59 protein-coding genes and 4 pseudogenes (1 of these 63 running past the window's edge) are annotated in these 57,251 nt (G+C 46.8%); 9 read left to right on the top strand and 54 right to left on the bottom strand.

Going from position 1 to position 57,251, the window contains the following annotated elements:
- On the top strand, positions 1-182 hold the final stretch of the coding sequence (locus tag H6A32_RS10365; RefSeq protein WP_087253181.1) for a LacI family DNA-binding transcriptional regulator. Its footprint begins 844 nt before the window's first position; 182 of the gene's 1,026 nt are visible here — the last part of the coding sequence; the start codon falls outside the window, past its left edge; it ends in the stop codon at positions 180-182.
- A 129-nt stretch (positions 183-311) separates the two neighbouring features.
- Here H6A32_RS10365 and H6A32_RS10360 read toward each other — a convergent pair whose 3' ends face one another.
- The 19 genes and pseudogenes from H6A32_RS10360 to H6A32_RS10275 all read right to left on the bottom strand — a co-directional run bounded on the left by H6A32_RS10360 (position 312) and on the right by H6A32_RS10275 (position 14,321).
- Positions 312-530 (bottom strand): hypothetical protein, encoded by a 219-nt coding sequence (locus tag H6A32_RS10360; RefSeq protein WP_243424899.1) that lies wholly within the window; start codon positions 528-530, stop codon positions 312-314.
- A gap of 217 nt (positions 531-747) precedes the next feature.
- Positions 748-1,125 carry a hypothetical protein gene (locus H6A32_RS10355; protein WP_158099252.1) on the bottom strand — a complete coding sequence of 126 codons (378 nt, stop codon included), beginning with the start codon at positions 1,123-1,125 and terminating at the stop codon, positions 748-750.
- A 116-nt stretch (positions 1,126-1,241) separates the two neighbouring features.
- Positions 1,242-1,613 (bottom strand): annotated as a pseudogene (locus H6A32_RS16895) (prealbumin-like fold domain-containing protein); the annotation flags it as partial.
- Between the two features lie 240 nt (positions 1,614-1,853).
- Positions 1,854-2,276: pseudogene (locus H6A32_RS16890) on the bottom strand (AAA family ATPase); the annotation flags it as partial.
- Entirely contained in the window at positions 2,255-2,512 is a 258-nt protein-coding gene (locus H6A32_RS10345; protein ID WP_087253171.1) for a DUF6462 family protein, read from the bottom strand. The pseudogene H6A32_RS16890 and the gene H6A32_RS10345, both read right to left, overlap by 22 nt.
- Positions 2,502-2,783, bottom strand: coding sequence for a DUF6462 family protein (locus H6A32_RS10340; protein WP_087253169.1), 282 nt, complete (start codon positions 2,781-2,783; stop codon positions 2,502-2,504). Before H6A32_RS10340 ends, H6A32_RS10345 begins: the two co-directional genes overlap by 11 nt.
- A 239-nt stretch (positions 2,784-3,022) precedes the next feature.
- Positions 3,023-4,942 carry a lysine--tRNA ligase gene (lysS, locus tag H6A32_RS10335; protein ID WP_087253167.1) on the bottom strand — a complete coding sequence of 640 codons (1,920 nt, stop codon included), beginning with the start codon at positions 4,940-4,942 and terminating at the stop codon, positions 3,023-3,025.
- 52 nt (positions 4,943-4,994) lie between these two features.
- Complete coding sequence (gene greA, locus H6A32_RS10330; RefSeq protein ID WP_087169185.1) at positions 4,995-5,477, bottom strand: transcription elongation factor GreA; 483 nt, start codon at positions 5,475-5,477, stop codon at positions 4,995-4,997.
- Positions 5,478-5,625: 148 nt separating this feature from the next.
- A complete protein-coding gene (dusB, locus tag H6A32_RS10325) occupies positions 5,626-6,612 on the bottom strand; it encodes a tRNA dihydrouridine synthase DusB (RefSeq protein ID WP_204864293.1) in 987 nt (328 codons plus the stop codon).
- Positions 6,609-6,968, bottom strand: coding sequence for a DUF6145 family protein (locus H6A32_RS10320; RefSeq protein WP_087169183.1), 360 nt, complete (start codon positions 6,966-6,968; stop codon positions 6,609-6,611). Before H6A32_RS10320 ends, dusB begins: the two co-directional genes overlap by 4 nt.
- 27 nt (positions 6,969-6,995) lie before the next feature.
- Positions 6,996-7,790, bottom strand: coding sequence for a biotin--[acetyl-CoA-carboxylase] ligase (locus H6A32_RS10315; RefSeq protein ID WP_118636982.1), 795 nt, complete (start codon positions 7,788-7,790; stop codon positions 6,996-6,998).
- Positions 7,791-7,977: 187 nt separating this feature from the next.
- Entirely contained in the window at positions 7,978-10,017 is a 2,040-nt protein-coding gene (gene argF / locus H6A32_RS17025; RefSeq protein WP_204864292.1) for an ornithine carbamoyltransferase, read from the bottom strand.
- 284 nt (positions 10,018-10,301) lie between these two features.
- Positions 10,302-10,973 (bottom strand): cell wall hydrolase, encoded by a 672-nt coding sequence (locus tag H6A32_RS10305; RefSeq protein ID WP_242959022.1) that lies wholly within the window; start codon positions 10,971-10,973, stop codon positions 10,302-10,304.
- 526 nt (positions 10,974-11,499) lie between these two features.
- Positions 11,500-11,763: a 30S ribosomal protein S18 gene (rpsR, locus tag H6A32_RS10300; protein ID WP_048620576.1), complete on the bottom strand. Its 264-nt coding sequence runs from the start codon at positions 11,761-11,763 to the stop codon at positions 11,500-11,502.
- A gap of 17 nt (positions 11,764-11,780) precedes the next feature.
- Complete coding sequence (locus tag H6A32_RS10295; protein ID WP_087169180.1) at positions 11,781-12,236, bottom strand: single-stranded DNA-binding protein; 456 nt, start codon at positions 12,234-12,236, stop codon at positions 11,781-11,783.
- A gap of 19 nt (positions 12,237-12,255) precedes the next feature.
- Positions 12,256-12,543, bottom strand: coding sequence for a 30S ribosomal protein S6 (gene rpsF / locus H6A32_RS10290; protein WP_087169179.1), 288 nt, complete (start codon positions 12,541-12,543; stop codon positions 12,256-12,258).
- Positions 12,544-12,648: 105 nt separating this feature from the next.
- Complete coding sequence (locus tag H6A32_RS10285; RefSeq protein WP_087169178.1) at positions 12,649-12,840, bottom strand: DUF951 domain-containing protein; 192 nt, start codon at positions 12,838-12,840, stop codon at positions 12,649-12,651.
- 19 nt (positions 12,841-12,859) lie between these two features.
- Positions 12,860-13,756, bottom strand: a complete 897-nt coding sequence (srtB, locus tag H6A32_RS10280; protein WP_138373214.1) for a class B sortase — start codon at positions 13,754-13,756, stop codon at positions 12,860-12,862.
- A 154-nt stretch (positions 13,757-13,910) separates the two neighbouring features.
- Positions 13,911-14,321, bottom strand: coding sequence for a sugar transporter (locus H6A32_RS10275; protein WP_087169176.1), 411 nt, complete (start codon positions 14,319-14,321; stop codon positions 13,911-13,913).
- Between the two features lie 641 nt (positions 14,322-14,962).
- Between H6A32_RS10275 and H6A32_RS10270 the strand changes: the two genes are divergently transcribed.
- A complete protein-coding gene (locus H6A32_RS10270) occupies positions 14,963-15,481 on the top strand; it encodes a flavodoxin family protein (protein ID WP_087169174.1) in 519 nt (172 codons plus the stop codon).
- Between the two features lie 25 nt (positions 15,482-15,506).
- Here H6A32_RS10270 and H6A32_RS10265 read toward each other — a convergent pair whose 3' ends face one another.
- From H6A32_RS10265 to ilvD, 3 genes are read right to left on the bottom strand one after another with little or no spacing between them, the layout of a single operon-like run.
- Complete coding sequence (locus H6A32_RS10265; protein ID WP_204864291.1) at positions 15,507-16,580, bottom strand: M24 family metallopeptidase; 1,074 nt, start codon at positions 16,578-16,580, stop codon at positions 15,507-15,509.
- A gap of 11 nt (positions 16,581-16,591) precedes the next feature.
- Positions 16,592-17,578 (bottom strand): ornithine cyclodeaminase family protein, encoded by a 987-nt coding sequence (locus H6A32_RS10260; protein ID WP_087169172.1) that lies wholly within the window; start codon positions 17,576-17,578, stop codon positions 16,592-16,594.
- Between the two features lie 27 nt (positions 17,579-17,605).
- A complete protein-coding gene (ilvD, locus tag H6A32_RS10255) occupies positions 17,606-19,276 on the bottom strand; it encodes a dihydroxy-acid dehydratase (RefSeq protein WP_118636972.1) in 1,671 nt (556 codons plus the stop codon).
- Positions 19,277-19,489: 213 nt separating this feature from the next.
- Here ilvD and H6A32_RS10250 point away from each other — a divergent pair, with 213 nt between their 5' ends.
- Positions 19,490-20,359, top strand: coding sequence for a LysR family transcriptional regulator (locus H6A32_RS10250; RefSeq protein WP_087253150.1), 870 nt, complete (start codon positions 19,490-19,492; stop codon positions 20,357-20,359).
- A 104-nt stretch (positions 20,360-20,463) separates the two neighbouring features.
- The gene (locus H6A32_RS10245) at positions 20,464-21,012 is read left to right on the top strand and encodes a Uma2 family endonuclease (RefSeq protein ID WP_204864290.1); all 549 of its coding nucleotides are present in this window, start codon (positions 20,464-20,466) and stop codon (positions 21,010-21,012) included.
- A 53-nt stretch (positions 21,013-21,065) separates the two neighbouring features.
- Here the strand turns inward: H6A32_RS10245 and H6A32_RS10240 are convergent, their stop codons facing one another.
- From H6A32_RS10240 to H6A32_RS16875, 23 genes and pseudogenes are all read right to left on the bottom strand, one after another.
- Positions 21,066-21,692 carry a bifunctional 4-hydroxy-2-oxoglutarate aldolase/2-dehydro-3-deoxy-phosphogluconate aldolase gene (locus tag H6A32_RS10240; RefSeq protein ID WP_204864289.1) on the bottom strand — a complete coding sequence of 209 codons (627 nt, stop codon included), beginning with the start codon at positions 21,690-21,692 and terminating at the stop codon, positions 21,066-21,068.
- A gap of 31 nt (positions 21,693-21,723) precedes the next feature.
- Positions 21,724-22,263, bottom strand: coding sequence for a 6-phospho-3-hexuloisomerase (hxlB, locus tag H6A32_RS10235; protein WP_204864288.1), 540 nt, complete (start codon positions 22,261-22,263; stop codon positions 21,724-21,726).
- A 28-nt stretch (positions 22,264-22,291) separates the two neighbouring features.
- Positions 22,292-22,666 carry an orotidine 5'-phosphate decarboxylase / HUMPS family protein gene (locus H6A32_RS10230; RefSeq protein WP_204864287.1) on the bottom strand — a complete coding sequence of 125 codons (375 nt, stop codon included), beginning with the start codon at positions 22,664-22,666 and terminating at the stop codon, positions 22,292-22,294.
- On the bottom strand, positions 22,648-22,905 hold the full coding sequence (locus H6A32_RS10225; protein ID WP_204864286.1) for an orotidine 5'-phosphate decarboxylase / HUMPS family protein: 258 nt from the start codon (positions 22,903-22,905) through the stop codon (positions 22,648-22,650). The genes H6A32_RS10230 and H6A32_RS10225 overlap by 19 nt, the downstream gene beginning before the upstream one ends.
- Before the next feature lie 10 nt (positions 22,906-22,915).
- Positions 22,916-23,110: pseudogene (locus H6A32_RS10220) on the bottom strand (helicase); the annotation flags it as partial.
- A gap of 306 nt (positions 23,111-23,416) precedes the next feature.
- On the bottom strand, positions 23,417-24,373 hold the full coding sequence (locus H6A32_RS10215; protein ID WP_087253145.1) for a PH domain-containing protein: 957 nt from the start codon (positions 24,371-24,373) through the stop codon (positions 23,417-23,419).
- A gap of 17 nt (positions 24,374-24,390) precedes the next feature.
- Positions 24,391-24,810: a DUF3887 domain-containing protein gene (locus tag H6A32_RS10210; RefSeq protein WP_087253143.1), complete on the bottom strand. Its 420-nt coding sequence runs from the start codon at positions 24,808-24,810 to the stop codon at positions 24,391-24,393.
- On the bottom strand, positions 24,807-26,129 hold the full coding sequence (locus H6A32_RS10205; RefSeq protein ID WP_158099250.1) for a sensor histidine kinase: 1,323 nt from the start codon (positions 26,127-26,129) through the stop codon (positions 24,807-24,809). Before H6A32_RS10205 ends, H6A32_RS10210 begins: the two co-directional genes overlap by 4 nt.
- A gap of 10 nt (positions 26,130-26,139) precedes the next feature.
- Positions 26,140-26,841, bottom strand: a complete 702-nt coding sequence (locus tag H6A32_RS10200; protein WP_087169155.1) for a LytR/AlgR family response regulator transcription factor — start codon at positions 26,839-26,841, stop codon at positions 26,140-26,142.
- Between the two features lie 318 nt (positions 26,842-27,159).
- Complete coding sequence (locus H6A32_RS10195) at positions 27,160-27,459, bottom strand: hypothetical protein (protein ID WP_138373794.1); 300 nt, start codon at positions 27,457-27,459, stop codon at positions 27,160-27,162.
- A gap of 152 nt (positions 27,460-27,611) precedes the next feature.
- Positions 27,612-30,248 (bottom strand): FtsX-like permease family protein, encoded by a 2,637-nt coding sequence (locus H6A32_RS10190; protein ID WP_204864284.1) that lies wholly within the window; start codon positions 30,246-30,248, stop codon positions 27,612-27,614.
- A gap of 18 nt (positions 30,249-30,266) precedes the next feature.
- Positions 30,267-31,925, bottom strand: coding sequence for an acyl-CoA dehydratase activase (locus tag H6A32_RS10185; protein WP_204864283.1), 1,659 nt, complete (start codon positions 31,923-31,925; stop codon positions 30,267-30,269).
- Positions 31,919-33,193 carry a 2-hydroxyacyl-CoA dehydratase subunit D gene (locus tag H6A32_RS10180; RefSeq protein ID WP_204864282.1) on the bottom strand — a complete coding sequence of 425 codons (1,275 nt, stop codon included), beginning with the start codon at positions 33,191-33,193 and terminating at the stop codon, positions 31,919-31,921. The genes H6A32_RS10185 and H6A32_RS10180 overlap by 7 nt, the downstream gene beginning before the upstream one ends.
- An 88-nt stretch (positions 33,194-33,281) precedes the next feature.
- Positions 33,282-34,307 (bottom strand): threonine aldolase family protein, encoded by a 1,026-nt coding sequence (locus H6A32_RS10175; protein ID WP_087253126.1) that lies wholly within the window; start codon positions 34,305-34,307, stop codon positions 33,282-33,284.
- Between the two features lie 107 nt (positions 34,308-34,414).
- Positions 34,415-35,107 (bottom strand): LrgB family protein, encoded by a 693-nt coding sequence (locus tag H6A32_RS10170; protein ID WP_138373790.1) that lies wholly within the window; start codon positions 35,105-35,107, stop codon positions 34,415-34,417.
- A gap of 1 nt (position 35,108) precedes the next feature.
- On the bottom strand, positions 35,109-35,441 hold the full coding sequence (locus H6A32_RS10165) for a CidA/LrgA family protein (protein WP_346342271.1): 333 nt from the start codon (positions 35,439-35,441) through the stop codon (positions 35,109-35,111).
- A gap of 84 nt (positions 35,442-35,525) precedes the next feature.
- A complete protein-coding gene (locus tag H6A32_RS10160; RefSeq protein ID WP_191436262.1) occupies positions 35,526-36,638 on the bottom strand; it encodes a DUF3810 domain-containing protein in 1,113 nt (370 codons plus the stop codon).
- Positions 36,610-37,029 carry a riboflavin kinase gene (locus tag H6A32_RS10155; RefSeq protein WP_158099247.1) on the bottom strand — a complete coding sequence of 140 codons (420 nt, stop codon included), beginning with the start codon at positions 37,027-37,029 and terminating at the stop codon, positions 36,610-36,612. The genes H6A32_RS10160 and H6A32_RS10155 overlap by 29 nt, the downstream gene beginning before the upstream one ends.
- A gap of 92 nt (positions 37,030-37,121) precedes the next feature.
- A complete protein-coding gene (locus H6A32_RS10150; protein ID WP_087253118.1) occupies positions 37,122-37,556 on the bottom strand; it encodes a prepilin peptidase in 435 nt (144 codons plus the stop codon).
- 117 nt (positions 37,557-37,673) lie between these two features.
- Positions 37,674-39,128, bottom strand: coding sequence for a sensor histidine kinase (locus H6A32_RS10145; protein ID WP_204864281.1), 1,455 nt, complete (start codon positions 39,126-39,128; stop codon positions 37,674-37,676).
- Positions 39,112-39,792, bottom strand: coding sequence for a response regulator transcription factor (locus H6A32_RS10140; RefSeq protein WP_330616794.1), 681 nt, complete (start codon positions 39,790-39,792; stop codon positions 39,112-39,114). The genes H6A32_RS10145 and H6A32_RS10140 overlap by 17 nt, the downstream gene beginning before the upstream one ends.
- Positions 39,793-39,929: 137 nt before the next feature.
- Entirely contained in the window at positions 39,930-44,315 is a 4,386-nt protein-coding gene (locus H6A32_RS10135) for an acyl-CoA dehydratase activase (protein WP_243424898.1), read from the bottom strand.
- Between the two features lie 487 nt (positions 44,316-44,802).
- Positions 44,803-44,961: an iron-containing alcohol dehydrogenase gene (locus H6A32_RS16875; protein ID WP_204864280.1), complete on the bottom strand. Its 159-nt coding sequence runs from the start codon at positions 44,959-44,961 to the stop codon at positions 44,803-44,805.
- A gap of 259 nt (positions 44,962-45,220) precedes the next feature.
- Here H6A32_RS16875 and H6A32_RS10125 point away from each other — a divergent pair, with 259 nt between their 5' ends.
- Positions 45,221-45,616, top strand: a complete 396-nt coding sequence (locus H6A32_RS10125; protein WP_204864279.1) for a MerR family transcriptional regulator — start codon at positions 45,221-45,223, stop codon at positions 45,614-45,616.
- 475 nt (positions 45,617-46,091) lie between these two features.
- Here the strand turns inward: H6A32_RS10125 and H6A32_RS10120 are convergent, their stop codons facing one another.
- The 9 genes and pseudogenes from H6A32_RS10120 to H6A32_RS10080 all read right to left on the bottom strand — a co-directional run bounded on the left by H6A32_RS10120 (position 46,092) and on the right by H6A32_RS10080 (position 54,755).
- Entirely contained in the window at positions 46,092-46,283 is a 192-nt protein-coding gene (locus H6A32_RS10120) for a hypothetical protein (protein WP_087253112.1), read from the bottom strand.
- A 169-nt stretch (positions 46,284-46,452) separates the two neighbouring features.
- Entirely contained in the window at positions 46,453-47,286 is an 834-nt protein-coding gene (locus H6A32_RS10115) for an undecaprenyl-diphosphate phosphatase (RefSeq protein ID WP_118636934.1), read from the bottom strand.
- Positions 47,287-47,330: 44 nt separating this feature from the next.
- Complete coding sequence (locus tag H6A32_RS10110; protein ID WP_204864278.1) at positions 47,331-48,197, bottom strand: EamA family transporter; 867 nt, start codon at positions 48,195-48,197, stop codon at positions 47,331-47,333.
- Between the two features lie 21 nt (positions 48,198-48,218).
- Positions 48,219-48,835, bottom strand: a pseudogene (locus tag H6A32_RS10105) (winged helix-turn-helix domain-containing protein).
- A gap of 28 nt (positions 48,836-48,863) precedes the next feature.
- Positions 48,864-51,161 carry a cation-translocating P-type ATPase gene (locus H6A32_RS10100; RefSeq protein WP_204864277.1) on the bottom strand — a complete coding sequence of 766 codons (2,298 nt, stop codon included), beginning with the start codon at positions 51,159-51,161 and terminating at the stop codon, positions 48,864-48,866.
- 374 nt (positions 51,162-51,535) lie between these two features.
- Positions 51,536-52,405: an ISAs1 family transposase gene (locus H6A32_RS10095; RefSeq protein ID WP_430749585.1), complete on the bottom strand. Its 870-nt coding sequence runs from the start codon at positions 52,403-52,405 to the stop codon at positions 51,536-51,538.
- Positions 52,406-52,453: 48 nt separating this feature from the next.
- Positions 52,454-52,561: a hypothetical protein gene (locus H6A32_RS17020; RefSeq protein WP_243424897.1), complete on the bottom strand. Its 108-nt coding sequence runs from the start codon at positions 52,559-52,561 to the stop codon at positions 52,454-52,456.
- A gap of 91 nt (positions 52,562-52,652) precedes the next feature.
- Positions 52,653-53,234, bottom strand: a complete 582-nt coding sequence (locus H6A32_RS10085) for a hypothetical protein (RefSeq protein ID WP_204864275.1) — start codon at positions 53,232-53,234, stop codon at positions 52,653-52,655.
- A gap of 258 nt (positions 53,235-53,492) precedes the next feature.
- Entirely contained in the window at positions 53,493-54,755 is a 1,263-nt protein-coding gene (locus H6A32_RS10080; protein WP_346342274.1) for an ISLre2 family transposase, read from the bottom strand.
- Positions 54,756-54,842: 87 nt separating this feature from the next.
- On the opposite strand from H6A32_RS10080, the gene H6A32_RS10075 reads away from it, so the two are divergent.
- From H6A32_RS10075 to H6A32_RS10060, 4 genes are all read left to right on the top strand, one after another.
- Positions 54,843-55,172, top strand: a complete 330-nt coding sequence (locus H6A32_RS10075) for a nucleotidyltransferase family protein (protein ID WP_204864274.1) — start codon at positions 54,843-54,845, stop codon at positions 55,170-55,172.
- On the top strand, positions 55,157-55,558 hold the full coding sequence (locus H6A32_RS10070) for a HEPN domain-containing protein (RefSeq protein WP_204864273.1): 402 nt from the start codon (positions 55,157-55,159) through the stop codon (positions 55,556-55,558). The genes H6A32_RS10075 and H6A32_RS10070 overlap by 16 nt, the downstream gene beginning before the upstream one ends.
- A 154-nt stretch (positions 55,559-55,712) precedes the next feature.
- Complete coding sequence (locus H6A32_RS10065; protein ID WP_243424895.1) at positions 55,713-56,192, top strand: LPD11 domain-containing protein; 480 nt, start codon at positions 55,713-55,715, stop codon at positions 56,190-56,192.
- 59 nt (positions 56,193-56,251) lie between these two features.
- On the top strand, positions 56,252-57,109 hold the full coding sequence (locus tag H6A32_RS10060) for a DUF5688 family protein (RefSeq protein ID WP_204864272.1): 858 nt from the start codon (positions 56,252-56,254) through the stop codon (positions 57,107-57,109).
- Positions 57,110-57,251 lie beyond the last annotated feature (142 nt).

The following is a 57,251-nucleotide window of genomic DNA, read 5'->3' as shown; positions in this document are numbered from 1 at the left end:
TCGATAATTCCGCCGAATCACGGATCATCGAACCCCATCTGACTACGATCGATATTCCGAGTTCAAAAATGGGGTACATTGCGGCCGATCTGCTGCTCTCACGCATCCGCGAACCAGAGACTCCATATCGCATCATGTATGTACGGACAAATGCCAAATATCGTGAATCTGCAATGATTTAGCCAAGATAAGATAGAAACTGATAAAGAATAGAAACAGAAATAAGCGGGTAATTATTCAGCTATTCCAGCTAATAATTCCCGCTTCGTTTCATACTCCCGGAATAAGTCAAACACCGGGCAACTTTTCAGCTACGATATTTCTCTCAGAATCTTTTTTTCATTTGCTCTTGAAAAGTCACTTAACCGATAAGATCGACATCTGTTGATCACTGTTTTGTTTGTCACTCCGATCATTCTGCTTACATCGATCGGTGTAAATTCATAGAGTCCCTTCTTTAACAAAAACGCCAGGAACTCTTTTTCTTGGAATTCTTCCTGATCCTGTTTTTTAACAGAAGGAAGTTTCATCGTACCGAGAAAAAAAACGGTTCTCATCGATTTCTGCTATTCGTCTTAATATCTCGTTTGTAAGAGTTACTTTTATCAATGTATCACCCCGTTTCGTTAAAAATATTGTATCTAAAAACGGGTAGGATTTCCACTAAAATTACACTATTTTTTCACTATTTAATTAAATGCCGCAGATCCATCTTGTAAGATGAACCCGCGACATCCTTTTACACTGTTATTTCCATTCTATTCCTTTTATCACTTTTAAGATCATTTCCCGGTTCTTTTCATGCAGATAAACTTCGTTCAATTTTGACTTGCTGTATTGCAGATAGGTATCCCTGGTCTTTTCTGTCAAAAGATGTGAGAAAAATCTTTCCCAGCTAAAATACGTTCTACTGTCAATATAGACTTCCGGATTCTCTAATATATCCTGAAGTTCTTTCCCTTCAATCAATCCGGAACTCAGGATAAGCCATTCAAAGGATTCTGGAAAATACAGATATATATTATCCCTCCGGGAAGCATATTGATAAAGGCGGTCCACCTCTGGTCCGATCGCTGCCCCGTCTGCTATAACGCAGATCTTTTTCTCTTCCGTCTGCTCCAGCATATGAAAAATATTAGATTTCCCTCCGGCGCATTCGCAATTGATACCATTTTCTTTCCCTACCGCTTTAAAAAATTCAAACCCCGAATTAGAATCCTCTGTTATTATCTCTTCCGGTTTCACCGGCAAACTTCCACCTTCTGGCGTTCATTCTGGAAAACAGCTTCCTGTTCAATCACAGGCGTCTCCTGATCTTTGTAAGTAAAAGCCACTGTCTGCGCTTCCCCGTTCAGCACAAAGCCTTCTGGGGCGGTAACTTCCACAACCTTGTAACTGCCAAGAGGAAGATCAGAAAGATATGCCTCCCCGTTTTCATCCGTAGTCACCATTCCTACCAGCTCGCCGGCAGCGTACTCCAGGATGCGGTTCCCCTCTGCGTCCTTTTGGAAGTCAGCGGTATAAATATCATCCGCAGCGTACACCTCAAAGACTGCGCCCGCCAGATTCTCCACTTCATAGACAAAATCCTTGCTGAAACCGTCCAGTACTTCGCCCTGTTTTACGATTTTCAGTTTTCCTTTTACCGGATGGTTCTCATAGACTGCTTCGATCACCACATCCCCGGACACCGGGTCGATCTGGTAAGCAGTATCGGAATCCACTGCAATCTCAAAATAATTCTCATTCAGCGTATAGCCGTAAGGCGCTGTGACTTCCTCAATCCGGTAATGCCCGATCTTCAGGTTCTGGGGCAGGATCAGGTAGCCTTCCTCGTCGGTAAAAAATGTCTTGTGAACCGTGGTCGTAGGATAAGTCGTTACCTGTTCAACGTATTCTTTGTTATTCAGATCATAGATCCGGAACTCAGTGCCTTTATGAAGCACCGGCTTTTTCGTCTCATCATCCTGCTTGATAATTTTCAGCTTCGCCTCAAATTCCTCATCCAGAAGCACCCGCCACACCTGGGGCGTGTTGGGATGATGCTCGGTGATCCGGACGATGAAATCATCCACCGGCTTATAGTTATGGGGTGTGGTTGTCTCACGGACTAGGTATGTACCATAAGGAAGGCTGGCTGTGAGGCTCCCCTGGGGATCTGTATCAACAAGCAGCACACTTTTCCCTTCTCTTGCAAGTCCAATTCCTAAATTTACCGCTGTTGTTGTTTTAGCGACTCCGCCCTTCTGATTTGCTACGGCAATAACTCTTCCCATTCTTCAGTCCCCCTTTTCACATAATTTCTCAGATATTCTTCAAAAATGCTTCGCCGGATCAATACCTTTTTTCCAATCTTATAAACAGATCCCGATATATGAGACAGCCTGACAATTGGTTTATAACCCAATCCGTAGTAGTCCATTGCCTGCTGGTAACTGACAAATTCCCTCTGCAGGAACGCCAGATCCTCATCATCGATCAGATGTGAAAACATCCATACTTTACTGTGCATACTTATCCTCCTCTTCTTCCATAGGAAAAGCATCTTTTGTTTCATGAAATCTTTCAAGGTATTCATCAAATATATCTCGATTAATCAACACGATTCCATCCATTCTGTAAATTGCTCCTGCGGCATTGGCTAATTCCATTAATTTCTTATGAGACAGACTGTATACAATCTCTGCCTGCTGATACCGGAGAAATTTTCTTCTAAGTCTCCGGGCCGCCTCCATAACTTCACTGCGTTTCTGCTCGTTATAGTACATATCTTCTGTTCTCATAAAACAGTCTCCCTTCTTTGATTCGGCCACTACTGCTGTTTATACGTGAGGAATAAAAAAAGAGCACTCTTCGAAAGTTTTTCTTTCAAAAAGTGCTCGAATAATCGGTTTCCCGATACAATTCAAGAATGACAACTCTTCACCACGCTTCATGATAATTCGTGATTCCCTTTGAATTTGTTGTCAAAATGTTGTCAAAATGAATTTTTGCTGTCAAATCTGAAGGTCATTTCTTATCCTTAGTAGAGCTTCGCTCCTGCCGGGATACTGTCATCCAGCATCAGCAGATTCAGTCCTTCGTGTCCGTCGTACTCGTACACCGCACTAATCAGCATACCCTCGGAGTCGATACCCATCATCTTCCTCGGCGGCAGATTCGTGATCGCCACACAGGTCTTTCCGACCAGCTCTTCCGGCTCGTAATACTCGTGAATTCCGCTTAAAATCGTACGTTTCCGTTCTGTTCCGTCGTTCAGTGTGAACTTCAGGAGCTTCTTACTCTTCGGAACTGCCTCACATGCCTCTACCTTTACAACCCGGAAATCGGACTTGCTGAAGGTGTCAAAATCAACGGCATCCTCAAACAACGGCTCGACTTTCACCTTGGAGAGATCGATCTTCACAGCCGGCTCGGACTCCTCTTTCTTGTCCGTTTTCTTGCTGTCAGATCCGCCGATGCTCTTCATTGTCGGGAAGAGCAATACATCACGGATGGCTGCGGAATTGGTGAGAAGCATACACATTCTGTCGATTCCAAATCCGATACCACCTGTCGGAGGCATACCGATTTCCAGTGCGTTGAGGAAATCTTCGTCTGTTGTGTTGGCCTCTTCATCTCCCTGTGCCAGAAGCTCTTCCTGTGCTTTGAACCGCTCTCTCTGATCGATCGGGTCATTCAGCTCGGAGTAGGCATTTGCCATCTCCCAGCCGTTCATAAAGAACTCAAAACGCTCTACATAGTCCGGATTTCCCGGTTTCTTCTTTGTAAGTGGAGAAATCTCAATCGGGTGATCCATGACAAAAGTCGGCTGGATCAGGTGCTCTTCTGCGAATTCCTCGAAGAAGAGGGAGAGGATGTCACCTTTCTTATGGCGCTCCTCATATTCTACATGATGTTCTTTTGCAAGCTCTCTTGCCTGCTTTAATGTCTTTACTTCGTTCCAGTCTACACCTGCGTATTTCTTAACGGCGTCTACCATGGTGATACGCTCAAACGGCTTGCCGAGATCCATCTCAACTCCGTTGTAAACGATCTTTGTTGTTCCAAGTACATCCTGTGCCACATGGCGGTACAGGTTCTCTGTCAGATCCATCATACCGTTATAATCGGTATATGCCTGGTAGAGCTCCATCAGAGTAAATTCCGGATTGTGGCGGGTGTCCAGACCCTCGTTCCGGAATACTCGTCCGATCTCATAAACACGTTCCATTCCGCCGACGATCAGACGTTTCAGATAAAGCTCCAGAGAAATACGAAGCTTGAAGTCTTCGTCCAGTGCGTTAAAATGTGTCTCAAACGGTCTTGCTGCTGCTCCGCCTGCGTTTGCCACAAGCATCGGAGTCTCAACTTCCAGGAATCCCTGAGAATCCAGGTATTTCCGGATGCTACTCAAAATTTTGGAACGTTTGATAAATGTATCTTTTACCTCGCGGTTCATGATCAGATCCACATATCTCTGTCTGTATCTTGTATCTGTATCTGTCAGGCCGTGGAATTTCTCCGGAAGCACCTGCAGACTCTTTGAAAGCAGCTGTACACTTTCTGCGTGAATCGAGATCTCTCCTGTCTTTGTCTTAAAGACAGTTCCCCTGATTCCTACGATATCACCGATATCAAACTTCTTAAAATCTTTATAGTGGTCTTCACCGATATTGTCTCTCGCAACGTAAGACTGAATGTTTCCTTCTAAATCCTGAATGTTGCAGAAGGACGCTTTTCCCATCACACGTTTCTGCATGATACGTCCCGCTACGGAAACTTCTTTATTTTCCAGTTCCTCAAAATGATCCTTGATTTCCTGGCTGTGATGTGTCACATCATATTTTGTAATCAGAAACGGGTCATCTCCTCTTGCCTGAAGCTCCGCCAGTTTCTCACGGCGCACCTTTCTAAGCTGATTCAGATCCTGATCCTGCGCATTATTCTGCTGTCCTGCCACTTTTTTCACTCCTTTTTTCTGTCAGACAGATATGTTCTCCCGTACCGTACGGTTAGATAGAACGCTCAATCTTTAATACTGTATATCTGATATTTCCGGCCGGTGTCTCAACATCTACAACATCTCCGACCTTCTTTCCCATCAGAGCCTGGCCTACCGGAGACTCGTTGGAAATTTTGCCCTGAAGGCTGTTTGCCTCTGTGGAACCTACGATTTTGAATTCAATCTCTTCATCATATTCGTCGTCATGTACCAGAACTGTACATCCAACGTTAATCTTTTCCAGATCTACTTCTTCTTCTACAACAACCTCAACATTTTTGAGGATTTTTTCGAGTTCATCGATCCGGGCTTCAATATCTCTTTGTTCATCTTTTGCTGCATCGTATTCTGCGTTCTCTGACAAGTCGCCCTGCTCTCTTGCCTCTTTGATCTTCTCGGCAACTTCTTTCCGCTTTACGACCCTTAAATTTTCAAGTTCATCTTCCAAAGCTTTCAAGCCCGCATAAGTCAATATTGTTTTCTTTTCTTCCATCTTGTTTACCTTCCTTACATAAATGAACTAGTACGCAGCCGGATCTGCTGCAAAACGGTATGGAATATTCTACTTCCGTAATTTCAATATTATACATAACGCATCCCAGCATGTCAAGATTTCTGCGGGATTCCTTGCACTTTCCTCACTATTTCCCAGGCGTTTCCAGGCCCTGCAGACGGTCATTTAAAAGTGCTTCCAGTTCCTCATAACTTTCGGCATGATTGATCTCATCCCGCAGTTTTGCGGAATTCGGAAATCCGGATGTATACCACGCCACATGCTTCCGCATTTCCCGGATTGCCGTGTAGTCTCCTTTGTACAGGATCTGAAGCTTCGCATGGCGCAGCATCATCTCCCGCACCTCATCCGCCGTCCGCTTTGCCGGCTCTTCTCCCGTCTCCTCGTAAGTAATCAGATCGCGGAAGATCCACGGATTTCCCTGGGCGGCACGGCCGATCATGATGCCGTCGCAGCCGGTCTCCTGAAACATCCTCTCGGCATCTTTCCCGGAAGCCACGTCTCCGTTTCCGATCACCGGAATGGATACCGCCTCTTTCACTTTGCGGATAATCTCCCAGTCTGCATGTCCGGAATAATACTGTTCCCTCGTCCGGCCGTGCACAGCCACTGCGGCGCCACCGGCGTCTTCGATGATTTTCGCGATTTCTACTGCGTTGACATGATCATCGTCAAAGCCCTTCCGGATTTTCACCGTCAGCGGCTTTTTAATAGCCCGGGAAACTTTCGACACAATCTCATGCACCAGTTTCGGGTTCTGCATCAAAGCGGAGCCCTCCCCGTTCTTCACAATTTTCGGCACCGGACATCCCATATTGATATCCAGAAACGCAAACGGAAGCTCCTCGATCCTCTTTGCGATTTCACTCATGATATCCGGATCCGATCCAAAAAGCTGCAGCGATACCGGCGGCTCTTCCGGATGAATTTCCAGAAGGCTTTTCGTATTTTTATTTCCATATAAAATAGCTTTCGCGCTGACCATCTCCATACAGAGAAGGCCCGCTCCCATTTCCCTGCACAGAAGGCGGAAGGGAAGATCCGTCACCCCCGCCATCGGCGCCAGAATGTAGCGGTTTGCCAGTTCTACGTTTCCAATGGTTAATGTTTTCATACGTTTTCTTCCTGATCCTCCTGCTCTTCCAGATCTTCTCCCATGAAGAAGACTCTGTAATAGAGCTGAAGTGACTGAAGCAGCTCCTCCTTTGTTCTCTGAAGTTCCTTGATTTTCAGGGCGCTTCCGATATCGTCAAACATCGGATCTCCCTCTTCTGACGTAACTTCAAAGCAAAGGGAACCATCCTCTTCATATACAAGTGTAAGAATTCCGCCGACATCGTGGACATAGAGAACACACATAATCTTCAGTTCGTCCTTGATATGATCCGGAAGATTATCAAAATCCGGATTCAGATAATATTTTTCTTCATATGAATTTGCACCGCACAATACTACTTTTTCTTCGTACATCCTGCTTTTCTCCTGACATTTTATTTTCTATACATAGCCGTACACGCCGCGGACAGACACTTCCCCGGATGAAATCTCACAGATCTCCCCACTGTCCTTTTTCACGATCAGCTCACCCGTCTCCGTGATTCCCGCAGCCACTCCGGTCCATTCCTTTCCCGGCTCCAGCACGCAGACACGCTTTCCTTCATTGACAAGAAGGGTCTCATACTCATCCTGGATAAACTCCAGCGACTTTCTTCTTGCGAACTCTTCGTACAGGCTCTCAAACTCCTGCAAAAAACGCACCACGATCTCTTCCCGGCAGACCTCATGGCCGTACTCACATTTCAACGAAGTCGCTTTCTGCCGGATCTCCTCCGGGAACTCCGTCTGATTACAGTTGATTCCGATCCCAACGATCACATATTCCGTGCTTACACCTTTCATCCCCATCTCGGTTAGAATCCCGCAGATCTTCTTTCCATCCATAACCAGGTCATTCGGCCACTTGATCTGAGGCCTCTTCTCGCCGGGCTGGTACACTGCCCGCGCCGCCGCACAGGCCGCAAGAAGCGTCAGCATCGGCGCCTTCTCCGGCTCAAAGTCCGGGCGCAGAAGCACCGTCATATAAATATTCTCACCCGCAGGCGACTGCCAGGCCCGGCCCCTCCGGCCGCGGCCGTCCGTCTGCTGCTCCGCCAGAATTACCAGACCCGCACTCGCGCCCTCACCGGCTGCCGTCTTCACTCTCAGATTCGTCGAATCCGCTTCGTCCAAAACCCGGATCTCCCGGCCCATCCATCCCGTCCGAAGCCGGGATATAATCTCCTGTCCGCGCATAACCAAGCCACTCCTTCACTCAGAACTATTCTTTTTTCCGCTCTGAATCTGATACTTTCCTGATGAATTATAACACACCTTTCACAAAACGCAAATCCATAAACGATTCTGAAAATTTTCATTGGGGACGGGTTCCGATGCATCGGAACCCGTCCCCAATGATAAAAATATACACCGTATTCAATATTTATTCTTCTCCGAGTGTTGCTACCATCACGGCTTTGATGGTGTGGAGTCTGTTTTCTGCTTCGTCGAATACGACGGACGCCGGGCTTTCGAATACGTCTTCTGTGACTTCGTATCCTTTGACCGCTGGCAGACAGTGCATAAATATAGTTGTGTCTTTTTGTGTCTTTTCCATCAGTTTTCTGTTAACCTGGTACTTGTGGAGGAGTGCTTTTCTTTCGTCTGTTTTTTCTTCTTCGCCCATGGAGATCCATACGTCCGTGTAAATGATGTCAGCGCCTTCGACGTCGTTTGTGTTATCGGAGATGGTGATGGTGGATCCGGAGGCGTCGGCATATTCCTGGCATGTGCGGACGAGGGAGCGCATCGGCCACAGTTCGGACGGTGCGATCAGCACGAAGTCGATTCCGACTTTGGCGCAGCCGATCATGAGGCTGTTTGCCATATTGTTTCTTCCATCGCCGATATAAACGAATTTCAGTCCTTCAAAGTACTGGAAATGTTCCTGGATGGTGAGAAGATCGGCGAGTACCTGGGTCGGATGGTAATCATCGGTCAGCCCGTTCCATACCGGGACTCCGCTGTATTTTGCCAGCAGTTCTACGTGGGAGTGCCGGAAGCCCCGGAATTCGATTCCGTCAAACATTCTTCCGAGTACCCGTGCTGTATCCTCCACGCTTTCTTTATGTCCGAGCTGAATTTCATTGCCGCTTAAATAGGTAGGAAATCCTCCTTCGTCATTTGCAGCTACCGTAAAGGCGCATCTTGTTCTGGTGGACGGTTTTTCGAAAATCAGTGCAATATTCTTTCCTTCCAGCGCATGGCCCCGGATTCCTTTTTTCTTTTTTTCCTTCAGTTCTGCCGCCAGGTTTACGAGATAACGGATCTCATCCGGCGTGAAATCTTTCAATGTTAAAAAGCTTCTTCCTTTTAAATTCATGTTCTTCTCCTCCCTGATTCCTGCCAATATATGGATAAATCCCGGTAATCCGGGTTCTCCTTTCATCTTCTCATATTTCATATGCACAAGTGCCGCGAGTTCATCTTCTGTATAAATCTGATATTTGGGGATCCGGAAATATTTTGCGCTTGCTTCCAGCATGGACAGATACAAGGTCTCATCTGTCGCTCCCAGCGGAACTTTGAGCACAAATTTGATTTCCCGTTTTTCTTTTTCCCGGAGGCTGGAGAGCATCTGCTGATAGTCCTCTTCTGTCCTGTCTGTGTCAATGTAGTAAATCAGGCCTTTCAGCCCGTAAATCACCCGTTTCGCATCATGGTATCCGATTTTCAGATTCTGTCTGCTGCGTTTCCCGTGAAATTCCAGAATGCTTCCCAGACTGACTCTCGGCGCGATCTCATACACTTTCGTATCCTCATCCAGATGTACCCGAGGCTCCCGCCCCGGTCCGTAAATCCGCACGGTAATAATGTTCTTATAGCCGCGTTTCACAAGCGAATTCAGCGGTACATTATTGATTACCCCTCCGTCCAGATACGTTTTCCCATGAAGCGGTTCGTTTTTAAAACCGAGCAGATAGGCGCTTGCCAGAAGAAAATCTGCAAGCAGCCCTTCCGGAATCTGATCCAGTGTAAGATCGAGTTCTTTCATATCTGATACGGAAAATGTGAGAAGGGAAAAATCAATCCCTGCATTCCGGATTTTTTCTTCATCCAGCACCTGATGAATCAGCTCTTTCAGAGGCGTCACATCAACTCCGCCGTCTTTCAGACAGCTCATCAGCTCTTTTATGAGTTCCCGTACTGTGACTTCTTTCTGAAAGAAACGCTCCATCCAGTTATCATCCACGTCCATGACTTTTGAAAATGTCATTTCTTCCCAGACACGTTCTGCTTCTCCTACATCTCCCATACAGATCAGCGCTCCATTCAGTGCGCCTACGGAAGTTCCTGCTACCCCTCTGATCCGGACCCCTGCCTCACGAAGTGCCTTCCACGCCCCAATCTGGTATGCGCCTCGTGCTCCTCCACCGTCCAGCACAAGCCCGTATTCTTTTGATAAATCGATCACAGGTTTCATTCTTTCACTCCTTATGCATTATAATACTCTTTTTTGCATAAAATTACAATCTATATTTTCAACAATCTTTTTCATTTTTTTATCTCTTTCTTGTGTAAAACATGGATCTGTCAGCTTTTCACCGATTTTCCCACCAGGTTTTCCGCGGCATGATTTCATGTATTTTTATAAATCCATGCTGCTTGTATACAATTATAAGCCGTTTCCAATTCCCCGTAAAGCAAAAAAAGAGTTTCTTCCTAATCAGAAACTCTTTTTTGAAATCTATCTTTTCTTTCTAACCCCTAGTGGAACCAATGTGCTCCAATCTTGATTCCTGCATTTACTCCGTCCCCGAAATGCAGCGCGTTTCCTACCGGGCTGACGCCTGAAAGTGCGTCTACCGCTGCCTGGCGGCAGGATGATGGAATATTTCCGGATGCCAGTACCCGGTCAAGCTTTCCTGTCATCGCCGGTCCGAACTGTCCGCTCTGGTAAATAACTCCTCTCAGTGTGCTTGCATATCCTGCTTTCAGACGGTTCATTACAACAGCTCCTACTGCTACCTGTCCGTCATACGGCTGGTTACCCGCTTCGCAGTAGATCAGCGCAGCCAGAAGTGTCGTGTCCGCCTCCTGAGCCAGCTTTTTCTGACGTTCTTCTTCAGCCTTTCTTGCTTCTTCTGCTTTTCTGGCCTCCTCAGCTTTTCTCGCTTCCTCAGCCTGTTTTTCTGCTTCTGCTTTCTGCTGTTTTGCGGTTTCTGTATAAGTAAGAAAACTCTGTGAAACATTCTGTGCAGTTTCGGCATCCGCTGTCACAACAAGCTTTGCGCCCTGCGGCTCCTCCGGAGCAAATACGGAATTTCCATCAGCTGCAAATACCTGAACACTCATGCTCGCTGTAAGGATCACCGCCGAAAGAACTCCTGCGACCGCACCTTTCTCCAGACGTCTTCTATGACTGTTCCATGTTTTCATTTTTGTCCTCCTTTAATTATCCGCAGACTTCCTTCTGCGTCTTCCTCATTCTCAGTCCCTGTATCAATCGAACATAATATATATTACGTTCTGCCGCTTTTGTTTATTACAAATATTACGAATTTGTTACATCTTCTTGCGACGGTGTTAATAATAGCAGAGTTTTCTTTTTCTGTCAACCTTTGCACCTATTTTAGTACATTTTTGAAGTATTTTAACGATTTTCCCAATCGCTTTTTATGTATTTTGTATATTTTTAATTGTCCGACAATCTCGAGGATTCCTATACTATTTTCCACTTTTCGACAATTTCTGCAAATAATACCAACTTCACTTTGTCACAATAACGTAATATATATTTCTTTTTTCTGTCGTATTTTTTACATTTGTTTCTTAATAATTTCGAAAACAGCTTTGCCCGAGTGCGCATCCCGCGGAGCGTTTTTGTTTACCAGGGAACGAAGTTTCCTGGTAAACAAAAAAAATCCCGAAAGCTTTCGCTTTCGGGATCTTTCCTTATCTCTACTTATTCCTGAACGTATGGCATAAGAGCGATGTGTCTTGCTCTCTTGATTGCAACTGTCAGGGCTCTCTGATGCTTTGCACAGTTTCCTGTGATTCTTCTCGGAAGAATCTTTCCTCTTTCGGAAACGTATTTTCTTAATTTTGCTACATCTTTGTAATCGATCTCATTGTTTTCTTTTCCACAGAATACACAAACTTTTTTTCTTCTGCGGCCTGGTCTTCTTCTCATCTGAGAATCCGGTTTGCTTGTTTTATCGTAAGCCATTGTTCTTACCTCCAATACTAATTAAATGGTAATTCCTCATCAATTCCATCCGGGATGTTCATAAATCCATCACCCGCATCCACACTTGGTGCCTGCGGTGCCGGAGGAACCGGGCTTGCCTGATAACGGCTCTGATTTGCTTCACTCGCGCTCTTGCTTTCTGCAAATTCCTGCTCTTCTACGACAACTTCTGTCGTATAGACCTTTACGCCATCTCTGTTCGTATAGCTTCCTGTCTGGATGCGTCCACAGATCGTGATACGCATTCCCTGGCGGAAATACTTCTCCGCGAACTCAGCTGTTCTTCCGAATGATACACAGCTGATAAAGTCTGCCGTCTGCTCTCCATCGCGCCGGAACCGTCTGTCGACGGCCAGTGTATAACGGGCAATGGCCAGCGGGTTTTCCCCGCCCTGAGAATAGCGGACCTCAGGATCTCTTGTCAGGCGTCCCATTAAAATTACTTTATTCATATATTTCCTCTTTTCTTCTTTATGCTTCCTGTTTCACGCATAAATATCTGAGCACGTTGTCCATAATACGGATTCTCTGTTCGATCTCGCCCGGAGTCGTTGCATCAGATTCGAAGTGGATGAAATAATAATATCCTTCTTTCATCTTCTGAATTTCGTAAGCAAGTTTTTTCTTACCCCATTCATCAACGTCAGTAACATTGCCACCGAAACGTGTGATTAACGCTTTCACTCTTTCGATTACATCTGTTCTGGCATCGTCTTCGATTTTTGCATTGACAACAACAGCTAATTCATATTTGTTCATGTCACTTGCACCTCCTTATGGTCTTTTGGCTCCCGGCTCCCCGGCCGGGGACAAGGATAAATAATATATCACGGTGTATTATTTTAACATTATCCCGCGTAAGTTTCAAGCCTTTTTTTGAATTTCTTTCGTATTTTTTTCCACGATTTTCCTGGAAATCATGATCTGATGTCCGCAGCCGCAGCATTTCAGCCTGAAATCCGCACCCACCCGCAGAATCTCCCACTCAAAACTGCCACACGGATGTTTCTTTTTCATCCGGATCTTATCGCCCACCTCATACTTGATCTCTGACATATTCTTCCCTCTTTTCCTGTCAGTTTACTTCCACCTGGTATCCCTGTACAATCAGACGTTCTTCATTATTTGCTTTTGTACATGTCGACAGTGTCACTACTTTTGCATTGGACGGAACTTCCACCCCTGTATCATAAAAGGAATGTTCCTTTGAAAATGCCAGAAACGACTGGAATGCCTCGTCATTTTCAAAGACTGTCTGATACGCGTCTGATGTATCATTAACCTCTCCTACTGCAAAGATCTGATATTTCAGTTCTTTTCCATCCGGTGTATAAATGTAAAAATACGGATAGGATCTATAGAATTCCTCATCCTGATATTCCTCCAGTTTTCCAAACATGGATTTACTGTTCATTCTGTGCCCGTATATGACACTGTTTTTGTCCGTCATATCCTTATTATTGGAAACGTTCAGGAAAATCGCGCCATAGGTGTTCGGATAGCCTGATATGGTCTTATCCAGATATTCCTGATTATCTTTTCCCTGCACAACCGGATAGCTGATGATGGACGGCTCATCAAACCGGATCCACGCAATGATGTCCTCGTTGACTTTCCAGAGCTCCTCGAAATCCACCGTGTATCTCGTGCTCTCTTCTCCCGTTCCCGCATCGGCGGAAATTCCGATCTCCTTCAGGTTATCGTACTCCTGATCTCCTTTGTGATATCCGTAAAAAATCCGGAACAGCTGGAATCCCGAAAAGCAGAACACGATAATTGCGGCAACGAGTATAATTGTGGAAAAGATTCCTCCCTTTTTCTTCTTTTTTCTTCCGCCTGTCTTCTGATTAATAGCAGGTCTTTCTTCTCTCTTTTCTTTTGTTCCGGCTTCCCCTGCCCCGGATGATGCCCTTTTCCGGGCTTTTTCTTCCTCAAGCCGTTTTTTTCTATCTTTAATGCGGTATTCGTCCATGTAACCTTACCTCTGTCTGTTTTATTTTATCATCAGGGTTTCTATATCGTACAGTTTCTAGTATAACGTATTTTTCGCAATAGAAAAAGAGGATGTTGCAGAAAATGGACTCTCCTTTTCCGCACATCCTCCCGGCCCGTTCTGTTTTCCTGTCTTAGAATGGAATTTCCAGATAAATATCCTTTCCTTCTTTGATCGAAATCACAAGCTTGCCTGCTCCTGCAGTCACCCTGGCTCCCTCTACAGAAACCTCCGGTGCCGGAGCTGCCTGCTCTTCTTCCTCTTTTTCCGGCTCCTCTCCTTCATCCGCGCCCTCGACAACGGCATCGATCACATCTGCTGTCACCGGTGTCAATGAATCACATGTCTTGATCAGTTTTGCGCCAAGGATCTGATGAATCTGAAGGCATCCGTCCAGATTCAGAAGGCCGCTTTCAACCAGCTCATCAAAAATAGCCGGATCTTCCAGATTTTCCGGTCCTATTGTAATGCCTTCCTCTGCCCTGCAGCAAAGTACTGCAGGATCATGAGCATGCTGTTTTGCTGTTTCTGCTGTGATAGACATATCTATTCCTCCTTCATAATTCTGTTTCTTTCATCTTAGTCCTGTTTATCACTGTTTTCCAATACATTCTTTCTATATTTTAGATCATTTTATCAAAAATGTCGATACCCCCGCCCCTCTCCATTTACGAATTTAATATAATTTTTATATACAGTTTATTGATTCCTGAGAAAAATGCGGTAAAATAGAATTCATAAAAATATTAAGACAGGTTGTGTAGAAAAATGAAAGATAAGTTTTTACGCTTTATGTACGGCCGCTACGGCGTTGACCAGTTTTCAAAATTCCTGGTGATAACAGGGATCATTTTTTTACTGTTATCCGGATTTACCCGATACGGCGGAATTCTATATCTGTTTTCGCTTGCCGTTTTAATTTATTCCTATTTTCGAATGTTTTCACGAAACCATTCCAAACGTTACGCTGAAAATCAGCTCTATTTGAAATACACGGCCGGGATCCGGAAAAAGTTTTCCGCCATCCGTTACGGTCTCAGTCAGAGAAAACACTATCACATATATAAGTGTCCTTCCTGCGGACAGAAAATCCGGATTCCCCGCGGAAAAGGCAGGATCGAAATCCGGTGTCCGAAATGTAATGCCCATTTTATTAAGAAAAGCTGAGAAAGGAGGGCCATTATCATGCTTGATTATATGGTTCTGTATCAAAGTGAAACCGGCAACACAAAAAAACTTGCCACATCCATTTTTGCCGCCCTTCCTGGAATGGCAAAAGATCTCAGAAGTATCGATGAACTGAACGGTCTGCCGGATGCAGCCACTTATTTTGTCGGTTTTTGTGTCCACCGTGGCACCTGCAGCCTTGAGGTTGGAAATCTGCTTTCTTCCATCTCCGGAAAGAATGTCGCCTTATTCGGCACATGCGGGGCCGGTAATGTGGATAACTACTATAAAAACATCGAAAACAGTGCCCGGATCTGGCTCGAAGATGACAATCTCTATCTGGGCGGATTCTTCTGTCAGGGCAAGATGCCTGTGCAGATTCGCCAGAAATACGAGTCCATGTTAAATGGAGATCAGGCTCACGATCACCATCTGAAGCTTCAGCTGTCAAATTTTGATGAAGCGATGATTCATCCGACAAAAGATGATCTTACACGCGCCGCGGATTTTGCAAAAAACTGCCTCAGCCGTCTTTAAAGATGGCCGAGGCTTTCTTTTTTATTTATAGAATCATCAGATCTTTCGGGAAGTGCGTCAGTGTCTCTGCACCGTTTTCCGTAATCAGTACCGTATCCTCGATACGGACACCTCCCCATCCCGGAATATAGATTCCCGGTTCCATGGTAATCACGCAGCCGGGCTGCATTATTTTCGTACCATACATTCCAAGGAACGGCTCTTCATGAAGATCAAGTCCTACGCCATGTCCCATTCCGGAATAATAATACTCTTCATACTTTTTCACTACTTTACGAATCTCTGCATCCGGTTTGGAAGCAACAATTCCAGGACCCATGTTCCGGACTCCTGTTTCCTGCGCTTCGCGTACCAGTTCGTAAATTTCTTTTTGCTGTTCAGACACATGTCCTACCGCAAACGTACGGGTCGTATCGGAAATATATCCGTTGTATTTCGCACCATAGTCCACAAGAACAAAATCGCCTTCTTCTACCTTCTTATCTCCCGGCTTTCCATGGAGCAGTGATGTCTTTGCTCCGGAAATCAGAATCGTCTCAAATCCGATATCCTGCGCTCCGTGCATCTTCATGCTAAATTCCAGACGCGCACACAATTCTCTTTCCGTAACACCTGGTTTAATATACGGAATCAGCTCTTCCAACGCTTTGTCCGCAATCTCGCAGGCAATTCTTGTATTGGCCACTTCTTCTTCGCTCTTTACATACCGCAGCTCTTCCACAATGTTTCTCGTTCCGGTCAGTTCAATCCGATGCTCTGAAAGAAGTCTGTGGATTTCTTCATATTTATCATAGGTTGTAAAGCATTCCTCAAATCCCAGTCTCCGGATTCCCGACTTGACGCAGATGCTTTCCACGGCCTTTGGGATACTCCTGCCACAGTTATGCCAGTTGACAACCTCAAAGTCCGGGCAGGACTGCTCTGCCAGCTCTGTAAAGCGGCTGTCCGTAATGAGATAATTCCCCTGCGGGCAGATCAGTGCATATGCCAGCTCATCCGGATATCCACTGATGTATTTGACATTGGCCTCTTTTGTGATATAAATACCGTCCAGACCCTGTTCTTTTAAAATCTCAAGTACTTTTTCTATTTTCTCCATCACGAAGCTCCTTATCCCCAGATCATTCCGATTCCTGCTTCTTTTGCTTTGTCATAGATTGCTTTTGCCGCAATCAGGTCCTGTGTTGCCACACCGACTGTCTCAAACACAATAATTTCTTCATCGTTTTCACGTCCCGGAATTTCTCCTTTAATCAGCTGTCCCAGATCGCCTGTAAAATCCTCTTTTGTGATGATTCCTTCATCCAGCGGAATCAGAATGTCTCCGGATTCGGAAAGTACCGCTTCCTCAGAATCAAAATAGATTTTGGACGCTCTCGGAAGAATGGCCGGATCCATCTCCTGCATATGCGGCTGATAAGCTCCTACGCAGCTGATCGTTGCTCCCGCCTTTACTTTGGAAGCATCAAACACCGGTCTGGAGGACGGAGTTACCGTCACAAGAAGATCTGCACCTTCTACCGCTTCATCAGAAGATGCTGCCGCAACGATTCTGGCACCATATGATTTTAATTCTTCATTCATCTGCTCCGCGAAGGCTTTTGTCCGTTCCGGATTCATGTCATACACACGGACCTCTTCCAGATCTCTTACTGTCACCATTGCCTCCAGCTGAGTCGCTGCCTGTCCGCCTGTTCCGATCAGCGCGCCGACACGGCAGTCTTTCTTTGCAAGAAGATCAAATGCGGCTCCTGTAGCTGCTCCTGTACGAAGCTGTGTCACATAAGTTCCGTCCAGCACGGCCTCCACAATTCCGGTTGTTCCATCGATCAGAAAGACCTGTGCCGGTGATGACGGAAGCCCACGGTCAATATTGTGCGGGAAAATATTAACTACTTTTAAGGAAGCTGTATCCATCTCTTCCACGTACGCCGGCATAAAAAGGAAGCTTCCGTCATATTTCGGCGCCTGAATGTTTGTCCTGATAGGAGAGTCACATTTTCCCTCCACTACAAGCTGAAACGCTTTTTTGTCCGCTTCCACGGCGTCTTTCATGGTAAATACTTTTTTGATATCTTCTCTTGATAATAATAACATTTCTGAACCTCCTGTTCTCCTTGTATCCTATCGTTTAAAGCGCGCATCCAGTCCCCACGGCTGCATAGCGCCTCCCTCTTCTGCCGGTCTGCACATTTTTGCGTAAATATTCAGACATCCTTTTTCCTCTTTCAACGGCGGACATACCCAGTTTGCCTTTCTTCTTTCCAGTTCTTCATCGGAAACAAGCAGATTGACCTCTCCATTTGGAATATCGATCACGATTTCATCCCCATTTTCCACAAGTGCGATCGTTCCTCCATCGTATGCTTCCGGTGATACATGCCCGATAATTGCACCATAGTTAAATCCTGAGAATCTGGCGTCCGTGATCAGCCCCACACTCTTGTGCAGTCCCAGTCCGATCAGGGCATCGATGCTCAGCATCAGTTCCTTCATGCCAGGAGCCCCTTTACATCCTTCATAACGAATGACAATGATGTCACCCGGTACGATTTCTCCTGCCTGGATTGCCTCAAACGCCGGACGGTCGCCTTCGAATACTTTTGCTTTCCCTTTCAGATATTTCACTTCTTCGTATACGGCTGTCGGACGGACAATCGCACCGTTCGGTGAAAGGTTTCCTCTTAAGATCTTAAGTCCCGGCTCATGGAATAACGGACGTTCCAGAGAATGAATAACTTCATTTTCTTTTGGCGTTACCTTGGAAAGGAGCTCTTTCCATGTGCCGCCGTACATACTCGGAGCATCGGTAAACAGTTTGCTCTCCAGCATCTTCATCACATTCATAACACCGCCTGCGTAGTGGAAATCCACAACAGTATACGGGCCGCTCGGTACTACTGCATTGATGCAGTAAATTTCATCTGCGTATTTTTCAAAATCTTCCAGAGTCAGTTTGATTCCCAGTTCATATGCGTAGGAAAGAATGTGAAGAACCGCATTGGTGGATCCAGCCACGGCCATATCAAACATAATCGCATTGAGAAGCACTTCTTTCGTGATCAGATCTGAAGGTTTTCTTCCTTCTTTTGCCATCTTTACCGCGTATTTTCCGGCTTCTCTTGCTCTGCGGAGCTTTGCGTTGTCGGATGCAGGGATCGTAGACGTACCCGGAAGCACCAGATTCAGCACCTCTCCAAGCATCTGCATGGTATTTGCTGTTCCCATGGACGGACATGCACCAAAGGACGGACAGACATTGTCTTCCATGTCCATCAGCTCTTCTTCTGTAGCGCCTGAAAATCTTGCGGAATCCAGATCCGCTTCCACCACGGTTTTCCCGCAGTACTGTCCCGGCTGCATGGAACCGCCCGTCACGATCATGGACGGAATGTCCAGACGCATTGCCGCAAGGTAACATCCGGCAATGATATTATCACAGGATGCGACCATAACAAGACCATCGAAATTGTGTACGCGTGTAACAAATTCCACGGACATTGCCACGATGTCCCGTCCAACCTGTTCGTATTTCAGTTCTTCTGCTCCGTTTGCGATGTTTCCGCAGGTTGCCGGGATTCCGAATTCCACCGGCACTCCTCCTGCTGCCCAGATTCCTTCTTTTACCGCTTCAGCGATCTGTCTTAAGTGGGCAGATCCCGGAGATCCTGACATATATGAATTCGGAACTCCGATATGCGGTTTCTTACGGATGTCCTCGTCGGAATACCCTGCCGCTTTCATCATAACTCTTCTGTGCGCCGCCTCGGCGCCATTCCAGTATTCTGTTCCCATAATTTCCTCCTGTCTGCGCTTTGCTTTCTCTTCAATCTCTTGACAAATAAATTGCCTTTGATGATAATAATAAAATAGAAACTGCAATTTCTGAATTAATATTTTTTAAATATACTATTCGGTTTTGCTTATATCTGCATTTGCATTATAGAAAATCATTTTAATTCATTTTTTCTAATATGAACCATTAAGAAATCGAATGGAAGGTGAATCATGAACAAGTATCAGACCATTTTAAGCGTCTGCGAAACACGCAGCATCTCCAAAACCGCCGCTTTGCTGAACTATACCCAGTCGGCGGTCAGCCAGACGATCAAAAATTTTGAAAAAGAGCTGGGGCTTGAACTTTTCATCCGTTCCAAAAACGGTATGGAACTGAAATCCGACATGGCCTGGATCAAAGAGTCTCTTCGGACCATTTGCGAGGCCGAAAACCAGATTGCACGGACCGCCGCTTCTCTTTCCACTCTGGACAGCGGCCTGATCCGCATCGGCACGATCCAGAGCATTTCCTATCACTGGTTGCCGGGCATTATCAAAGATTTTTCTGAAGAATATCCGAACATTCTTTTCCAGCTTACGATCGGCGGCTTTGGCGAACTGAAGGAAAAACTGATGGGCAATGAGCTGGACTGCATTTTCGTGTCCGAATTCTCCGTTCCGGGACTGCCGTTTGTACCACTTGGAAGTGATGAACTGATGCTCGTCACACCCCTTTCGCATCCTCTTGCAAGTCACCTGTCCGTCTCCCTGGCAGACGTCAACAACCAGGACTTCATTCTGTCCGCAGACGGTCTGGACTACGAAACCGGCAAAATCTTCGAGCTGAACCAGATTTCTCCAAACATCCGCTATCAGCTCAACGAAGATTTCACAACATTGAAAATGGTAGAACAGGGCTTTGGCATTACCATTCTGCCAAAACTGCTTCTCCACAACGCCCCGTTTGAAGTCTGCATCCGCCCGTTTACCGAGCACTACACCCGTACCCTCGGGATCGCTCTTCCGTCCGGCATTACGCCGTCCAAAGCAGTTTTACAGTTCCGGGCATTTGCAGAACACTGGTGCAGGGAGAATCTGTAGATAAAACGGAAATGATTTCCCCGCGTTATCCTACCTTTGTTTTGTATACCTACTCTTAATTTTATGGTATACTAAATTCATAGGAGAAGAAAGGATGTGTTACCATGGCATTAACACAGAAGAATAACGAGTACACGATCGATGATATCTACGCTCTGCCTGACGGGCAGCGTGCAGAACTGATCGACGGTCAGATGTACATGATAGCACCGCCGGGCAGGAGACACCAGTTAATACTTGGTTTCCTTTACCGCAAAATTGCTGATTATATCGAACAGAAAGGCGGATCCTGCGAAGTCGATATTGCTCCATTTGCCGTATTTTTAAACGCAGATGATAAAAACTACGTCGAACCGGATATCAGTGTAATATGCGACTCCAAAAAGCTGAATGATAAAGGATGTACCGGCGCTCCGGACTGGATCATTGAAATTGTCTCTCCCGGAAGCAGACAGACAGACTATTTCACTAAACTCTTCAAGTATCGAACAGCTGGAGTTCTTGAATACTGGATTGTCGATCCTGATAAAAACAGAGTTACCGTTTATAATTTCCAATCTGAAGATACCGCGGAATTCACTTTCGCCGATTCTGTAAAAGCAGGAATCTACGGTGATCTTCAGATTGATTTCAGTTCATTAAATCTTTTATAGCAGCAAAAAGCGGACCCGCTATAGGATCCGCTTTCCTCTTGTCTCATATTCTTTTATCTGATCTGCTCCACCGCTTCTTTGCAGAGTGCTTCAATTTCATCATACTTTTTCTCTGCAATCAGACTTTCTTTTACCATCCAGCTGCCTCCGCATGCAATGACCTGCGGGCAGGAGAGGTAGCTTCCAATATTCTCCTGGCTGATACCGCCTGTCGGCATAAACCGGAGCTGGAAATAAGGTGCCGACAGTGCTTTGATTGCTTTGACGCCTCCGTTTACTTCTGCCGGGAAAAATTTTACGACAGACAAACCAAGCTCCAGCGCCTGTTCAATCTCGCTTGCCGTTGCCACACCCGGATAAACCGGAATTCCTTTTTCCTGACAGTAGCGTACAATCTTGGGATTGAGCCCCGGACTTACGATAAACTTTGCCCCGGCCTCGATGGCTGCATCCACCTGTTCTGTCTCCAGGACGGTGCCTGCGCCTACCAGCATGTCCGGATATGACTCGCTCATCCGGCGGATCGCTTCCGCGGCCGCATCTGTCCGAAAGGTCACCTCTGCACACGGGATGCCGCCTCTTACAAGAGCTCCGGCAAGATCTTTGGCATCCTCCGCTTTCTCAAGCTTGACTACAGGAACAATCCGGATTTCTTCAAACCTTTCATCTATTGTTTTCATTTCGTGTTTCCTCCTTCTACGCTTCCTCCGCCTACCAGTGTGCCCCGGTTGCACTTTCGTTTGCCGTGTTGTCTCTGTAACTTAAGAGCAGGCAGACCGCATCCAGAACAATGTGAAGGCTCTGGTCAAAAAGGGAACTCAAAAGCTGAATGGAACCACGCTTCTCCCCGGTATCTCCTTTTACGGTCCCCGGAATCACAAGGATCTGATCCGCAAATCCCGCAAGCGGCGACTCTCTTTTGCTTGTCACAGCAATTACCGATGCATTTTTCTCTTTCGCTTTTCTGGCAGCGTCCACAACGCTGATGCTCTTTCCGGATCCGGATACTCCTATCAGAATATCCCCCTCCTTTATGGCCGGTGTGATGGTCTCTCCCACCACATATACGGTGTATCCAAGATGCATCAGCCTCATCGCAAATCCTTTCGCGCTGAATCCGGAACGTCCTTCTCCCGCCACGAAGATCCTCTGGTCCTTCTGGATCAGACCGATCACCTGATCAATCTCGTCTTTCTTTACATTTGCGACTACATGTTCAATCTCGTCCATGATTGTCCGTAATACATCCATTGTCCTGCCTCCGTTCTCTATCCATATCTTACATCCGGACGGCCCCGGCAAACCGCGCAGCCGTCTCTCGTTTGTTTCCTGATTTCGTAATCGCGCTTCCCACGATCCCGATTTCAATTCCGCACTCTTTTAACAAAGGTACCGTATCAAGTGTTACGCCTCCGGCTGCCGCTATCTTTCGGACTCCAGAGAGCTCTCTGACGCTGCTTCTGACCAGTTCCGCGAGCCCTTCCCCCTGTCTGTCGGACGGAAGGTGAATACAGAAAACAGCCTCCGGAAATGCTTCGCCAAGTACCCGGATCCGTTCTGCCGGCACTTCCAGCAGGTCAATCATATATTCCTTTCCAAACTCCCTGGCCACATCGGCACATGCCCGGATCGTTGTCACGGAAGAAAATCCCATGACTGTCGGATATCTCCTCCGGCCTCATATGTTTTCCTGAACTCGTAAGCTCCCTCATCGCAGGTCTTGATGTCTGCCAGAAAACACTGTTCCGGAAACCGCTTCCGAAAATACGCAACGCTTCTGTCCAGACCGTAGTCTTTGATCAGGGATGTTCCGATTTCAATAATATCGGCAGACTCTTTAATCTCTTCTATCATAGCCTCTGCCGTCTCAAGATCTGTCCTGTCAATTGCCACCTGAAGTTTCAATGAGCCTGTCCTGGATATTTGTGCCTGCCCCCAGCTTTGGCGTAGATCCAAGGAGAATGCGCACCTTCCCGGAACGCACCTTTGCGAACAGTTCCGCTTTTTTTGCCTCTGTACCTGCTTCATGGATAAAAGCAATCTCCTCCCTGGGGATACCTTTTGCCACCAGCTTTTCCCGCACGTCATCATATACATTAACTTTCATATTTATTGTTCAAAATGCCGGAAACATCATCTTTCTGACAGATACAATATGCCGCACCTGGAAAACAATGTGCGTATTCGAAGAGGTCTATGCAATACTATGACATAAAAATCACGGAAACTGATCGTCTGTCCCCGTGATTTTCTAAATATATTATGTTATTCCAAATCATCTCCCTGTCGGGTCGTATACCTTTGATTTCCTGCTTCTAATTCCTTTTCTCTAACCAACGAAATCACTTCCAGATACGATTTTATCTCTGACTTCCATTTTTAGCATCTCCATTTTATCCAGCCCTTACTCCCAGATTCCTGCTCTTCGGTACACTTCCTCGATAAATGCCTGCTTCTCCTTTACAGCAACAAGAACATCATCCCCGGAATTTGTATGAATATAAATCCGGTCCAGCGACATAGCAAGTGATGATAGCGGATTGTGTGTCTCCTCAAGCAGTTCAATGTTTCTGTACCGAATACGTTTTTTTATGAAACCGAATACGATCAGCAGTTCCTGCTCTCCAAGGTAAATATAATTTCTGAAATATATCGGTACCATCAGAAGATCCACCAGAACGAGTACAATCAGGGCTGTGATCACAGATGCGATTTCCTCTTTTTCTCCTCCTGCAGCCGGAATGACTGACCAGAGAACCAGTACATTGACAAAAATCAGAAGCGCCCATGCCCACAGATCCACTTTTCCCTGAAACTTCATATCCGGAATTCCAAGAGTATCGTCCCGTTTTTCGGTTCTGTATACTTCCTCTTCTCTCTGTACTCTGATCCTGCCGCTCTCCTGCGCCCGTCTCTGCTCCTGTCTCTGTCTGATAAATATGAAAACAAACAAAGCTGCAACAAATCCGAGGACAACAAAGAAAAAGTATTTTCCGAGTCTTCCAAGCCAGATCGTCCCCACGCTGCACCATCCAAAGATCAATGCGAGAAAGGGTCCGGTCACCGCGAGGGTATCTCTGTTCATCATACTGCCGGCCCCGGTCTTTACGGAATTTTTCACCGCCGCATGGAGAGCCCACTGTTCGATCACGGCCATCACCACGCTCACTCCGTAGAGAAAGAGAAGGCTTGTTTTGCTTCCCCAGCTGTCCGGCTGTCCCCATAGTCCAAAATGCGTCGGGATCACATCCGGAATCTTCTGATACATCACTGCAATATAGATTCCCACGCCGATCGTAACAATCCACATCAGAAGCATAGAAAAAATCTCAGTCTTTCTGTAGTGTTCAAACATCTTCATACCTGGTCCCTCCCATCTTATTTGATGTAAAATCCAATACAGTTCATTTCCGTATCAAAGGAAATGGTAAACTGTGCCCTGCCGTCTGAAAACTGAGCCATTACAATGGCCAGCGCGTATTCTGTTCCCGTGTCCTTGTCCTTCTGTCCGCTGATATTGGTTCCGCTGATCTTTTCGAAATCCCCCAGCGGTTCGATGGTTCCCTCGATTCCGGCCCGGATCTGATCCTCCGTAATCTGTGCTTTCATCATCTCGCTGAGCATTCCGTAAGCTTCGCCGATCTTTCCCGTACAGGAAAGCTCTGCGATTTCTTCCGCTTTTTCCTGCACCTCCCTTTCATCGAAGTTTGACGAAAGCCTCGATGCACATCCGGCCGCAGGAAGCATCAACATGATTGCCGCCACCATAATACAAATTATTCTTTTTCCCTTTTTCATTTTTCTTCCCTTCTTTCTATTGGTATGGTGATACTCGTCTGGTATCCGTCTTTCAGTCTCGAAACCTGCATCGTTCCTCCATATGATTCCACAACATACCGGACATTGACAAGTCCGAGCCCTTCGTGTCCCTTTCTCTTTTTCCGCTTTGCCGGGCAGGAATTTCGAAGGCAGATCACAAGAAAATCTTTTGCTTCATCCATCTTGAGCGAAAGATAACGCTCTTCGCCGCACTCGGCAACTGCTTCCCTCGCATTGTCCAGCAGATTGGAAAAAATCGTCGTTACATCGATATCTTTCATGAACGAAAGATCCGCCTGCCCGATCTCAATACGAAGCCTTGCCCCTTTCATTTCCTGAAGATTCAGCTTTTCATTGAGGATCAGATTCAGCATCCGGTGTTCCGTATAGGTGACCCGTTCCAGACTCCTTAACATTCCTCCGATATCACTGCAATACCGGTCCGCCGCCTCCAGATCACCCAGGTGATACAGTTCCCCGATCATCTGAATATGATTTTTCACATCGTGAATTACCTTTCTGGATGCCTGATACTTCTCTTCCAGTTCCCGGTACTGATGCATCATCATCTCCTTTTGCTGTTCGTAGAGCTGATACTGTAAATTTTTCTTTTGCTGGCCGATCATATATCCGAAAAGATAAATAACCAGAAGATGAAGCAGTACAATCCCGAGCACCGCCACTGCCAGGCTCCCGTACCCGTAGATCATCAGCAGTGTCTCACCGTTCAGATACAAAGCAAAAATCAAAGCCAGCATCAGGAATGGAATAAGCAGAAATACTGCTGTCTGCCCGTTGGAAAGAAACACCTGATCCTTTTCACGGAACACTTTGACAAAATACCGGGAGACCAGAATGTATTCAGCTGCCAGCAGCAGATAAACCGCCGCCCGGAGCAGAAAATACCAGTTTCCGACCATCAGTGTCACGGAAGATCCAAAGCCGTATCCGAAAAAATCAAACAGCATCGTAAATACCAGATAACTTCCAAATACCGCCATGGCAAACAGGATGGTCTCCACAATTCCCGCCTTGGTCCGAAGGTAAAACAGCGATGACAGGACGAAGAGAATAAGCATACCGCACCCCGCATAAAGCAGCGCGTTTTCCTGCCTGAGTGTTAAAACCGAACTTAAGAATAAAATCAAAACCGTCGGAATACGGATGATGTGCGGGATCTCTTCCGCCCTGTGGTTCCGCTTCATGAAATACCATGCCGCATAGGTGTATGCCAGGCAGTAGAGAAGCTCTGCCAGTACAATAATGATTCTTTCTGTTTCTGTAAATCCTGTATTCATAACCATTTCCTCACAGCCGTCCGGCCAGAAACAGATTCAGTTCCTCCCGGAATGCCTTTCCCTTTTTCTGCGAAAGCGGAAGAACGCTTCCATCCATCATGGTAATCTCGTATCCTTTAATTCCCCTGACCTGATCCAGATTGACTACAAAGCTTTTGTGCGGCATTGCAAAGCCATACGGCCGCATTTTTTCCAGGCATTCACTGATCTTTGCCTGCTGGTAATAGACGCCTTCCTTTGTATGCACCTCAAGCATCCGGAATGTATATTCAAAGTAATAGATTTCCTCCGCCGGAATCCGGATTCTTCCCTCCTTCGTCAGAAGATCCACAACCGGCTTCTGATTTTCCTTCTGCATGTATTCCAGCGCTTCCTTAAGCTGCCGTTTAATTTCCTTTTCTTTGACCGGTTTGAGCAGGTAGCCGAAGGCATGAACTCCGAAAGCATATCCTGCATATCCGCCATAATTGGTAATATAAATAATTTCAACCTGCTTATCTGTCTTTCTGATCTCCTTCGCCGTCATGATTCCGTCCATCCCCGGCATATCAATATCCAGAAACAGAATATCATATTTACGGCCTGCCTCCAGTAATTCCTTTCCGCTTCGAAAGAGATCTACTTCGTATCGGTCCTCCTCTTCATGCAGGATCATTTTCCTGACATTTTCACACACAATTTCCTGATCGTCACAGACTGCAATCCGAATCATAAGCCCCTCCTTTTCCCCTTGTGCGTTCATTATAATTCTCTGAATTTTTATCTTCAAGTACCACAGCACGAAAGAAAGAAAATCCGGCATAAAAGACAGCAGCGGCGTTTCGTAGAACAACGAGTTGCGCTTGCGGAACTTTCGCACCGGGCGTGGTCGCTTTAGCGACAAATTTCTGCTTTGCGCGAGTGTGCATCCCGCGGAGCGTTTTTGTTTAACAGGGAACGAAGTTTCCTGTTAAACAAAAAAAGACTCCGTCAGGTTTTGCCTGACAGAGTCGGTAATATTTCCATTTTTTATTTTGTCTGAACCTGTTTTTCAGGCAAGTGCCTCCTCGTTTCCTGCTATGGTCACCGCCCTTCGCCCTACCGCATCAAAGCTGCTCCAGAATGTCTCTTTCTCCACGGTCTGCCATCCGTTTATCGGATCCGCAACCCGATACTGCCCGTATTCTTCCCCGGTCAGAACGACACAGCGCAGGTTGGTATAAGGCACATATTCTTCGCCGTCCGGAAGGATCCATGTGTAGGAATCCGAGTAGGCCGGCGGTGCATAATTCATCGTCACCCAGACCGCCACCGGAACAAGCAGCCATTTCTTCCTGTTTATTTCACTCATCTCCTCAAATTGGTTCTGTCTTTTCTTTCCGCCCGCTCAATCGAAAGTACTTGTGAAATATGTCTCTTTGCCACTTCTCTCATTGCCAGGTTGTACACGTTTTCCCCCCTGAGCCTGTGCCCATATTTCAGCCGGAATCCGCTGATTCCCTTTTATTTCCCGTTCCCGGCTTCTTTCCATATTTTCCGTTCCATCACGGTCAGCCAGATCTCCCAGATCAGGTAGTAGAGGATGGTAAAGACCGCTGCCGCAACCGTATACCGCAGCATATCCTCTGTCTGGTAGGACCGCACTTCAAATGTCAGCAGCGCAAATACTGTCTCGATCAGAATTCCGGCGGCCGCGGAAATCCAGAATGGCCGGTGAATCTGACGGTGCATCAGTTTCCGACGCTCTTTTCCCTTCATTCCAAGCCGGATCAGGAACAGATCCTGCTCCTGCATCGTTCCCGCCTCGCTCTGCGTCTTGGAATAAATCTGGAAGAGTCCGAATACAAAGACAAGCGCCGCTGCCACAGCCTGTGTCGTCAGATCCCGGACATTACTCTCTTTCACCTTTCCAATCATCTCATCCTTCGGATAAAGATTGCCGACCCGCTCATCAAATAACCGGTCGATCGGATGCTCTTCCTCCAGGAAAGAAAGCGCCGAAACCACATCCTCGTACTGATCCTTCGGTACTTCCCACAGAATCAGATTGGTCGGCCCGTCCGTCAGGTTGTCCTCATTCTGAACCATGTATTCTTCCCATGCTGCCTCTCCCTGCTCCAGAAGAACCGGCATGTTTTCTTCATTTTTCTTCCGTACGGATTCGTATCCCCGCTCAAATTCTTCATCGGAAAAGACAACAAGATGTTCCTGTTCTCCTTCTCCCAGAACTCCCGTCAGAATGTCCCGCTCTCTGCCGACTTCCTCATGACCGGTATAAATCTCATGCCTGCGGTCTACGCTGTAGTAGAGAAGCGGCTGTCCGAACCGGAGATAATTTCCCGTTCTGGAACCGCTGTAATCCAGATTTCTGGCCGGCATGGATACATTCTGCTGGTAAACCGTGTGAATCTCTCCATCTTTTAAATCCAGATTCTCCGGTGTTTTTCCAAGTGCCTCTTTCAAAGCCCGGTAGGTATCTTCGGAAATCCCGATATACTGTCCCTGCTCCATGCTTACCATCCGCTCGTCTTCCAGACTGCTGTTTCCTCTTACCGAGTTAACCCGCACCATCGGATAAATCTGCGTTTTCACGTCATACTCTTCCATGACCGCTTCCACCCGGTCCATATCCTGATCATAGGCCATGCTGACAATATCATATGGCAGCTGCGCCTCCGCCGATGGCGTAATCATTCCACTGATCAACGGAATTCCGGCAAAGGAAAGGACACAGATATGTACAACCGTCATGACGTAAATACTCCACCGGTTCTTTTTAAACCGGTATCTCCATTCCTTGTTCCAAAGCACATCCTTGATATATTTTTTCGGATTCAGCCGGGCTTTTTTGACGCTTCTTACCATCACTCCGGTCAGAATGAGGAACACGCCAAGGACAACAAACAGATAGCTTCCCTTATTCTCGCTCCAGGCTTCCGATGTATACCATGTCGCTGCCACATCAAGCAGCACCAGCCCCATAATCACCCTTCTCCATACGGCAGACGGCACGGTCTCCGCCTCTTTCTCCTCGTAGAGCACAGTGGAATTGCCCATCCGCAGGATATTTTCCTGATTCAGCATAGTAGAAAAAATCAGTGTCAGGAGAAACGCGATCCCGCCCCAGCCGATGACATAGGAGGAAAAGAACGATGGAAGCACGATTCTTCCCTGAAGCGCTTCTCTGAGTACAGAGTAGAGACCCCCTCCGGCAAGTATGCCGAGAATGGCGGATAATACCATACTGATGCCAAATTCTACCGCAAACAGAAGGTAGATCGTCCGGGTACGGATACCGAGAATCAGGAAAGTCCGGTATTCCCGGTTTCTCACCTTTGTATAATTGGAAATCAGGTTGTACATCAGCAGGATGCAGAGGAAAATAATCATCACTGTAGAACTTGTAAAGATCCCCTGCAGTTTCAAAATCCACTCCGGAATTCCCGGTACCTGCGGAATATTTCCGGATGAAAGGAATACTCCGAAGGCAACAATAAGGAAGATCGCAGTAAAGATCCCTCCCAGAATGAGAAGCACACCGTCTTTCATGCTGGAACGAAAGTTTTCCCATATAAGGATTCCAAGTTCTTTCGGATACCGCCCAGGAAAATAAAGTGCCTGCTTTCTACGGAGCTTTGCCGCTCTCTCCTGACGTTTGACCTCCCGGTAAGCTGCCATCTGCTCATACCATTCATCCAGGAAACGGAAACCTACATATTCAAACAGGCTGGCAATGGATACAAAAAGCAACGGCATCAGCTCAGCCTGTTCGCTATTCAGTTCTGTTCCGTGTACGCCTTCATAAGCGTTTGCCGCCTGAATGCAGGCGATCAGGCACAGAAATACCATTGCCCGTGATGCCAGGTCCAGCGCATGAACCTCTTTTTTCAAAAGCATCAGAATCAGACGCACCACATAAAGCAGTGCGGCAATGGTTCCCAGAATATGGCAAAACGCCAGCGTCGGACCTGCCGATGATCCAAGCCAGAAGTGCATATAGTCACCGGCCTGAAGCGCCTGAATCCATGCGCTGATCAGATTGTAGTTTTCCCCTCCTACCGGCAGCTGCCATACAACTGAATATAAAATCACTACAATCAGAGATAAAACGATTCTCCAGATTTTCGCCGCTTTCTTCATCTCTTCCTCTCTTTCTACCTATATCTGTTCCAGTGCATAAAGTGCAGCTCCTGCTGCTCCTACGATCTCCGGTTCCGGACAGATATAAAGTTTTCCCCCGATTTTTTCTTCTACCGCACGTACAACTCCCGGATTTTTCGCGACACCGCCGGTCATCATAAATTCCGGCTCCATTCCTGCTCTCTTTAAAAGTGAGTAGGATTTATTCGCGATCGCCCTGCAGATTCCATTTGCGATATCCGCCTTTTCTTTGTTATTGGCGATCAGAGAGATCACCTCCGACTCCGCAAAAACGGAACACATGCTTGTGATTTCAATATCCTCCGTCGATTTCATGGCGATCGGTCCCAGTTCATCGATATCGATCTCCAGAGATCTTGCTATCATCTCAAGGAAACGTCCAGTTCCTGCCGCGCACTTGTCATTCATGACAAAGTCCACGACTTCGCCGTTTTCATTTAACCGGATTCCCTTACTGTCCTGTCCTCCGATGTCGAGAATCGTCCGGATCTTCGGATTGAAATAATGAGCGCCCTTGCCGTGGCAGCTGATCTCGGTAACATTTTCATCTGCAAACGGAATGCTGACTCTTCCATATCCGGTAGATACAATTCTTGCGATGTCTTCTCGTTTCAGTCCGGCCCGGTCAAGCACCTCTTTTAAAATCCGGTCCGCACTCTCGCCGGACTTTGCTCCGGTCCGGATCACGGAAAATGCCCGGATTTTTCTGTCCTGATCCATGATCACGGCATTGGTCGACGTCGATCCGCTGTCAATCCCCATTACATACATGCTTTCCTCACCTCTCCTTTGTGATGTCTCTTTCCTGCTGCCTTTCAGTGATTCCAGAAATGCTTCCATCCTGGTCAGCACCTGTCCGTAACTCTGCTTCGTGTAATCTGTCTCCAGAAGCAGCATCGGCTTCTTTAAAATCCCTTTGAGCCATGCGTACTCATACGAATAATTATCGCAGAATTGGACGGTATGGTAAAGTACCCCGTCCACACTTTCTGCATATTTCTGAATCAGATCGTCTCTTCCGGCGGCAGCCTCCATCCGCATACACGGAAACTGGCTTAAAAGCCCTCTTACATATCCGCCAAACACATCTTCCGCATCGTAGAGCAGCTTTCTCGCAAGACCGGTACAGGTCAGGTCAAATGCCACATTGGCCCCTTTGTCCTTTAAGATCTGTTTGATCGTCTCGTCGGCTCTTGCACCGATGATTCCGATATTCGGCCCGCCCTTTTTCAGGGAAATCATTTCCTCCCTTTGATGGGCCCGGATAATTTCTTCCAGCTTTTCCTCCTCAAACTTCTTACCGGAATATACTTCATAAGCATGGATCATGTCACGGATCCGCTGTGCGTAAAGTGTGATCCCCGCATCTTTGATGATCCGCGGCGTATCCAGCATGTAAATGAATTTATCCGGCATCTCCTCGGTCAGTACGTCATAGAGCCTGCGGATGCTGTCGCAGCACGTCGTCAAGATGATTCCGTCATACTCTCCTTTTGACACTTCCTCCAGCACGCCCTTCGCAAAGCTGCAGATGTTCGGATGCATCTTCATATCCGCCTGATTAAAACTGGTCACCTGCGGCTCAATCCTCTGAACCGTTTCTCCCATGGCCGCGAAGACTTCCACAGGTGCATATTTACATATATATCCTAACATTCCTTTTCCTCTGTCTCCAACAATTCTAAAAATGCCTCCAGACGCGTCTTGATCTGTCCGTCGTGGCTGTTTCTCTTGTCAATCCCGTCACCGTCCAGAATCAGCATCGGGATGCCTTTTTCTTTCATCCGGTCTTTCAAGATCAGACTTCCGCCGGATGCCTGCTTGCATCCCCAGTGGCAGAAATGGATAACCGCGTCCGGTTTCAGCCGGTCCGCCAGCTCTCCGACCATATCGGCCTTCCGTGAATAAGAGCCATTGTACAGATTCCGGATGATCTTTTTGGCAAGTGACTCAAACGGTTTTTCCGGATCCATCTTCTCCATGTAATCAATGACAATATCCCCTGCCGTGATCTGATACTCTTTGCTTCCGTTAAAATATTTCTTCAGTGTTTCCTGATAAAACGGCAGAAGATGAATCCAGAGAATCCTCTTTCCTTCAAATTTCGGGTATGTCTGAATATCCTCGACCATAAAACGGATCAAGTCAAGAAATTCCTGCGTTCCGATAAGCAGATGGGTTCCCATCATCAGATACAACTGGCTGATAATCTCTCCCGGATAATAATAGGTATTCTGAAGTTCAAAAAACCGGAACAGCTCTTTTCTCGTCTCATTTTCGATCCGGATGGTCTCCCGCAGTTTTTCCTCGCTGAAACGTACTCCAAAAGTTTCGGAAAGCTTCTCTGCAAGTTCCCGAAGCTGATCCGCCAGATAGGAGACTGACGCCTCATCATCCCGGTACGGGACATCCAGAAAGGTAAACGGTACTCCCTTTTTCTTCTCCAGATAACGGAACGTATTGAGGTTTCCGTCACAGGAAAGAGAGGTCGTCACCGCATAGTGGGGCTGGCGCACCACGCCGCTGTCCACGCCTCCGACAAAAGTCTTATGATAGGAACAGAGTGTCGGCGCAATTCCGGCATTCTGTGCGTAGTCGATGAACTGATCTTCCAGATGATATCCGCTTAAATAGCACGAAAGACACTCGATGGAGAGTGTCCGGATTCCCATGCTCTGCATGATCTCGCACGGCGCGAAAATATTGCTCCACACATAGCTGTCCTCTCTGGCAAGAGCGTCCGCCACCAGTGACATCATCATCGATTCCAGCTTCTGATATCCTTTGGAAAGCCCGCTCTTTGGCAGAAGTCTGGTTCTCCATTTGTTTGCCTGAAACCCGAAAATCATTTTGTTCCAGCTTTTCTCAGGATGCTCGATTGCTTCCTGTCTTACAAAGTCAATATATTTGTCTGCAACTGACATGCTGTCATCCCTCCTTATTTCTTTGTAAGCGGTACGAAAGCCCCGATGAAAAGAGGATTCTCCTGTTTTTTCATCAGGGCCGGGCGTCTTAAAATGCCGCAAGCAGTTTTTCAATATGTTCTTCTTTTGTTGCCCATGACGTACAGATCCTGATCACCGTATGGTCCGCGTCATAGCGTGTCTCATGGTTAAACAGGAATTCTTTTTCCAGTTCCTGTAATTTCGTATCTTCCACAATCACGAACTGCTGATTCGTGATACTGTCCATATAGAAGCGGTATCCTTTCTCCTGAAGCTCCTTTTTCAGCTTCATGGCAAGCCGGTCCGCATGGCGTCCCATCTCCATGTAGAGGTCATTCTCAAACATGGCAAGGAACTGTAGGCCGAGGAGCCGTCCCTTTGCGAGCATTCCGCCTTTCTGCTTGATCAGGTAGCGGAAGTCCTCCTTCAGCGCCGAATGGCTGATAACGACACACTCCCCGAACAGCGCTCCCACTTTGGTGCCTCCGATATAAAAGGCATCTGTCAGTGCCGCAATGTCAGAAAGCGTCACATCGGTCCCTTCCGCTGCAAGTCCATAGGCAAGCCTTGCACCGTCCAGGAAAAGATACAGTCCGCACTCGTCGCAGACCTTTCTCAGATCTGTCAGTTCCTGTTTTGTATACAGCGTGCCAAGCTCTGTCGGATGTGAGATGTATACCAGCTTTGGCTGTACCATATGTTCATGCGCTCCATCCGCCCAGTGGCTGTCATGGGCCTCTTTGACCTGCGCCGCCGTAATCTTTCCGTCCTTGCCCGGCAGAGCAAGAACTTTATGGCCGCACGCCTCAACAGCACCGGTTTCATGAACATTGATATGTCCGGTCTGCGCGCAAAGCGCCCCCTGATACGGGCGAAGTGCCGCGTCGATCACGGTCAGATTGGTCTGAGTGCCGCCCACAAGAAAATGGATGTCCACGTCCTCCCGGCCAACTACTTTTCTGATACGGGCTCTTGCCTCTTCGCAGTACGGATCTTCCCCGTACCCGACACTCTGCTCCATATTCGTATCTATCAGTTTCTGAAGGACGGCCGGATGCGCTCCTTCCACATAATCATTCTGAAACATAATCATAGTCTTACCCTCCTGTCCGTTCTTTTAATCCTTATAACTCTCTATAACGCTGCGGATTGCTCCGCATTTCATGCCAACGTTATCAGTATATCACATTTTCCGGACATTTACATAAGCTGTGCGAAAAAGGATGCGCCCACAACCGTCAAAAGTCCTGCCGTGACGATCGCAAGGCTTCCCATGGCTCCCTCGACTTCGCCCATCTCCATGGCCTTGGCGGTTCCCATCGCATGGGAGGCGGTCCCAAGGGCCAGTCCTTTTGCGATCGGATGGCGGATCTTTAAGATCTTATAAAGCCATTCTGACGTGATATCTCCGATCATTCCGGTCACGCAGATGACCGCCACGGTGATGGCGGTTATACCACCCATTTCCTCTGAGACTCCCATCCCGATAGCTGTGGTGATGGACTTCGGGAGCAGGGTTACATACTGCTCGTGGTTTAAACCGAACAGTTTGGATAACAGAAAAATGCTGACAAGGCTTGTCAGTACGCCCGCCAGGAGCCCGCACAGAACAGCCGCCAGATTTTCCTTCAGAAGCTTGAGCTGTTCGTAAAGCGGCACCGCAAGGGCAACCGTCGCCGGAGTCAGAAAATAACTGATATATTTGGCGCTTGCATTATAGGACTCGTACTCTACGTTGGTGAGCGCCAGAAAGGCGATCAGTACAATCGCTGTGATCAGAAGCGGGTTCAGCACCGCAAGTTTGTACTTCCGTTTCAGCAGAAGCCCCCCTTCGTAGACAACCAGGCTGATCACCGGTCCAAAAAAGAGGGAATATTCAATAAAGCTCTGCATCTTATTCTTCTGCTCCTTTCTCCGTTTTCTCGATGACCTTTTCCGTCACAATGCCGGTCACTCCCATGACGAGAAGCGTCGTCACAAAGGTGATCACTATCACCGGCACTACCACCGGGCGCAGCTTATCCCAGGCTGTCATCAGTCCTACCGCCGCCGGAATAAACATCACCGGCATCAGTTCGATTAAAATCACCGATGCCTCTTTGACCTGAGGCACACGGATTAATCCGGTCATCAATGCCGTCAACATCAGCACCAGTCCATAAACACTGGCCGGAACCGGAAACGGGAGGATCCGGTTAAGGATCTCCCCCAGAAGTGAAATTATCATTATAATTAAAAATTGCCGTAATACTTTCATATTTTTCTCCTGTTTCTTTTCTGTCATTATGTAAAAGGCATATACGCAGCCGTTTTAGGATACGCCCTGCCCGGACGCATGATCCAGCAGATAGACAACAAGCATATCCACCATCTTGTCATAGCTTTCCACACCGTTTTCCTGCCCGTTCGACTTTAAATAGGCATCGTTAATCTGATTGGACACCTCCGCAATCCTGCCTTCATGCTCTGCCCAGAACGCATCATTTCTCTGAAGGTCTTTTCTTGCGTTTTCCGGAAGCATCCCGTAAAGTTCCTCGTAGGATGCCTGATCATAATTCCAGAGCTGGTTGGTCGCATACAGCCATCCGGATAAAGCCGCACTGTACCGGAATTCCGCCACATCCGACCGGCTGCACGCAAGCCAGGCGATGAAGTTTGCCTCCCGCTCCTGCATGAATCCTTTCAGGTGAGAGAGCTCGTGGCACATGGTAAACGGAATATTATACGCAGTCATGTCCCCATTATAATTGGCTTCCACCGTAAACGGGGAATAAATTCCCGTCAGTGACTGTATGGAAAGGAATTCCGAAAAAATCAGCTTTTTCGGCTCCGGATAATAACCCTTCAGTTCCCGGTAGTCTTCCCCCAGCGTCTGCATGGCCCGGACCGCATTCTTTCCGGCATCGGTCGTAAAGAGAAGCTCCCCGTCATCGTCCCTTGTAACAGAAGGCTCCGTATCCTGCACCGCCTGAGTCAGCGTCAGGCAGACGCTCCGCAGTTCATCCACGGTATAGTCCCGCGGAAGAATTCCGCTCCGCTCTGCAAACGAGGTGCTCCGGTAATTGATCCCGCAGTTGATCACATATAGAAATGCGAGAACCGATACGGTCCACAGCAGTACGACCGCCGTCTTCTTCGTCCGGTAAAAATTCCAGTTTTTATGGATAATCGAAAGCAGAATGTACAGAAAACCTAAAATGAGAGTCAGCACAAAAAGATACAGGCCGATCTCCGCCACAGAGGTCGGAACCAGCCCGAAAATCCGCCCGATACTTCCCGTCAGAGCCGGATAGATATGCTCTGTATGCCAGTCGGCAAATCCGTCTACATACACCGACGCAGCCATCAGGGCCACTGAGACGGCAAGAAGAATCAACGGAATCAGCACCCGCTTTTTAACTCGTCTCTTTCGTCTCTTCCTCATTTGCAAAACCTCCCGGAAACATCTTGTGAAAATAGTCTCTTGTCCGGCGGACATCCTGATCCACCTGATTTTTGACTTCCTCAAGGGAATCAAACTTCTGAATCCCCCGCAGGAAAAGATAAAACTCAATCATCACTTTTTTCCCGTACAGGTCCATGTCAAGCCCCGGTATATATGTCTCCACCGTAGTCTTCGGATCATTGTCCACCGAAGGTCTTGTCCCTACATTGGTGACACCTGCGTACCGCTTCCCGTCAATCCACGCCATAACTCCGTAGACTCCGTGCTCCGGAAGTTTGTCCTCTTCCTGATACTGTAGATTCGCCGTCGGCATACCGACCTTTCTTCCATTTCCTTTTCCGTGAATAATGATTCCTGTTAATGTATACAATGGTGTTCCTCCGCCTGTCCATTTTACTTCATAACGCTTATTATGACATTTTTCTCCAAAGCAATCAAGACTAACTTCTTTTTTGCACAAATTTATGGAAGCATACTTGCGGCCGCAAGACCGAGGGCAAGAAAGGGGCCAAGGGGAATGGTCTCTTTCCTTTTGCGCTTTTTGACGGCTGTCATGGCAAGTCCATAGATTCCTCCCGCCAGAAGCCCCAGAAACAGCCCAAGGATCCCCCGACTTGTTCCGAGGCAGAAGCCGGCTGCCGCCATCAGTTTGATATCTCCGCCTCCAAACGCTCCCTTTACAAGCAGGGCGGAAAGAAACAACGGAAATGCACTGGACACTGCCCCTGACACCGCCTGCAGAAGAGACAGCTGCTGCCACGTATCCGTAAAAACGGCAAGCAGCCCCGTAATCAGGAGAAGTGCCGGATAACGGTCCGGAATCTTTTTTTCGTTCCAGTCCGACACTGCCGCACCAAAAAGTACTGTCAGAAACAGTAGTTCACATACGATATTCATAACATCCTCTTTTCGTGGTTTTTATGATAAGCCGATTGATAACTCAGAATTGTTTTCAGAAAAGGAGAAAGGGAGATGTCCCTTTCCCCGGTTGAATTGTCTTTGAATGATTTTTTGCTATTTTTCTTCCTCGTTCTTTAAAGTCCGGAACCAGAAGACCGTCATCTGATCCTGATAATCCACCCCATAGGTCATGCCATGCGCTTTCAGGATCGTGCTGACAATGGAAAGCCCAAGCCCGGTTCCCTCCCTGCGTCCTGCCTGATGCTGGCTTCTCTGATACCTCTCCCAGATCAGTTCCCGCTCCTCCTCCGGAATTGGATTTCCCGGATTTTTCACTTCTACAAGACAGCCATCTTCTCCCGTCTTCAGGGATACGATAATTTCCTTTTTATTTTCAGTATGATTCAAAGCATTATATAGAAGGTTTCGGATCACCTGGCTCATTTTCAGCGCATCTACATATACCGGAATCTCCGTTTCATCCGAAACAAACCGAAGCTGAATTCCGTACTCTCTGGCACTCGGCTCGCAAAACATGATTTCAGATTCTACGATTTCATACAGGTTGTACCATTCTTTTTTCAACTGAAGATAGCCAGTCTGAAGCTGAGAATAGTCCAGAATATCATTTACCATCTCGCTCATACGCTTTGATTCCCGGATAATCAGGTTCAGATCTTCCGTACGTTTTTCCTCATCCTTCCAGTGGATGTCGCGGACCATTTCCGCATACCCTCCGATCAGGGCCAGAGGAGAACGGAGTTCATGAGAGACATTGGCAATGACTTCTTTCCGTAGATCGTCCACTCTCCGAAGTGCCCGTGAAAGCTCTTCCACGGAGTCCGCCAGCTGTCCGACTTCATCATTCAGCTTCAGGTTCGGTACCGCTGTCAGATCCCCTTTTGCCAGGTCATCTACGGTACCTTTGATAATATGTATCGGTTTCGTAAACTTTCTGGAAAGGATATGCGCCAGAATTGCCGAAGCAATCATCAGAAGAACGCTGAAAAAGATCAGCTGTCTGCGGTTCATATCCAGTACCTGATTCAGTTCCGTAAAATTCTGTGTCAGAATAATATATTCCTTTTCTCCGTTATAGAGGACCGGAATCCCGATTTCATAAGATATCAGCTGTGATCTTTCCCTCACTTCCCTGCTGAAAGACTCCCCGTCCAGAATGGATTGGTATTCTTCGCTGTCTCTGATATTCTGCCAGGGCTTGATATTTTTCTCATCTTCATCGATGTCCAGCTGGTGTCCGTAACTGTAAATGGCTTCCAGCCGGCCTTCGGAATCGACAATCATCAGCTTGCCGTTAATCGTCTTGCTCAAATATGGAATCAGCTGATCATTGTCTGCCAGATCTTCACTGTTGAGCTGTTCCTCCACCGGTTCCAGCCGTTCCTGTATCCCTTCAATCGCCACCTTGGTATAATTTCTCTCCAGGACAAGGATCTGGATAACCCACATCAGGACGATCGTAAAGATGACAAGAGCCATCATGATGAGCCAGAGACGCGCCATCATGCTGGAAAAAAGGCAGTGCTTTTTTTTATTCTCTGTACTCAAATTTATATCCGACTCCCCACACAGTCTGAATCAGCTTCCGGCGGTCTCCCAGATGCTCTCTCAGAGATTTGACATGGGAATCTACGGTCCTTGTATCTCCATGGTACTCGTATCCCCATACTGTCTCCAGAAGCTGTTCCCTTGTCAGGACAATGTGTTCATTTTGTGCCAGCTTAACCAGCAAATCAAATTCCTTGGGCGGCAGATTGATCGTCTTCTCCCCGATTTCCACCAGCCTCGCATCGATCTGAATCCTCAGATCACCAAACTGTAAAATCATATTCGGCGCGCTTCCGGTCCTTTTGAGTACCGCATTCACTCTTGCCATCAGTTCTTTCGGACTGAACGGCTTGGAGACATAATCGTCCGCGCCCAGATTAAATCCAAGAAGCTTGTCATACTCCTCGCTCCTTGCAGTCAGCATGATCACCGGGATCTGTGAGTGCTCCCGGATCTCCGCAAGAGCCTCAAAACCGTCCTTTCCCGGCATCATAATATCCAGAATCAATATATCAAAATCCGTCTTATCCAGCAGGTCGATTGCTTCCTGCGCATTTTCCGCCTCCTGGCACTGGAATCCCTCCAGTTCTGCGTAAGTCGATACCAGTTTTCTCAGATGCATGTCATCATCCGCGATCAGCATCCTTCTCAGCATCCGCCTCATCCTTACCCCTCCTTCCATCCTGCCCCATGGACAGTACCCCTTTTCGGGTTCATTTTTTCTATTGTAAAGTGTAATTGTAAGAATTTTGTGTGCATTTTCTAAAAAAACATGGGAAAACGGATGAGGCGGTTTTCCTGCTATTCTTTCCGTGTTTTCGCATTCATTACAAGCATCTGGAGCCGGTTTTCTATATTTGCAAAACTGACATCCGGATCATAATCCAGCGTCAGGATCTGGATATCCGGATACCGCTCTTTGAGCCTCTTGGAAATTCCTCTTCCGACCACATGGTTCGGTAGACATCCAAACGGCTGTAAAATAACGAAGAACTTACAGCCATTCTTTGCGTGGTGCAGTATTTCTCCCGGAATCAGCACCCCTTCTCCCGCGTCAAACGTATGATGAATGATCGGATCGCTGTCCTTGACCAGATCCTGCATTCTGCATGCCGGGCGATAAAGCGGATGCATTTTTGCGATCGAATCCGTCACGTTGTGGGCCAGATTGAAGATCTGATTTGCTGTGTGGAACCACACCTTATCCTTGACCGGCTTCTTCAGATGATATTCCCTGTTCTGGCTGTCTTTATAAAAATAAGTCTTACGGATTACATCCGTCATCCGCGCTTCAACAATCTCAAACCCGTTGTTTTCCAGATATCTTTCAATCTCATGATTGGCACCCGGATGGAAATTCAGAAGGTACTCTCCGACAATCAGTACCCGCGGCCGCGGGGTTGTCCGGTCATATGAAACCTGTTTCATGATTTCGATGGCCTTTTTAAAGCCTTTCTTCATTCCGGAAATGCCGGAGCGTTCCAGTCCTCCTATCACCTGATCCATTGCTTTTTCAAATGCCCGGTCCGCACTTCCTTCTTCCGTCTCATACGGCCGGATCTTCCGAAGAAGTTCCTCCAGCACATCGATCATCGGAAGACCGAAGGCAATCCGCATGGCGGAAAGCAGATTCATCTGAAAGCCCGGATGCAGGTTGTGATAATCCATATCGTCATTGGTCAGAATCGGAACATTCTCGTATCCCGCATCATCCAGAGCCTTGCGAAGCAGCGCACCGTAATGGGTAAGACGGCAGTCTCCGATATATTTTCCCATTGCGATTGCCACATGGTCGGTATCGTACTTTCCGCTTTTCAGCGCCGCAAGAGCTTCGCCAATGACAATCTGTGCCGGGAAGCAGATATCATTGTGCACATACTGCTTCCCGAGCCGGATCGCTTCCTCCCGACCGATCTCCAGCGGAACCGTGCGGATTCCCTGCCCTGCATAGGCCGCTGCCATCAGTCTGGAAAAGGCATGGGATGTATTCGGGATCAACACAACTTTTTCCTGTCTGCTTTCTTTCGTATATTTCACCGGATACGGATCTTTCAGTTCATGAAGTTCAAGTCCCCGTTTTTTCTCCCTTCCCATGGCTACCGTCTCCAGGAAGGAACGGACACGGATTCGGAGCGGTCCTTGAATATCACTTTCATCCAGCTTCAAAACAAGCGGTGTCTTACCGGAAATCTCCTTCATGAGACGGATGATTTCGTCTGAAAGGTATGCATCATGACCGCAGCCAAAGCTTACGATCTGCACATATTCCAGATGTTCGTTGCCAGCCGCAAGGATTGCAGAAGAAATCATCCGTGCATGGTAGTTGTTTACGATATCCAGCCGGCTTTTGCTTAAATCCACCTCATTGGCCTCCGGCAGGGAGTCCGCCGTCAGCACCGGGATTCCCATCCGCGTAAACATATCCGGCAGATCGTGGTTGACCAGAGAATCATTCTGATACGGCCTTGCCGCCAGTACCACCGCGAATCTTCCGGTACGGGTCACTTCCTCAAGGATGGCGCTTCCCGCTTTTTTCAGTTCGGTGTGGAAGGTATCTTCCGCCCGGTCTGCCGCTTCCATGGCCTGTCTTGTCATCTCTTCCGGGATCTGGAAGGTCGCTTTCATATACTGAGTCAGCTGCCTGTCCCGGTCTTCCTTCGTATACCAGTGGAACAGCGGGGCGTCATACGGGATTCCCCACATCTGCGCCGGATTGTCCGAGTTGCGCACGACAATCGGATATCCCTTTACAACCGCGCACATGGACTCACTTGTCTTTTCCGTGTTCTCGGTCGGAACCGTCGTGATCGATGGCATGAAAATCCGGTCCACCTTTTTGGACGCCAGATTTCTCAGGTGCCCGTGGACAAGCTTTGCCGGAAAGCAGACTGTATCTGAAGTTACCGCTGAAAGACCTTTTTCATAAATCTTCCTTGTACTCGGATCCGAAATCTTTACATCAAATCCCAGAGATTCAAAAAATGTTACCCAGAACGGCATCGTCTCCCAGAAGGAAAGAACACGCGGAATTCCGATGGTAATGTTCCTTTTCGGTGCAAGCTCCGGATGCGGATACTCCCGGAACAGAAGCTTTTCCCGCTTCCGGAACAGGTTCGGCACGGCATTTGCCTTCTGCGTCTTTTCCTTTAACTGCTGCCGAACATTGGAATCCTCCGGCATGCCAAGCACCGTTCCCCTCTCACACCGGTTGTTCGTGATCCACGCATTGCCGTTGGAGAAGGTGACGATCGTCCTCTTACAATGGTTCTGGCAGAACGGGCACGGAGAATTGGACTCCTGCTTATAGGAAAAATCATCCAGAGAGTCCAGATCGATAAACGTCCTTTTCTCCGGTTCTTTCTGGTGGCGTTCCTTTGCGATCAGCGCAATTCCGATGGCTCCCATGATGCCCGGATACGGCGCCCGGAATACTTCCCGCCCGAGGTATTCTTCCATCGCCCGGACTACCGCATCATTTTCAAACGTGCCGCCCTGCACGACAATCCGGTCTCCCAGAGAGTCCCGGTTGGAAATGCGGACGACTTTCGTAAAGACATTTTCTATAATGGAACGGCACAGACCGGCCATGATATCCTCCGGCTGTCTTCCGTTTCTCTGCTCTGTAATAATGCTGCTGTTCATAAAGACCGTACACCGGCTTCCAAGCACCGCCGGATGCCTGGACGAAAATGCCACCTCGGCGATCTGCTTTGATGGTATCTGCAAGGTAGATGCGAAGTTTTCCAGGAAGGAACCGCAGCCTGATGAACATGCCTCATTGACAAGAATGTTGGTAATAACACCGTTGTCCATCCAGATCGCTTTCATGTCCTGTCCGCCGATATCTAGAATAAATGTCGCATCACTGACATATTTCTGCACCGCCCTTGCGTGTGCTACCGTCTCTACGGTATGGTACTCTGCCTGGAATGCCTTGGCAAAGAGCTGCTCACCGTATCCGGTTGTCCCTGCCGCAATGATTTCCAGTCTGGCACCCGCCTTTTTGTAGCGCTCCCGCATCTCAATCAGGGCACGCTTTGCCACCATAAGCGGTTCTCCTTCATTCGGTGCATAGAAAGAGCCGAGAATTTCCTCGTCTTCTCCGATCAGAACAAATTTTGTCGTCGTACTGCCCGAATCGATTCCCAGATAGGCTCTCACCGTCTCTCCCGGTTCCGGCTGTTTCCATTCCACCGGTTTTGTCGCATGTCTGCGGCGGAATATCTCTTCCTCTTCTTTAGACGCAAAAAATGGCCGGGCTTCCTTCGAGTCGGCATCCTTTTCTTCTTTTGCATTCTGAAGAAGCTGTGCGTACTCGGAAGCGGTACGGCTTTTCGTTTCAAACATCGTCTTCAGCGAGATGGCTGCGCCATAGGCCACCATCAGTTCCGGGTGTTCCGGCCTTAAAATATCCTCCGGAGAAAGATCCAGACGCTCGGCAAAGACACGGACGAGAACCGGATTAAAGGTAAGCGGTCCTCCCTCAAATGCTACCGGCTTTTCGATCTCAAGTCCCTGGGCGAGACCGCCGATGGTCTGCTTGGCAATCGCGTGAAATGCAGAAAGAGCCAGATCGGACTTGGCCACTCCCTGATTCAAAAGGGGCTGGATATCGGTCTTGGCATACACGCCGCACCGTCCTGAAATATCATAGACACAGGTTCCCTGTTCAGCCAGCGCATTGAAATCCTCCACGGAAACTTTGAGAACGGACGCGATCTCATCGATAAATGCGCCGGTCCCTCCGGCACAGCTTCCATTCATCCGCATGTCTGCGACCTGAAGTGCTCCCGTCCCCTCTTCCCTGCGGAAGAAGATCATCTTTGCATCCTGTCCTCCAAGCTCAATGGCGCTCCCTACGGACTCATACTTGTCCTGAAGCGCGATGGCATTTGCCGCCACCTCCTGTACAAAAGGGACATCCATTTTCTTTGCAACGGGTTTGGCTCCCGAACCGGTCAGCGCGATCCGCACCGGCACATCCGGGCATTCCCGCGCGAATTCCTCTACCGCGCGGACGACACTTTTTAACTGCTTTGCATGGTGCCGTCTGTAATTTGAATACAGGATTGTCCCTTGTTCCGGGTCCACCGCAACGATCTTTGTCGTGGTGGATCCAACGTCAATTCCAACCAGTAATTCCTGATCAGATGAAAGTCTTAAATCTCTGCTAATCATATACTTCATCTGCCTTTTCTTAATGTATCTTAAATTTTTTCATCTACCTTGAAACAGGATTCCCCTGACGGACCATCTGTCGGCAGGGGAATCCCATTCAATTTGTCATGATTGAATTATTAACACAAAGTGAGGAAAATGTCAATTTTTCTGTTTACTGATTTAAAATCCGCATAAACTCCTCTTACAGTACCGGACATACGGTTTTCATATCCGTACCGTCTGTTTCATTTACGATCAGGAAAAGTCCGTCCATTCCCGGCAGCCCGCTCTGTATCTTATCAAATGCTCCCATAACACACCTCCTTCACTTTTGCGAAACCTTCATAACAGAAAGACTTCTGTCACAGAACCTTAAAAATAAGAAAAGGACAAAGAAAATCCGTGCAAACGCGAACTTCTTTGTCCTTTTTTAATTATATTACATGGATTCTGGAAAAACAAGCGCCAAGTCCGTTTCCTGTTTTCTTGAATGACCTTCCTGAGCCCCGCTTCTTTATTTTGCAAGGGCCGCTCCTTCCTGCACTTTCGCGTAAGTTGGATTCGGCATGATGCCGGAAAATTCTACAACTTCCTTTTCAGCCTCTTTGAGCGCTTCCATCACTTCTTCATACACGCCGTTTCCTTTGATGGAACCGCCGCCGTAGGCAAGCATCACTGTTTTCCCATGGATCCAAGCTCTGCCTGCAGGCTTTTTTTCGCCGTTTTTTCTCCAAAATGTACTCTTGCCGGGTAAGTAAATGTAAATTCCTTCATCGTTATCATCCTCCTGATTCTAAAAAAATCTGCTTGTATTTTCTGTTTTTCTGCTTTACAATTGGATTGTAACAACCGGTTGTAACAACCGGTCAATTGTGTTTAATGAAATTCGCAGATTTTTCACAAAAAACGAAACAAAGAATGGAGGCTGGGAAATGTATACTATGATGCAGGTCTGTAAAGAGGCCGAAATGACTTACCAGACATTAAAATATTACTGTAATGAAGGACTGATTCCGAATGTCAAGAGGGACAAAAACAATCGCCGGGTATTTGATGAGCGTGACCTGAAGTGGATCAAGGATCTGATCTGCCTGAAAAAATGCGGAATGAGTATTGTGGAGATGAAAGAATATCTGAATCTATGCCTGCAGGGGCCGTCCACGATTCAGGAACGCAAAGAAATGCTTGCGAAAAAAAGAGAATCCCTCCTGTCCTCAATCGAAGAGCTAAAGGGCTGTGTAGACTATATTGACTGGAAACAGGATTTTTATGACGATGTCCTTTCCGGAAAAAGGCCGTACGTCAGCAATCTGATTCCATATAACTAAAAACAGCGAAAATGATATGCTGTCCTTCCTGACAGGAAATCTGATCCTCAGGACAATACGAAGTTAACCTCTTTCTTTGTTTATCATAATTATTTTCTGTCTATTCTGGTTTTTTTATTTTATATGGATTTTTTTCTGACTTTATATTGACACGTCCCGATTTATGAGTTATTATTAAGACATCAAAAGAAAAGGAGGACGGACCACCAAAAACATAAGTTCAACATTTAAATTTTAAAGAAACGAGGTATAGTCCAATGGCAAAGTAATCGAAATATTATTGAAAACACTATTCAGAAAGGATAGTTTTAAATAGATATCAATTAAACAAGGAGGAAAGACCCATGGATGGAATAGGTAAATAATCCACTGTACGAATGCGAAATCGATACAGTGGATTTTTATTGCCCTCTTATATATTTTTACTTTACACAAAAAGGTGATTATTGAAAAGCCATCGGACCTCGGCAGATTTTCAACATGCCAAGGTTTCCCGTCCTTTCATCAGAACTTCGATATAATGGTCGAAATCTACATCATTTTGTTTTTTCAATATCTCAATATAACTTTCCTTGATGTGATCTGCCGCGATATCCGTTGCATCCGGCATTCCCATGGCATCCCCCAATGCCATACCAAACAAAGCACCTGCAATCTTATTTTTCATTCCACCACTTCCATGCTCTATTGCAATTGCAACTTACTTTTTTGTCCTGTATCAATTGAACAAAATGACTGCATTTTTCATAAACGGTTATTAACTACAGAACAAAGTTTCCTGTTTAATAAAATATTGCCCGGTACAAACCGGGCAACACAAAAAATCTGTTTTTTTATTATACCTGAATCACTCCTGCCATGCTGCAGAGCAGGACGATAATTCCAAGAACAATCCGGTACCATCCGAAGGCCTGGAAGTCATGCTTTTTGATGTAGTCCATCAGGAAACGAATAACTACGATAGACACAAGAAAGGCGGTAATCATACCGACCGCAAGCACCAACAGTTCGGATCCGCTAAAGGCAAATCCATACTGAAGAACTTTTAAAAGGCTTGCGCCAAGCATAACCGGAACCGCAAGGAAGAAAGTAAATTCGGATGCCGCTTTTCTTGATACACCGATAAGCAGGGCGCCGACAATCGTGGCACCGGACCGGGAGGTTCCAGGAAAGATTGCCGCAATCAGCTGGAAGACTCCGATGATCAGCACAGCCGAAATTGTCAGATCCTCCACTGTCTTCATCCGCGGTCTTTTCCCTTTATTCCAGCGTTCAATCACGATGAACGCAATACCAAAAACAATCAGGGCAATCGCAACCGGAACTGCATGATAGAACATTGCTTCAAATACATCATCAAACAGAATCCCGATCACAGCTGCCGGAATGCAGGCCAGAAGGATCTTTCCCCAGAGGATCATTTTGTCCATTTCGATTACCGGTCTGTTTTTGTCTTTAAACTGAAACGGGAACAGCTGGTTCCAGAACTGCAGTACGACCGCAAAAATCGCGCCAAGCTGAATCACAACAAGAAAGACATTGACAAAGTCCGCGCTTCCTTTCAGCTTGACAAACTCGTCCAGAAGGATCATGTGTCCTGTACTGCTGACAGGAAGCCATTCCGTGATTCCCTCCACAATTCCAAACAAAACTGCTTTTATAATTTCCATTTATTTTCTCCTTGTTTCTTTTTTGATTGATTCTTTTTCAGGTATCAAAGTGCTGCCATGGCAATCGTGCCTGCAGTCAGCAGAACCAGTCCTGCCGCCGCTTTCCTGCTGAGCTTTTCTCCAAATACAAAGTAGGAAAATACAACAGTCACAAGCACGCTCAGCTTGTCAACAGGAGCCACAATACTGGCCGGGCCTTCCTGAAGAGCCCGGTAATAGCAGAGCCATGAAGCTCCTGTAGCGATCCCGGAGCAACAGATAAAGATCAGCTCTATTTTCGGAATCTGCCGGACTTCCTGCTGCTTTTTCCGGATTCCCACCATAAGCCAGGCCATCACAAGCACCACACAGGTACGGATTGCTGTGCCGAGATTGGATTCCACGCCGGAGATCCCGACCTTTCCGAGGATCGCCGTAAGACTTGCAAATACTGCGGATCCTGCCGCATAGAGAATCCAGCCTGCACCGCCCCTGGAATCTTTAATCTCCACATCCTTTTTCTCGATCATCAGAAAAATTCCGGCCGCAATCACAATTACCGCTGCCGCTTTCGGAATTGAGATTCCTTCCTGCAGAAAGATCAGGGCAAGCAAGATTGTCAGCACTGTACTGGACTTGTCAATCGGAACAACCTTGTTGATATCCCCTGTCTGCAGCGCCTTAAAATAACAGAGCCACGATGCTCCCGTGGCCGCGCCGGACAGAATCAGAAAGACAAGCGTTCTCGCATCAATCACTGAAATCTCATCTGCCGATCCTACAATTCCTACAATCACCCACGAAAAAATCAGGATCACGATCGTCCGTACCGCTGTGGCTACAGTAGAATCGGTTTTCCTGATTCCGCATTTTGCCAGAATGGACGTGACCCCCGCAAAAAAAGCAGAACCCACAGCATACAAAAGCCACATCAGACATTCCTTCTTTCTCTATCAGGATTCCCGGTCATTTAACCGGTAACCAGCACCCCACACCGTCTCGATGATCTTCGGATTTCTGGCATCATCCTCAATTTTCTCTCTCAGACGGTTCACATGAACCGATACCGTCGCCGCATCGGATACATACTCAAATCCCCATATCTTTTCAAAAAGTTCTTCTTTTGAAAACACGATATTTGGATTTTCTGCAAGGAACCGAAGCAGCTCAAACTCCCGGTTCGGGATTTTCAGTTCCACACCATGTTTCCATACTTTCCAGGTCTTTGGCTCGATCACCACGTCCTGGATCGTGATCTTATCTCCCTTGTTCCGCTCCTCCCTGCCGCGCCCGGATGTCAGCCGTTCGTACTGCTTCAGATGGGAGCGTACCCGCGCCACCAGCTGAGACTGATCAAAAGGTTTTGTAATATAGTCATCAGCGCCCAGTCCGAGGCCGCGGATCACATCCACGGCCTCGGTGCGGGCTGTCACCATCAGGATCGGAATATCGATCTGATCCCGGATCTCCCGTCATCTAACAACACGGTTTCATATCCATTGCTCTCCAGATAATCTTTTTCCAGCCAGGCAATTTTTTCATCATCCTCCACAATCAGAATCTTCGTCATATCAGTTCCTCCTATGGGAAACATATCTCTATTTCATTTTTGCCTTCCGCAGCTGCTCCAGAATCAGAATCACCGCAAAGCAGACAGCTGCGCCGATCAGAACCGTGACCGCCATCGGCATGGTAACTGCGACAATCTCAAGCAGAGACGGGAACAGTGCAAGAGCCAGGAACGTACCGCCGACCATGGTCACGCAGACAAACAGTCTGAGCGGAGTAAGCGGGATACAGCTCTTGATCACTGCCAGCATGGAAATCAGAATCAGCAGAAGATACATCACCGTCTGTCTTTCCTCAGTGCCAAACGGCGCAAGCAGCGTAAATACCGCAATCATACATGCAACCGTAATACCAAACGGTGCGGCATGGGAAAGTGCCGTCGGGAGGAATTTCCCGCGGATTCTCCTTATATCCGACTCCACAATCGATACGAAGGACGGATATGCCTCGATGCAGGCATCGATCAGCGTGATCTGAATCGGAATAAACGGGAACGCCTTATTCGTGATCAGACAGAAAAACGATACCAGTACAGAATAGATCGTCTTGATAAAGAATACCTGCGCTGTTCTCGTTACGTTGTTGATGACCTTCCGGCCTTCCATCACAACATGTGGAAGGTTCGTAAAGTCGGAATCCAGAAGCACTATCTGCGCAATCTGGCGGCTTGCGTCACTTCCGTCCGCAACTGCAATCGAGCAGTCCGCCTCACGCAGTGCCAGCAGGTCATTGACTCCGTCGCCTGTCATCGCCACCTGATGGCCCTGACGCTTCAGCGCCAGCACAAGCTCCTGCTTCTGCTTCGGCGTCACTCTGGCAAAAACAGCATATCTCCGGCAGAGCATATCATAATCCAGATCTTCGCCAAGCGTGGACAGATCGATGGCATCTTCCCATCTCTCCAGTCCGGCACGTTTTGCAATCATCGATACCGTCTTTACATGGTCTCCGGAAATAACTTTGACATCCACGCCCTCTCTCTTAAAGAACGCAAGCGTCTCCTCGGCATTCTTCCGGATCGTATCTTCCAGAATCACACTGTAAACCGGACGGATTCCCGCCGGCAGCTCATTATCATTCTCCCACGTCTGTCCGGAATATCCGATAATAATCACTCTTCGTCCTTTTTCCAGCTCACACTCCAGATTTTCCGGAAGATTTCCCATCAACCGCTCCGGCGCGCCCACAAAAATACTTCCCGCACCTTCAAAACTGATGCATCCCCATTTTCTCTTCGAAGAGAACGCGATCTTGTGAACCGGACGGTACGCCGCTTTCGGCTCAAACTTTTCTTTCAGCGCCTGAAACGTCGCATTGTTGTCATCACTGGCGGCCATATAAGACTGCACAAGCGCATCCATATCGCCGCCCGGCAGATCCGTCAGCGGAATCACCGAATGGACTCTCAGCTTTCCATCTGTGATCGTCCCTGTCTTGTCCAGACAAATGGTATCCACATGTGCAAGCGTCTCCAGTGAATAAATATTCTGCACAAGAATTTTCATTCTCGCAAGCCGAATGACACCGGCTGCCAGAGAAACAGATATCAGAAGAACAAGTCCCTTCGGAAGCATACCAAGAAGTGCCGCCGAAGAAGAAATCACCGCCTCATCAACCGGAGTATTTCTAAGGAAATACGCTTCCAGGAACAGGATAATTCCAAGCGGGATAATCAGAAAACTCGTAAATTTCGTCACTTTACGCATGGAACCAAGAAGCTCCGAATGAATCTGCTTTTCCTGCTTTACTTCATTTGCAAGTTTCGTCGCATAGTTTTCATTCCCGACATGGGTTACTCTCGCATACGCCTTACCGGAAATAACAGAACTTCCCGAAAAAAGCTCCGCTCCCTGTTCCTTGACAACAGCATCACTCTCACCGGTCAGAAGAGACTCATTGACCTCAAGCATCCCATCCACAACGACCGCATCATTACAGATCTGATTACCGCTGGCAAGCACCATCAGATCATCCTTTACGATCTCTTCCATCTCCACGGTCATTTCCCGGTTATCCCTGCGCACACGCACAGTCGGACGGTTCAGAATCGACAGCTCGTCCACAAGCTTCTTCGCCTTGAACTCCTGCGCAATCCCAATCACAATATTCAGAATAATAATCGCGATGAACAGCATATTCGAATATGCCCCCACCAAAAACAGCAGCACCGCAATTAAAAAGTTCAGAAAGTTGAACAACGTACAAAGATTCTCCCGCACAATCTGCGGCTTCGTTTTCGTAATCTTTGCGGCTCCGGTACCACCCTCACCACGGGCCTTCCGTTCCTCCACTTCCCGGGCCGACAGCCCAGACAGATTCTCACTCATCACACTACGCCTCCTGCACTACTTTTCTCTCTCAAAGACTAGCATCTTCGACTAAACAAATTTTTATGAATTCTTAAACAATTTCTAAACTCTTCCCGTGTCCTCTCCACTCCCGTCAGAAGCACACTCACACGGAATTCTATCATAACAGAAATCATGCAAAAATGCAATTTCAACCACATTATATCAGCCAAAAACCATACATACAACAATTATCGGGGACGTGTCAGGGTTGTTTCATGAACAACTCAGACCGGACTATACCTGAAATTATTTTCCTATATCGGTTCTGTTGAGCTTAATACGAAAAAAAGCGCAAATTCCCCCCTCTTCTCTTTACATTGCCTTTTTTTAGAGCTATTCTTTATATATAGTCAATACAAACCGGTTATGCCTTGAAACACATACTGTTCTCGCAGGACGGCATTGTCACAAAAACAATCCATCATTTCTGTCATAATGTTTGTCATGCCGGCTTCGAGCATTGACAGGCGCAGGATATTATACGCATATTTTCTGATTAATGCCAGGTTGTTTCGGGATTTTTTTGCAGGCGAACGGTCTTCCCTGAACGTATCGTCCAATACATGGTGGAGCCGGTTCTCTATTGACCAGTGCATTCTTTTAATGCTTCCCAGTTTCTCTGCGGTAAGGGTCAGGTCTGATATCATTGCGGTACACTGGATGTCTTTTCCTGTTCCTTCTGCCGCAGACGGAACCGGGGCTCTTATCGAACCTTTCTTTAAGAATTCTTCCAATGACGGCGTAATATCATTCCCCTCTTTGTCTCTTTCTACCGGTACTCTTACCTGCTTGATTCGTCCGATACTTTTCACCATGTTCCATTCTTCCTGACTCTTTGTCAGCCATGACACATCTCCGCATATCTGATAAGTCCTGTGTTCATATCGGTCGCGGTTCTTTTCTGTCCGGCTGACTTCTTCATAGTTTTTTAGGCTCTTCCTCAATACCGGATCCAGACGTTCTCCTTTTTTCTTTTTTGCAGTTTCCCTTTCTAACCGGTCCATGACTGCATGGATTTCTTCGCAGGCCTCTGGCTGGTTATTCTTTACTGTCAGGACAAAATGCCCGCCCTGTTCATGGATCTGATTCATGATTGCGGTCTGGGTACCGATGGCATCGATCGTTACGGTGCTTCCGCTGATATCCAGTAGTTTTAACAATTTAGGGATTGCTGTAATTTCATTTGTCTTTGAGTCTATGGGAAGCTGCGCCAGGATCAATCCCGCTCAACATCCGGCTGATCGTTGACGGAGAGGCAATCCCGTTTTTCAGTTCCAGGTGCTTCGCAGCCATTCTATATGGTTCCTGCACCAGTTCAGACTCCTGCGGATGGTTGTTCTGCCACAAAGAAATCCGATCGTGACACACACCAACATTTCTGCAAGGTCATGCTTTTTCTCCCTGCCACACCGATAATCCGGAATCTGTCTAAAGTAATAGATCAGCGGGGCCGTTCGGAATTCTCTTTCAGCACATATCAAATGCCACCTGTATTTTTCTCAGGAGTTCCCGCTGTTCTTCATGAATTCTGGAAATGATTTCGGTTTTGCCAAGACATATCAGATAGATGGTCTCCAGCTGATGCAGCTCTTCCAGCCCGACACCACACGTTTTATAAATCCGTCGCGACAGGGAGGCTGTCTGGGCTGCAAACTGATAGCGGAAATCCGATTCTTTTTTGATTGTTCTGGTTCGTTGGATATAAGATGTTGGGGACTGTTTGAAAAGAATGATGGAGAGGACATCTTCCCAGTCATCGCCTAATGGTTTTTTCCAATCATCCGGGCATAATTCCCAGACGGCTTTCGAAAAGCCGTACTCCCAAACTTCCGCATCCGTCAGAGAAACTTTCTTTTTGTTACTTTGTATCACTCCATTCGGAGTAATCACGCCGATATAAGTATCGACTGGCTGTGGATATTTTTTCCCTTTCACGCGCCGGGAAGTCCTTTTATAAAGATAATAGGAATCCCCTTTTTTCTTTACTGTAGTTCCTCTGGTCCGATATTTTTGGACCCACTCTGGATATTTCTTTTCAGTTACCGGCATAAAATCCTCCTTCCTACATAGGTAGAATATACCTATACTATATAAGACATTATACCTCTACTCGAACAAAAAGTCGAGGATTACATATACTGATGTATAGCATATATAACCCTCGATAAAATCAGATCGATTTATACTTTTAAAAATCATTCATGAAACAACCCTGCAGGTCACCGCCGTGTTCGTTACTGTCAAGTAATCATTGGCAACTTTCTTTCCGATTTATCTTTTTTGTTCAAGCAGTCCTTTTTCTGGTTTCTAATATCCAGCCATGTACAGCAGTCGCTTTCTCTCTCCCTGTATCTTTCCCTCCAATCCAACCACATGCCCTACTGCTGGATATTGATAACCCTTTCCGTCTTTCTTTGGTGTCTTCGCTGACATCAGGATCTCGCCGTATAACTCTTCTACTTTCTCTTCTTCAAATACCGGCCTCCTCAGACGTTCTGTCACTTCATACAGTTTCCCGCTGCACACATGGTTTTCCATTGTTCCCATGTTCCGGTATTCCAGACCCTCCGGTGGGTCTGGCAGCTCCAGTTCCTGAGACTGATACGGCAGAAGCCCTTCCCGGTTGTTTTCATAGTATCGGATCAGTTCTTCTACATCTTCAATCTCAGCTTCATCACTCAAGCTGTTCCGATAGATTTCCAGATACCGGAATACTTCTTCGATCTCTTCTCCTTTTATCAGTTCTAAAACAGCATCCCTCGCAGCCGGTTCATGGATTTTTTCTTTCACAGCTTTGTTCCGGTGGAATGGGTCTAACTGAAAACAGGTGCTTTTATCTTTCACTTTCTTGATCCACGACGCTCCGTCCGCATTTAAGATTCTTTGATCTACCTCATCCAGGTTAAACTCCCGTGCGATTGCCGCTTCCCGGTATTCCTGAAACTCTTTTGCTTTAGAAAATCCGGCAACTACCACTTTGTTTTCCAGCGCATAACGATCCGGGCCGGTTTTCCGCCATCCGTCATAAGCTATCCCGATCTTGATCTCTGATTTATCCTGTTTTTCCTTTTTTCTGTCTTTTCCCTGCAGCTTGATATAAACTCCATCCGCTTCTTCAAACAGAACAGGAACCTCTCTTTTCCCTTTCACTTGGCCTTTCTTATATGCTTCTGTCAACTCTGCTTCGTCCTCACAAACCTTTTCCCCTAAAGCCTGGATGACGTTCCATACGCCCATCGCACTGATGGTCTGTCCAGTCATCTCGCTGACCTGCCGGGCGCATTCTCTGTAAGATAGTTCAGTGATCCCTTTTACTAGCAGTTCCGCCATGTTCGTTGAAATCAGACCTACATGGTCCAGTTCCAGTGTTTCATCCAGCAGATATACAAAGTGCCTGGTTCCGTCTTCCTCGGTTACTTCATAGACAGTCCTCTGATAAGTTACTTCCCCATACACGGTTTTTACGGTTGTCTGTCTGGCACCCTTGTTCCGGTACTTCTTTTTGTCCCTGCCCTCCATCAGCATCCTGTCATACCGTTCCAGAAACTCTTTTGTGAACTCTCTTCCGATCTGGCAGACCCACGGTTTTCTTCACCTGATTGATTTCGTTCTCAATATGGGGTAAAATAATCTCAAACAGGAGAAAGGAGGCACATAATGAAAAATTACACAAATCTACTAGAAAAATTAATTCCCGAACTTGTCCGAATTTTTCAGGGTTCAATCACCAGCATTATCCTCTACGGATCTGTGGCTAGAGGCACTCAAACGGAAGAATCGGATATTGATATCGCAGTCTTGGTCGGCTCTTATACAAAAGAGATGCATGAACAGATGACGGATCTTGTTGTAGACTTGGAATTAGAATATGACAAAGTCCTCTCCGTACTCCTCATCGATTATGATAAATTTACCGAATGGGAAAATGTAATGCCATTCTATAAAAATGTGAAAAAGGAGGGGATTGTATTATGGCCGGCAGCATAAAGGATTTATCAAAATACCAGTATGAACGATCCTCTGAAGAATTGGAAAATGCAAAAACAATGTTAGAAAGCGGCAAATTTAAACTTGCTCTTAACCGTTCCTATTATTCTATTTTTCACGGAATGCGCACGGTTAACGTCTTAGATGAATTTGACAGCAGCAAGCATAGTGGTGTCATCACCCATTTTAATCAATATCATGTTAAGACAGGCGATTTTCCAAAAGAAGCCTCGAGGATCATTCGAACATCTTCGGAGATGCGTGAACATGCAGATTATGAGGATTTTTTCACAGCTTCCCGCAGGGATGCTGAAGAGCAGGTACAGAAAGCGCAAACATTTCATGACTTTATTTCAAGCTATCTTCAGAAAAAAGGAATACTATGATCATTAAAGGGAACCGCTCTGACTATAAGGCAGTTCCTTTTTACATTTCGTTGAATTATTTGGTTAGAATCTGAGAATGAACGTTTGTTTCGTTCTCTTTTTTTATGCCTGAATACAGGAAAGGCGGTCATATTTCACCTTTTCGGAAAGACATATGGTAACAGAAAGGAAAAATACTATGGAAAATATGAATAAAAATAAGAAAACAATCTTAACTCTCGAGCTCATTGGCATCGATGGTTTTTCATGCCCGACATACCAAGATCAGTTCGGACATTTATGGAAAGATCTCAATTTAGGTCAATCTAAAACGCCTGACCTCTACTCCGTTACTGGCAACGAGCCCGACGGAGAGCCAATTGCCCCAATCCGGTATGAACATGTTTTCAAACCCAAGCCATATCAGAATGACAAATATGAATTCGAATATATGCTGTTAGGCAGAATGCGGAGTGACTGCGAATATTACCTCGGATATGGAAATCGGAGCAATTCCCGATTATATGGAAATGATCCGAAACAGCATATTGATCGGATGAAAGAATTATGGAAGGTGTTTCCCGCAGACAAAAAACCTGAATGGTTGACCTGGGAACAGCTTCTTAACTATGAAAGAGCAATGTGTAACCATTAACCATGCTTTCGGAAAGAAAACATAACTTTCAAAATCTAATAAACACGAAAGGAATTATTATGAATTTTAAAGAATTTACAGAAGAAATAAAAATAGCGCTAAAGGAGAAACTGAACCGGGATGACATCTGTATCTATTCAGAGACAGCTCTAAAGAATAATCATACTTTGTTACTCGGCCTTTTGATCGAAGCGGCCGGATCAAATATTATGTACACAATCCCATTAAAAAAATACTATGAAGAACTCAAAGAGGGCGTCTCCATCCAGAAAATTGCTGCAGAAATGGCACATTTTTACCAGAGTATAGACAGCTATGAAATTGCACAGCTAGGGAACTTTGACCAGCTAAGAGAGAAAGTCATCTATCGGATTGTCAATCAGGAAAAAAATCAGGTTTTTCTGCGATCCGTTCCTTATATGCCATATTTAGATCTGGCAATTACATTTCATGTGCTTATAGACAACAACGCTTCTGGCTGCGCAGCGCTTACAATCAGTAATCGGCATCTGAAATACTGGGGGATTGATTCCTCAGAATTATATCCTCTGGCGCACGCCAACACGAAACGTCTTTTTCCCAGCGTGATAAATCCATTTGTGGATCTCATCCGCTTCCCGGAGATAATGAACGAAAATGAGCCGTTTCGCAGCTTTCTATCTACATTAAAAATTCTCAGCAATCGCAATCAGTCTTATGGAGCATCCTGTATTCTCTATGACAACGTACTGGCTGATCTGGGGAAGGAACTTCAACATAATTTCTATCTTTTGCCGTATACTGTTGATGAATTTCTCATTCTTCCAGAGAACCGGAAATATCCCAGAGAATTTTTAATGGAAATTGTGGAGTCCGTTTTAAATGATGCTGCTGAAAAAGAGCAGTTTCTTTCCTCGCATCCATATTATTATAGGTAATTGCGAAACTCCTTCGTAAACTTGAAGCAAAACAAGGAAAATTCGTACAGGGAAGGAGTTTTGGAATGAAAAGTGGATAACCGGATATTTTAGGCGCACTTTAATAAGCTATCTGCTTTATGAAAGTGGTAAGTCCTATGCT

It is taken from the genome of Drancourtella massiliensis (genome assembly GCF_016900655.1).
In the GTDB taxonomy this organism is placed as follows: Bacteria; Bacillota; Clostridia; order Lachnospirales; family Lachnospiraceae; genus Sellimonas; species Sellimonas catena.
The sequence above is the reverse complement of the archived record's forward strand: the minus strand, read 5'-3'. Positions and strand labels throughout refer to the sequence as shown.

What these genes read in the sequence shown, in the direction of transcription:
- H6A32_RS10360 (WP_243424899.1), bottom strand. Translation starts at nt 530, where the DNA reads ATGAAACTTCCTTCTGTTAAAAAACAGGATCAGGAAGAATTCCAAGAA.
- H6A32_RS10355 (WP_158099252.1), bottom strand. Translation starts at nt 1,125, where the DNA reads ATGCTGGAGCAGACGGAAGAGAAAAAGATCTGCGTTATAGCAGACGGG.
- H6A32_RS10345 (WP_087253171.1), bottom strand. Translation starts at nt 2,512, where the DNA reads ATGCACAGTAAAGTATGGATGTTTTCACATCTGATCGATGATGAGGAT.
- H6A32_RS10340 (WP_087253169.1), bottom strand. Translation starts at nt 2,783, where the DNA reads ATGAGAACAGAAGATATGTACTATAACGAGCAGAAACGCAGTGAAGTT.
- greA (WP_087169185.1), bottom strand. Translation starts at nt 5,477, where the DNA reads ATGGAAGAAAAGAAAACAATATTGACTTATGCGGGCTTGAAAGCTTTG.
- dusB (WP_204864293.1), bottom strand. Translation starts at nt 6,612, where the DNA reads ATGAAAACATTAACCATTGGAAACGTAGAACTGGCAAACCGCTACATT.
- H6A32_RS10320 (WP_087169183.1), bottom strand. Translation starts at nt 6,968, where the DNA reads ATGTACGAAGAAAAAGTAGTATTGTGCGGTGCAAATTCATATGAAGAA.
- H6A32_RS10315 (WP_118636982.1), bottom strand. Translation starts at nt 7,790, where the DNA reads ATGCGCGGACAGGAGATTATATCCCGGCTTCGGACGGGATGGATGGGC.
- argF (WP_204864292.1), bottom strand. Translation starts at nt 10,017, where the DNA reads ATGAAACCTGTGATCGATTTATCAAAAGAATACGGGCTTGTGCTGGAC.
- H6A32_RS10305 (WP_242959022.1), bottom strand. Translation starts at nt 10,973, where the DNA reads ATGAAAACATGGAACAGTCATAGAAGACGTCTGGAGAAAGGTGCGGTC.
- rpsR (WP_048620576.1), bottom strand. Translation starts at nt 11,763, where the DNA reads ATGGCTTACGATAAAACAAGCAAACCGGATTCTCAGATGAGAAGAAGA.
- H6A32_RS10295 (WP_087169180.1), bottom strand. Translation starts at nt 12,236, where the DNA reads ATGAATAAAGTAATTTTAATGGGACGCCTGACAAGAGATCCTGAGGTC.
- rpsF (WP_087169179.1), bottom strand. Translation starts at nt 12,543, where the DNA reads ATGAACAAATATGAATTAGCTGTTGTTGTCAATGCAAAAATCGAAGAC.
- H6A32_RS10285 (WP_087169178.1), bottom strand. Translation starts at nt 12,840, where the DNA reads ATGTCAGAGATCAAGTATGAGGTGGGCGATAAGATCCGGATGAAAAAG.
- srtB (WP_138373214.1), bottom strand. Translation starts at nt 13,756, where the DNA reads ATGGACGAATACCGCATTAAAGATAGAAAAAAACGGCTTGAGGAAGAA.
- H6A32_RS10275 (WP_087169176.1), bottom strand. Translation starts at nt 14,321, where the DNA reads ATGTCTATCACAGCAGAAACAGCAAAACAGCATGCTCATGATCCTGCA.
- H6A32_RS10270 (WP_087169174.1), top strand. Translation starts at nt 14,963, where the DNA reads ATGCTTGATTATATGGTTCTGTATCAAAGTGAAACCGGCAACACAAAA.
- H6A32_RS10265 (WP_204864291.1), bottom strand. Translation starts at nt 16,580, where the DNA reads ATGGAGAAAATAGAAAAAGTACTTGAGATTTTAAAAGAACAGGGTCTG.
- H6A32_RS10260 (WP_087169172.1), bottom strand. Translation starts at nt 17,578, where the DNA reads ATGTTATTATTATCAAGAGAAGATATCAAAAAAGTATTTACCATGAAA.
- ilvD (WP_118636972.1), bottom strand. Translation starts at nt 19,276, where the DNA reads ATGGGAACAGAATACTGGAATGGCGCCGAGGCGGCGCACAGAAGAGTT.
- H6A32_RS10250 (WP_087253150.1), top strand. Translation starts at nt 19,490, where the DNA reads ATGAACAAGTATCAGACCATTTTAAGCGTCTGCGAAACACGCAGCATC.
- H6A32_RS10245 (WP_204864290.1), top strand. Translation starts at nt 20,464, where the DNA reads ATGGCATTAACACAGAAGAATAACGAGTACACGATCGATGATATCTAC.
- H6A32_RS10240 (WP_204864289.1), bottom strand. Translation starts at nt 21,692, where the DNA reads ATGAAAACAATAGATGAAAGGTTTGAAGAAATCCGGATTGTTCCTGTA.
- hxlB (WP_204864288.1), bottom strand. Translation starts at nt 22,263, where the DNA reads ATGGATGTATTACGGACAATCATGGACGAGATTGAACATGTAGTCGCA.
- H6A32_RS10230 (WP_204864287.1), bottom strand. Translation starts at nt 22,666, where the DNA reads ATGGGATTTTCTTCCGTGACAACGATCCGGGCATGTGCCGATGTGGCC.
- H6A32_RS10215 (WP_087253145.1), bottom strand. Translation starts at nt 24,373, where the DNA reads ATGAAGATGTTTGAACACTACAGAAAGACTGAGATTTTTTCTATGCTT.
- H6A32_RS10210 (WP_087253143.1), bottom strand. Translation starts at nt 24,810, where the DNA reads ATGAAAAAGGGAAAAAGAATAATTTGTATTATGGTGGCGGCAATCATG.
- H6A32_RS10205 (WP_158099250.1), bottom strand. Translation starts at nt 26,129, where the DNA reads ATGAATACAGGATTTACAGAAACAGAAAGAATCATTATTGTACTGGCA.
- H6A32_RS10200 (WP_087169155.1), bottom strand. Translation starts at nt 26,841, where the DNA reads ATGATTCGGATTGCAGTCTGTGACGATCAGGAAATTGTGTGTGAAAAT.
- H6A32_RS10195 (WP_138373794.1), bottom strand. Translation starts at nt 27,459, where the DNA reads ATGAGTGAAATAAACAGGAAGAAATGGCTGCTTGTTCCGGTGGCGGTC.
- H6A32_RS10190 (WP_204864284.1), bottom strand. Translation starts at nt 30,248, where the DNA reads ATGAAGAAAGCGGCGAAAATCTGGAGAATCGTTTTATCTCTGATTGTA.
- H6A32_RS10185 (WP_204864283.1), bottom strand. Translation starts at nt 31,925, where the DNA reads ATGTTAGGATATATATGTAAATATGCACCTGTGGAAGTCTTCGCGGCC.
- H6A32_RS10180 (WP_204864282.1), bottom strand. Translation starts at nt 33,193, where the DNA reads ATGTCAGTTGCAGACAAATATATTGACTTTGTAAGACAGGAAGCAATC.
- H6A32_RS10175 (WP_087253126.1), bottom strand. Translation starts at nt 34,307, where the DNA reads ATGATTATGTTTCAGAATGATTATGTGGAAGGAGCGCATCCGGCCGTC.
- H6A32_RS10170 (WP_138373790.1), bottom strand. Translation starts at nt 35,107, where the DNA reads ATGCAGAGCTTTATTGAATATTCCCTCTTTTTTGGACCGGTGATCAGC.
- H6A32_RS10165 (WP_346342271.1), bottom strand. Translation starts at nt 35,441, where the DNA reads ATGATAATTTCACTTCTGGGGGAGATCCTTAACCGGATCCTCCCGTTT.
- H6A32_RS10160 (WP_191436262.1), bottom strand. Translation starts at nt 36,638, where the DNA reads ATGAGGAAGAGACGAAAGAGACGAGTTAAAAAGCGGGTGCTGATTCCG.
- H6A32_RS10150 (WP_087253118.1), bottom strand. Translation starts at nt 37,556, where the DNA reads ATGAATATCGTATGTGAACTACTGTTTCTGACAGTACTTTTTGGTGCG.
- H6A32_RS10140 (WP_330616794.1), bottom strand. Translation starts at nt 39,792, where the DNA reads ATGAGGCGGATGCTGAGAAGGATGCTGATCGCGGATGATGACATGCAT.
- H6A32_RS10135 (WP_243424898.1), bottom strand. Translation starts at nt 44,315, where the DNA reads ATGAAGTATATGATTAGCAGAGATTTAAGACTTTCATCTGATCAGGAA.
- H6A32_RS16875 (WP_204864280.1), bottom strand. Translation starts at nt 44,961, where the DNA reads ATGCTTGCCTACGGCGGCGGTTCCATCAAAGGAAACGGCGTGTATGAA.
- H6A32_RS10125 (WP_204864279.1), top strand. Translation starts at nt 45,221, where the DNA reads ATGTATACTATGATGCAGGTCTGTAAAGAGGCCGAAATGACTTACCAG.
- H6A32_RS10120 (WP_087253112.1), bottom strand. Translation starts at nt 46,283, where the DNA reads ATGAAAAATAAGATTGCAGGTGCTTTGTTTGGTATGGCATTGGGGGAT.
- H6A32_RS10115 (WP_118636934.1), bottom strand. Translation starts at nt 47,286, where the DNA reads ATGGAAATTATAAAAGCAGTTTTGTTTGGAATTGTGGAGGGAATCACG.
- H6A32_RS10110 (WP_204864278.1), bottom strand. Translation starts at nt 48,197, where the DNA reads ATGTGGCTTTTGTATGCTGTGGGTTCTGCTTTTTTTGCGGGGGTCACG.
- H6A32_RS10100 (WP_204864277.1), bottom strand. Translation starts at nt 51,161, where the DNA reads ATGAGTGAGAATCTGTCTGGGCTGTCGGCCCGGGAAGTGGAGGAACGG.
- H6A32_RS17020 (WP_243424897.1), bottom strand. Translation starts at nt 52,561, where the DNA reads ATGTTGGTGTGTGTCACGATCGGATTTCTTTGTGGCAGAACAACCATC.
- H6A32_RS10085 (WP_204864275.1), bottom strand. Translation starts at nt 53,234, where the DNA reads ATGCCGGTAACTGAAAAGAAATATCCAGAGTGGGTCCAAAAATATCGG.
- H6A32_RS10075 (WP_204864274.1), top strand. Translation starts at nt 54,843, where the DNA reads ATGAAAAATTACACAAATCTACTAGAAAAATTAATTCCCGAACTTGTC.
- H6A32_RS10070 (WP_204864273.1), top strand. Translation starts at nt 55,157, where the DNA reads ATGGCCGGCAGCATAAAGGATTTATCAAAATACCAGTATGAACGATCC.
- H6A32_RS10065 (WP_243424895.1), top strand. Translation starts at nt 55,713, where the DNA reads ATGGTAACAGAAAGGAAAAATACTATGGAAAATATGAATAAAAATAAG.
- H6A32_RS10060 (WP_204864272.1), top strand. Translation starts at nt 56,252, where the DNA reads ATGAATTTTAAAGAATTTACAGAAGAAATAAAAATAGCGCTAAAGGAG.